The organism is Paraburkholderia sediminicola (genome assembly GCF_046026855.1).
Lineage (GTDB): Bacteria > Pseudomonadota > Gammaproteobacteria > Burkholderiales > Burkholderiaceae > Paraburkholderia > Paraburkholderia sediminicola_A.
In genome coordinates this window covers 1-57,671 of sequence record NZ_JAQQET010000025.1, presented here as the reverse complement: position 1 = coordinate 57,671, position 57,671 = coordinate 1, and the positions used below count along the sequence as shown (strand labels likewise).

The 57,671-nt window shown below is 63.0% G+C and carries 47 protein-coding genes and 2 riboswitches (1 of these 49 running past the window's edge); of the genes, 30 read left to right on the top strand and 17 right to left on the bottom strand.

Features of this window, described 5'->3' with window-relative positions:
• A protein-coding gene (locus tag PQR40_RS25515) for an aliphatic sulfonate ABC transporter substrate-binding protein (protein ID WP_408510084.1) crosses the window boundary here: on the top strand, nucleotides 1-762 show its 3' portion. 213 nt of this gene lie to the left of the window's left edge; only the last 762 of its 975 coding nucleotides appear in the window; its start codon lies beyond the left edge, outside the window; it ends in the stop codon at nucleotides 760-762.
• A 112-nt stretch (nucleotides 763-874) separates the two neighbouring features.
• Here the strand turns inward: PQR40_RS25515 and PQR40_RS25510 are convergent, their stop codons facing one another.
• The 5 genes from PQR40_RS25510 to PQR40_RS25490 all read right to left on the bottom strand — a co-directional run bounded on the left by PQR40_RS25510 (nucleotide 875) and on the right by PQR40_RS25490 (nucleotide 7,551).
• Nucleotides 875-2,218 carry an acyl-CoA dehydrogenase family protein gene (locus tag PQR40_RS25510; RefSeq protein ID WP_408510083.1) on the bottom strand — a complete coding sequence of 448 codons (1,344 nt, stop codon included), beginning with the start codon at nucleotides 2,216-2,218 and terminating at the stop codon, nucleotides 875-877.
• Nucleotides 2,219-3,188: 970 nt separating this feature from the next.
• Nucleotides 3,189-4,094, bottom strand: coding sequence for an ABC transporter permease (locus PQR40_RS25505; RefSeq protein WP_408224819.1), 906 nt, complete (start codon nucleotides 4,092-4,094; stop codon nucleotides 3,189-3,191).
• Between the two features lie 2 nt (nucleotides 4,095-4,096).
• The gene (locus PQR40_RS25500; protein ID WP_408224822.1) at nucleotides 4,097-5,011 is read right to left on the bottom strand and encodes an ABC transporter permease; all 915 of its coding nucleotides are present in this window, start codon (nucleotides 5,009-5,011) and stop codon (nucleotides 4,097-4,099) included.
• Nucleotides 5,012-5,116: 105 nt separating this feature from the next.
• A complete protein-coding gene (locus PQR40_RS25495) occupies nucleotides 5,117-6,412 on the bottom strand; it encodes an ABC transporter substrate-binding protein (protein ID WP_408510082.1) in 1,296 nt (431 codons plus the stop codon).
• A gap of 80 nt (nucleotides 6,413-6,492) precedes the next feature.
• Nucleotides 6,493-7,551, bottom strand: a complete 1,059-nt coding sequence (locus PQR40_RS25490; RefSeq protein WP_408224828.1) for an ABC transporter ATP-binding protein — start codon at nucleotides 7,549-7,551, stop codon at nucleotides 6,493-6,495.
• Between the two features lie 318 nt (nucleotides 7,552-7,869).
• On the opposite strand from PQR40_RS25490, the gene PQR40_RS25485 reads away from it, so the two are divergent.
• From PQR40_RS25485 to PQR40_RS25475, 3 genes are read left to right on the top strand one after another with little or no spacing between them, the layout of a single operon-like run.
• On the top strand, nucleotides 7,870-8,835 hold the full coding sequence (locus tag PQR40_RS25485) for a polysaccharide deacetylase family protein (protein WP_408224831.1): 966 nt from the start codon (nucleotides 7,870-7,872) through the stop codon (nucleotides 8,833-8,835).
• Nucleotides 8,836-8,837: 2 nt separating this feature from the next.
• Nucleotides 8,838-9,572, top strand: a complete 735-nt coding sequence (locus tag PQR40_RS25480; protein WP_408510108.1) for a GntR family transcriptional regulator — start codon at nucleotides 8,838-8,840, stop codon at nucleotides 9,570-9,572.
• Nucleotides 9,573-9,582: 10 nt separating this feature from the next.
• The gene (locus PQR40_RS25475; RefSeq protein ID WP_408510081.1) at nucleotides 9,583-10,173 is read left to right on the top strand and encodes a flavin reductase family protein; all 591 of its coding nucleotides are present in this window, start codon (nucleotides 9,583-9,585) and stop codon (nucleotides 10,171-10,173) included.
• Between the two features lie 33 nt (nucleotides 10,174-10,206).
• Here PQR40_RS25475 and ggt read toward each other — a convergent pair whose 3' ends face one another.
• From ggt to PQR40_RS25460, 3 genes are read right to left on the bottom strand one after another with little or no spacing between them, the layout of a single operon-like run.
• The gene (gene ggt, locus PQR40_RS25470; RefSeq protein ID WP_408510080.1) at nucleotides 10,207-11,793 is read right to left on the bottom strand and encodes a gamma-glutamyltransferase; all 1,587 of its coding nucleotides are present in this window, start codon (nucleotides 11,791-11,793) and stop codon (nucleotides 10,207-10,209) included.
• A gap of 10 nt (nucleotides 11,794-11,803) precedes the next feature.
• A complete protein-coding gene (locus PQR40_RS25465) occupies nucleotides 11,804-12,994 on the bottom strand; it encodes an amidase (RefSeq protein WP_408510079.1) in 1,191 nt (396 codons plus the stop codon).
• Nucleotides 12,991-13,791 carry a cysteine hydrolase family protein gene (locus PQR40_RS25460; RefSeq protein ID WP_408510078.1) on the bottom strand — a complete coding sequence of 267 codons (801 nt, stop codon included), beginning with the start codon at nucleotides 13,789-13,791 and terminating at the stop codon, nucleotides 12,991-12,993. The genes PQR40_RS25465 and PQR40_RS25460 overlap by 4 nt, the downstream gene beginning before the upstream one ends.
• A 208-nt stretch (nucleotides 13,792-13,999) precedes the next feature.
• On the opposite strand from PQR40_RS25460, the gene PQR40_RS25455 reads away from it, so the two are divergent.
• From PQR40_RS25455 to PQR40_RS25390, 14 genes are all read left to right on the top strand, one after another.
• Nucleotides 14,000-14,977, top strand: coding sequence for a BMP family protein (locus tag PQR40_RS25455; protein WP_408224846.1), 978 nt, complete (start codon nucleotides 14,000-14,002; stop codon nucleotides 14,975-14,977).
• Nucleotide 14,978: 1 nt separating this feature from the next.
• Nucleotides 14,979-16,625: an ABC transporter ATP-binding protein gene (locus PQR40_RS25450; protein WP_408510077.1), complete on the top strand. Its 1,647-nt coding sequence runs from the start codon at nucleotides 14,979-14,981 to the stop codon at nucleotides 16,623-16,625.
• The gene (locus PQR40_RS25445) at nucleotides 16,622-17,719 is read left to right on the top strand and encodes an ABC transporter permease (RefSeq protein ID WP_408510076.1); all 1,098 of its coding nucleotides are present in this window, start codon (nucleotides 16,622-16,624) and stop codon (nucleotides 17,717-17,719) included. The genes PQR40_RS25450 and PQR40_RS25445 overlap by 4 nt, the downstream gene beginning before the upstream one ends.
• Nucleotides 17,719-18,636 carry an ABC transporter permease gene (locus tag PQR40_RS25440; RefSeq protein ID WP_408339984.1) on the top strand — a complete coding sequence of 306 codons (918 nt, stop codon included), beginning with the start codon at nucleotides 17,719-17,721 and terminating at the stop codon, nucleotides 18,634-18,636. The genes PQR40_RS25445 and PQR40_RS25440 overlap by 1 nt, the downstream gene beginning before the upstream one ends.
• Before the next feature lie 83 nt (nucleotides 18,637-18,719).
• Entirely contained in the window at nucleotides 18,720-19,463 is a 744-nt protein-coding gene (locus PQR40_RS25435; RefSeq protein WP_408510075.1) for a TetR/AcrR family transcriptional regulator, read from the top strand.
• A gap of 332 nt (nucleotides 19,464-19,795) precedes the next feature.
• On the top strand, nucleotides 19,796-21,661 hold the full coding sequence (atzF, locus tag PQR40_RS25430) for an allophanate hydrolase (RefSeq protein ID WP_408510074.1): 1,866 nt from the start codon (nucleotides 19,796-19,798) through the stop codon (nucleotides 21,659-21,661).
• A 39-nt stretch (nucleotides 21,662-21,700) separates the two neighbouring features.
• The gene (locus PQR40_RS25425) at nucleotides 21,701-22,798 is read left to right on the top strand and encodes a BMP family ABC transporter substrate-binding protein (protein WP_408339987.1); all 1,098 of its coding nucleotides are present in this window, start codon (nucleotides 21,701-21,703) and stop codon (nucleotides 22,796-22,798) included.
• Nucleotides 22,799-22,845: 47 nt separating this feature from the next.
• On the top strand, nucleotides 22,846-23,961 hold the full coding sequence (locus PQR40_RS25420) for an ABC transporter permease (RefSeq protein ID WP_408393769.1): 1,116 nt from the start codon (nucleotides 22,846-22,848) through the stop codon (nucleotides 23,959-23,961).
• Nucleotides 23,954-24,880, top strand: coding sequence for an ABC transporter permease (locus tag PQR40_RS25415; RefSeq protein WP_200567575.1), 927 nt, complete (start codon nucleotides 23,954-23,956; stop codon nucleotides 24,878-24,880). Before PQR40_RS25420 ends, PQR40_RS25415 begins: the two co-directional genes overlap by 8 nt.
• Before the next feature lie 149 nt (nucleotides 24,881-25,029).
• Entirely contained in the window at nucleotides 25,030-25,764 is a 735-nt protein-coding gene (biuH, locus tag PQR40_RS25410) for a biuret amidohydrolase (protein ID WP_408224870.1), read from the top strand.
• Between the two features lie 3 nt (nucleotides 25,765-25,767).
• Nucleotides 25,768-27,405 carry an ABC transporter ATP-binding protein gene (locus PQR40_RS25405; protein WP_408510073.1) on the top strand — a complete coding sequence of 546 codons (1,638 nt, stop codon included), beginning with the start codon at nucleotides 25,768-25,770 and terminating at the stop codon, nucleotides 27,403-27,405.
• Entirely contained in the window at nucleotides 27,402-28,094 is a 693-nt protein-coding gene (locus PQR40_RS25400; RefSeq protein WP_408393760.1) for a cysteine hydrolase family protein, read from the top strand. The genes PQR40_RS25405 and PQR40_RS25400 overlap by 4 nt, the downstream gene beginning before the upstream one ends.
• Nucleotides 28,085-28,471, top strand: coding sequence for an oxalurate catabolism protein HpxZ (gene hpxZ, locus PQR40_RS25395; RefSeq protein ID WP_408339991.1), 387 nt, complete (start codon nucleotides 28,085-28,087; stop codon nucleotides 28,469-28,471). Before PQR40_RS25400 ends, hpxZ begins: the two co-directional genes overlap by 10 nt.
• Nucleotides 28,472-28,507: 36 nt before the next feature.
• Nucleotides 28,508-29,275 (top strand): GntR family transcriptional regulator, encoded by a 768-nt coding sequence (locus tag PQR40_RS25390; RefSeq protein WP_408510072.1) that lies wholly within the window; start codon nucleotides 28,508-28,510, stop codon nucleotides 29,273-29,275.
• A gap of 109 nt (nucleotides 29,276-29,384) precedes the next feature.
• Here PQR40_RS25390 and PQR40_RS25385 read toward each other — a convergent pair whose 3' ends face one another.
• From PQR40_RS25385 to PQR40_RS25370, 4 genes are all read right to left on the bottom strand, one after another.
• Entirely contained in the window at nucleotides 29,385-30,428 is a 1,044-nt protein-coding gene (locus tag PQR40_RS25385) for a rod shape-determining protein (RefSeq protein WP_028194510.1), read from the bottom strand.
• A 122-nt stretch (nucleotides 30,429-30,550) separates the two neighbouring features.
• A complete protein-coding gene (locus PQR40_RS25380; RefSeq protein WP_408224885.1) occupies nucleotides 30,551-30,949 on the bottom strand; it encodes a hypothetical protein in 399 nt (132 codons plus the stop codon).
• Nucleotides 30,950-31,098: 149 nt separating this feature from the next.
• Nucleotides 31,099-32,142, bottom strand: coding sequence for an ABC transporter substrate-binding protein (locus PQR40_RS25375; RefSeq protein ID WP_408484435.1), 1,044 nt, complete (start codon nucleotides 32,140-32,142; stop codon nucleotides 31,099-31,101).
• A 173-nt stretch (nucleotides 32,143-32,315) separates the two neighbouring features.
• Nucleotides 32,316-32,463: riboswitch (guanidine-I (ykkC/yxkD leader) on the bottom strand.
• Nucleotides 32,464-32,579: 116 nt separating this feature from the next.
• Nucleotides 32,580-32,948 (bottom strand): MarR family transcriptional regulator, encoded by a 369-nt coding sequence (locus tag PQR40_RS25370; RefSeq protein ID WP_325043113.1) that lies wholly within the window; start codon nucleotides 32,946-32,948, stop codon nucleotides 32,580-32,582.
• A gap of 157 nt (nucleotides 32,949-33,105) precedes the next feature.
• Here PQR40_RS25370 and PQR40_RS25365 point away from each other — a divergent pair, with 157 nt between their 5' ends.
• From PQR40_RS25365 to PQR40_RS25330, 8 genes are all read left to right on the top strand, one after another.
• Nucleotides 33,106-34,032, top strand: coding sequence for a sugar phosphate isomerase/epimerase family protein (locus PQR40_RS25365; protein ID WP_408510071.1), 927 nt, complete (start codon nucleotides 33,106-33,108; stop codon nucleotides 34,030-34,032).
• 9 nt (nucleotides 34,033-34,041) lie between these two features.
• A complete protein-coding gene (locus tag PQR40_RS25360; protein WP_408484431.1) occupies nucleotides 34,042-35,100 on the top strand; it encodes an isopenicillin N synthase family dioxygenase in 1,059 nt (352 codons plus the stop codon).
• A 501-nt stretch (nucleotides 35,101-35,601) separates the two neighbouring features.
• A riboswitch (guanidine-I (ykkC/yxkD leader) is annotated at nucleotides 35,602-35,757 on the top strand.
• Nucleotides 35,758-35,814: 57 nt separating this feature from the next.
• Entirely contained in the window at nucleotides 35,815-36,570 is a 756-nt protein-coding gene (locus PQR40_RS25355) for an urea amidolyase associated protein UAAP1 (protein WP_408339996.1), read from the top strand.
• An 11-nt stretch (nucleotides 36,571-36,581) separates the two neighbouring features.
• Entirely contained in the window at nucleotides 36,582-37,238 is a 657-nt protein-coding gene (locus tag PQR40_RS25350; RefSeq protein ID WP_408339998.1) for an urea amidolyase associated protein UAAP2, read from the top strand.
• A complete protein-coding gene (uca, locus tag PQR40_RS25345) occupies nucleotides 37,235-40,849 on the top strand; it encodes an urea carboxylase (protein WP_408510070.1) in 3,615 nt (1,204 codons plus the stop codon). Before PQR40_RS25350 ends, uca begins: the two co-directional genes overlap by 4 nt.
• Entirely contained in the window at nucleotides 40,846-42,405 is a 1,560-nt protein-coding gene (gene atzF / locus PQR40_RS25340) for an allophanate hydrolase (RefSeq protein ID WP_408510069.1), read from the top strand. Before uca ends, atzF (PQR40_RS25340) begins: the two co-directional genes overlap by 4 nt.
• Complete coding sequence (locus tag PQR40_RS25335; protein WP_408510068.1) at nucleotides 42,392-43,363, top strand: ABC transporter permease; 972 nt, start codon at nucleotides 42,392-42,394, stop codon at nucleotides 43,361-43,363. Before atzF (PQR40_RS25340) ends, PQR40_RS25335 begins: the two co-directional genes overlap by 14 nt.
• 60 nt (nucleotides 43,364-43,423) lie before the next feature.
• Nucleotides 43,424-44,338 carry an ABC transporter ATP-binding protein gene (locus PQR40_RS25330; RefSeq protein WP_408224915.1) on the top strand — a complete coding sequence of 305 codons (915 nt, stop codon included), beginning with the start codon at nucleotides 43,424-43,426 and terminating at the stop codon, nucleotides 44,336-44,338.
• Nucleotides 44,339-44,366: 28 nt separating this feature from the next.
• Here PQR40_RS25330 and PQR40_RS25325 read toward each other — a convergent pair whose 3' ends face one another.
• Nucleotides 44,367-45,863 carry a M81 family metallopeptidase gene (locus PQR40_RS25325; protein WP_408224918.1) on the bottom strand — a complete coding sequence of 499 codons (1,497 nt, stop codon included), beginning with the start codon at nucleotides 45,861-45,863 and terminating at the stop codon, nucleotides 44,367-44,369.
• 136 nt (nucleotides 45,864-45,999) lie between these two features.
• A complete protein-coding gene (locus PQR40_RS25320; protein WP_408484423.1) occupies nucleotides 46,000-47,337 on the bottom strand; it encodes an MFS transporter in 1,338 nt (445 codons plus the stop codon).
• Between the two features lie 257 nt (nucleotides 47,338-47,594).
• Here PQR40_RS25320 and PQR40_RS25315 point away from each other — a divergent pair, with 257 nt between their 5' ends.
• The 3 genes from PQR40_RS25315 (at nucleotide 47,595) to PQR40_RS25305 (ending at nucleotide 50,889) form a co-directional block, all read left to right on the top strand.
• Nucleotides 47,595-48,518: a LysR family transcriptional regulator gene (locus PQR40_RS25315; protein WP_408510067.1), complete on the top strand. Its 924-nt coding sequence runs from the start codon at nucleotides 47,595-47,597 to the stop codon at nucleotides 48,516-48,518.
• 128 nt (nucleotides 48,519-48,646) lie between these two features.
• Entirely contained in the window at nucleotides 48,647-49,324 is a 678-nt protein-coding gene (locus PQR40_RS25310; protein WP_408510066.1) for a heavy metal response regulator transcription factor, read from the top strand.
• Nucleotides 49,324-50,889 (top strand): heavy metal sensor histidine kinase, encoded by a 1,566-nt coding sequence (locus tag PQR40_RS25305; RefSeq protein WP_408510065.1) that lies wholly within the window; start codon nucleotides 49,324-49,326, stop codon nucleotides 50,887-50,889. Before PQR40_RS25310 ends, PQR40_RS25305 begins: the two co-directional genes overlap by 1 nt.
• On the opposite strand, the gene PQR40_RS25300 is transcribed toward PQR40_RS25305, so the two are convergent.
• From PQR40_RS25300 to PQR40_RS25290, 3 genes are read right to left on the bottom strand one after another with little or no spacing between them, the layout of a single operon-like run.
• Nucleotides 50,870-52,474 carry an efflux transporter outer membrane subunit gene (locus tag PQR40_RS25300; protein WP_408510107.1) on the bottom strand — a complete coding sequence of 535 codons (1,605 nt, stop codon included), beginning with the start codon at nucleotides 52,472-52,474 and terminating at the stop codon, nucleotides 50,870-50,872. The genes PQR40_RS25305 and PQR40_RS25300 overlap by 20 nt on opposite strands.
• Before the next feature lie 36 nt (nucleotides 52,475-52,510).
• Nucleotides 52,511-53,779, bottom strand: coding sequence for an efflux RND transporter periplasmic adaptor subunit (locus PQR40_RS25295; protein ID WP_408510064.1), 1,269 nt, complete (start codon nucleotides 53,777-53,779; stop codon nucleotides 52,511-52,513).
• A 19-nt stretch (nucleotides 53,780-53,798) separates the two neighbouring features.
• Nucleotides 53,799-57,044 (bottom strand): efflux RND transporter permease subunit, encoded by a 3,246-nt coding sequence (locus tag PQR40_RS25290; RefSeq protein WP_408340021.1) that lies wholly within the window; start codon nucleotides 57,042-57,044, stop codon nucleotides 53,799-53,801.
• Between the two features lie 276 nt (nucleotides 57,045-57,320).
• Between PQR40_RS25290 and PQR40_RS25285 the strand changes: the two genes are divergently transcribed.
• Nucleotides 57,321-57,608 carry a DUF4148 domain-containing protein gene (locus PQR40_RS25285; protein WP_408484412.1) on the top strand — a complete coding sequence of 96 codons (288 nt, stop codon included), beginning with the start codon at nucleotides 57,321-57,323 and terminating at the stop codon, nucleotides 57,606-57,608.
• Nucleotides 57,609-57,671: the final 63 nt, after the last annotated feature.

Sequence of the window (57,671 nt, the reverse complement as noted above, 5' to 3'; positions counted from 1 at the left end):
TTTTCGACAGGCCTGTTGCAGTCGCTGAATGTGGGCAGCGTCGATTTGCATGCGGATGTGGCGGATGCCTTTGCGCTCTTTACGCAGGCCGCCAATGCACCGCTGACGTACTACGCCGAAGAAACCGCTGCGCCCACCGCTCAGGCGATCATCGTGCCGCCGGATTCGCCGGTTCACTCGGTGGCGGACCTGAAGGGCAAGCGCGTGGCGGTGTCCAAAGGCTCAGGTTGCAACTTCCTGTTGCTGAGCGCTTTGGCTAAAGCGGGACTGACGATCAACGATATCCAGGTGCGTTATCTGGAGGCGCCCGACGCGCTCGCTGCCTTTCGCGGCGGCAACATCGACGCATGGGCCATCTGGGACCCGTTCCTCGCTGCCCAGCAACGTGAGGCGCATGTTCGCGTGATTGCGGACGGCAGCGGCGGTGTCGCTCAATACAACCGTTTTTACACGGCGACAACAGCCTTTGCCGACAAGCATCCGGACGTGTTGCGCGTCGTATTCGACGAATTGAACACGACGGGCAAGTGGGTCAAGGCACATCCGCAGGAAGCGGCGCAGATTCTCGGCCCGATGTGGGGCAATATTCCCGGACCGACGGTGGAGTTGGCCAATAGCCGCCGCAGCTACGACATCGTGCCCGTGAAACGCGATCAGTTAGCCGAACAGCAGCGCATCGCTGACACGTATCGTGCGGCCAGGCTCATTCCCGCCACCTTGAAAGCGACGGACATCAGGATCTGGACGCCATCCGCGAAGTAATTCGGGGAAGCCGTTGATCCTGTCATCGGTCCGGTTCCGGGCCCGGTGACAAATAAACAATTAAGGCCGCGCACGCGGCCTTAATTGTTTGAGCGCGTGCTTGACGCGTTTTTTAAAGCTGGGCAGGTACCGTGGATGCTTCCAGATTCCGCGCCACACCGAACCTTTCGTTATGCGCGTTCCCATTCAGATAGAAGTCGCCGATAGCGGCTTCGCGGATGATTGCCGGATTGTGCGACGCCAGCACCCGCGCATTGCGCCAGTAGCGGTCGAAACGGCGCGTCTCGCTAGTTGCCGATGCGCCACCCACTTCGAACAGCAGCGTGGCCGCTTGCAGCGTTTGCTCGATGACGATCTGTTGCGCCTGGAAAGTCTGGATATCCAGATGGATGTAGGTCTGTTCGCCGGTCCGGCCTTCCTGTCGGGCCACTGACACGTCATCGATCGCGCGGGCAAGCGAAGCGCTGATGCTCTGCGTCGAGTAAGCGAGGCTCGCGAGACGGCCGACTACGCGATGCACCAGCGGATTGTCGCGCGGACTCGATTCTCCTGGGATACCGAAGGTTCGGGTTTTAGCTTGCGTGAACGCCACCGCATCGCGCAGCGCCGCACGGCTGATACCTGCCAGGTTCGCGACGTGCAGCGCCTGATAGTAGGCAGTGAGCAGACTGTTACGGCGTGGTTCGGTGGCGTTATAGCGGCGGTACAGATTGTCGGGCGAGACCGGCACATGCTCGAAGCGCGCCGTGCCGCTGCCGGTAAGACGCTGCCCGAAGCCATCCCAATCGTCGATCCGGGCGAGACCTGGTGTATCGCTCCTGACGAGCACGCGCACGTCGCTTTGCCCGTCGTGTGCGGTGACGTCGACCCAGTCGGCGTAGAGCGTGCCCGTGGTGTAGTACTTCTCGCCATCGAGATGCCACGCGCCATTGGTTTGCGTGAGGCGCACGCTGTTTTGAGTGATGCCGGTACGCTCGGACACGGCGCCGCCGATGATCTGGCCTTGGGCGATACGCGTGAGCCATCGGTCGCGCAGCGGTTCATCGTCATTTTCCAGCAGCGATTCGATAAAGCCACCGTGCACACGCAGGATTTGCGGAAGGTTCGAGTCTGCTTCACCAAGACGCGTGACCAGGGCGAAGAACTCCGTGAGCGAAATGCCGTCACCGCCATAGCGCTTCGGTACGCGCAGTCGGGTGTAGCCGGCTTCGCGTAACCATTCCACGGGCGCGTAGGCCAACTCCCGATTTTGTTCCCGTTCTACCGCACCTTCGGCGATACGTGCGAATACGGGCGCGAAACGGCGGGTGAGGGCGTCTTCGCCGAAAGGCTGGGCGGCGTCTGCGGTTGTGTGATTCGGGTTTGATTCGAATGCTGACATGAGTTCTCCAAAGCAGGGAGGCGCGCCGGGCGCAGTCTGAGAACGGTACGGGAGGGATGGGGGGCTAGCAACCAAGTATTTGGTTGATTCTTAGAAGGTGTAGTGAAATGGTTCTTTTTTGCCTGCGCGGCGCTTGTTGTTTGTGTGTCTGAGGGGGTGGTTTTTTGTTGATCTGGGTTTTTTGGGCGCTGCCTTGTCTTGAATTGGTAGTGGTTTTTTAGCGTTTGCCTCTGTGGTTGATATGGCTGCTTTGGCCTTTCCTTGAATTCTTATTGGATTATTAGCGTCGCCCCTGTGCGGGGCAGGCACCTACTTTTCTTTGCCTGCTGCAAAGAAAAGTAGGCAAAAGAAAGCGGCTCAAACCGCTAATTTTTAAGCGGATCCCTCGCACAGTCGCGGTAGTGGTGCATCTGGAATCCGTGCTCTCGCACATTCTGCCTCTGTGACAAGGGCGTCATACTTCCGGCGGCGCTGCGCGCGCCGACGCGTACTTCATAAAACCGCCCGCTGCGTTTTGACGCTCACGTTTTGCACGGAACTGCAGTTTGTCATTGCCTAACCGACAGCGACAGCCATTGCGACACCCCGGTATTTAGTTCGAAGTGGGGAGTATGCTTGCAGAGACGGTTCGCCGAGGGCGAAGCCGGCGGTCCTCATTGCACGTGAGCGAAGCCATTGGTTTGCATGATGAATTCATCCGGCGAGCACGCAGGGCGAGACGGGAAGTATGACGGCCTTGTCACTCACGCGGATTGTGCGGGGGCACGGATTCCAGATGCACCACTATCCCCTCCGAGCCAGGGGACCCGCTTATAAGCTAGCGGTTTGAGCCGCTTTCTTTTGCCTACTTTTCTTTGCGGCAGGCAAAGAAAAGTAGGTGCCTGCCCCGCACAGGGGCGACGCTAATAAACCAATAACAATTCAAGGAAAGGCCAAAGCAGCCAGATCAACGAAAGGGGCGAACGCCAACAATCCAACAAGAAAACAAGGAAAGACCAAAGAACCCAGACCAACGAAAACCCACCGCCAAAGGCAAAAAAACCCCTCACCCCTTTCCACCCGAAACCCGCCTCCGCCCCAACCCCCGCACCGCGAACAAACAAAAAACCACAACAGCAAGCGACAAAACCGTAGTCATCGTCCCAAGCGCATAAATCACCGGCGTAGTCACTGACGTAGTCAACCCCTGCAACTCAAGCGGCAAAGTATTCTGATCCCCGATCGCCTGCGAGGTACGAGCAATCTCGTCCCATGAAAGCGTGAACCCGAACATGGCGACGCCGACCACCGAAGGTCCGATAATAGGCAGAACGACATGCCGGAAACTCTGCCACGGCGTGGCGCCCAGATCCCGCGAAGCCTCCTCATAAGCAGGATTGAAGCGATTGAAAACCGCAAACATCACGAGCAAACCAAACGGTAACGTCCACGTCAAATGCGCGCCCAGTGCCGACGTGAACAAGCCCATCGTCGTCGTATAAGTATCGGCAAAAGACGGATCCCCCCACGCGGAAGCGAGATACTTCACCCCGTTATCGAGCAACCGGAACGTCAACCCGATCCCAAGCGAAACGATAATGGACGGCATGATCAGACTGGCAACCGACACATAAAACACCGCCGTATCCCCGCGAAACCGCCGACGAAACGCCAACCCCGCCGCCACGGAGAACAGAACGGTCAGAACAGTGACCGCCAGCGCGAGCCGCACGGAGCGGCCGAATGCGCCCCAGATATCGACATCGCCCACGCCGTCTCGCAGCACGGCAAACCAATGCAGCGACACACCGCGCATCGGAAACGTCAATCCGCCCTCGGGCCCCTGAAATGAAAGAATGAAGATCGTAATCACCGGTCCGTATAAAAACAGGACGAACAGGCCGAACAACAGCGCAAGCCAGTAAAAGCTGGCCGGCCGATGCTCCCGATGTTTGAGACGAATGGTCTGCATCGTCACAGCTCCTTGCGGATGTCGACCACCCGCGTCAAACCCCACACGATCATCAACACCACAGCCAGCAGAATGATCGCGTTGGCGGCTGCGGCGGGAAACTGCAGGTAGCCGGTCTGCACCTGAATGATCTTGCCGACCGATGCGATCTGCTGGCCGCCCATCACGCCTACGGTCAGGAAATCGCCCATCACGATCGTGATGACGAAGATCGAGCCGATTACGATGCCGGTCTTCGACAGCGGCAACACCACGTCGCGAATCACCTGCCAGCCACTCGCGCCGGCATCGCGCGCCGCTTCGAGCAATGAGCGGTCGATGCGCATCATCGCGTTGAAAATCGGCACGATCATGAAGAACGTGTAGAGATGCACAAACGCCAGTACGACCGAAAAGTTCGAGTACAGCAACCATTCGAGCGGCTGATCGATGAGATGCACGCCCAGCAGCGCCTGATTGACGAGGCCGTTACGGCCGAGCAGCGGCATCCACGAGATCATGCGGATAACGTTCGAGGTCCAGAAGGGAATTGTGCAGACGAGGAACAGTATGGTCTGCATGCTCGTTGTACGCACATGGAAAGACAGGAAGTAGGCGATCGAAAAACCCAGCAGCAAGGTTACGGCCCACACGATGGCGCAGAATTTGAGCGTCGACCAATACGTCTTGAAGGTCACGCAGACGTCCGTCATCGACGAACAGCCATTAAAAATCGCCGCGTAGTTTTTCAGCGTGAAGGCCGGGATGATCTGGTATTCGTTGAAGTCCCAGAAACTGACAATCAACGTGATGACCAGCGGCACGATGAAAAACAGCAGGAACGTCAGCGAAAGCGGCGTGGCCTGCAGCCATGCCGGCACGCGCCGGTGTTTGACGGGTTCGTCCTGCGCGTGAGAGGGAAGCTCGATCGTTGCCATGGGCGGATATCTGTGGAAACACAGCGCTGCGGAAGGAGCGCGTCATCGAAAAGCCGCCGGCGTGTCGTGCGCCGGCAGCCTCTCATGCAACTGCATCGATCAGGATCAGGCCGCGATGAACTCGTTCCACTTCTGAACCATGTAGATGTTCTCGTCCATCACCGCATTCCAGCAGGCAATCGCACCCATGCGCTGGGTGTAGGAGCCGCCATCGCGCACGGTGCCTGCTTTCTCGAGCAACTGGCCGTCGGGCGCCTTGATGTCCTGCGCGGCAGCCTTGCCTTCGATCCAGTAGTCCCATTCGTAAGGCTGCATGTGCGTTTTCGCGGTCTCAAGCACGCCCGGGTAATAGCCCTGACGCATCAGATAGGCGCCCGCCCAGCCGTCCTGGAACCAGTTGACGAACTCGTACGCAGCGTCGAGCTTCTTGCCCTGCAGCGAGCGCGGAAAGCCGAAACCCGACGCCCACGAGCGATAGCCTTCCTTGAGCGGCTGGAATTTGCACGCAATGCCCATGGTGCGCACTTTGGTTACGGCCGGTGACCACATCGACTGGATCACCACCTCGCCGGAAGCCATCAGGTTCACGCTTTCGTTGAAGTCCTTCCAGAACGCACGGAACTGGCCGGCGCGCTTGGCTTCGATCAGGATCTTGATGGTCTGGTCGATCTCGGCCTTGGTCATGTTGCCTTTGTCGCCGTACTTCATGTGACCCATCGCCTCGATCGCCATTGCCGAATCCATGATGCCGATCGCGGGAATGTTCAACAGTGCAGCCTTGCCCTTGAACTGTGGATTGAGCAGTTCGGCCCAACTGTCGATCGGGCGTTTGATGAGGTCCGGACGAATGCCGAGCGTGTCCGCGTTGTACGTGGTCGGAATCAGCGTCATCCATTCGGTCGGTGTCGCTGAGAATTCGGTGGAGCGCGGGCCGGTCAGGAACATGACTTTCTTTGGCGCCGTGCCCTGATCGCCGATCTTCTTGCCGTTCACTTCGCCACGCGTCAGCACCGGCGTGATCTTGTCGGCGAGCTTGATGCGTTTCGCGTCCATGCCCGCGAGCGTGCCGGCTGGAATCAGTTTCTTGAGCGCGAAGTATTCGGTGTCGACAATGTCGAACGAGTTGGGCTGCGTGATGATGCGCTTGGCCACATCGTCGGTCGTCACGGGCACGTATTGGATATCGATGCCCGTGTCTTCCTTGAATTTCTTCGCGATGTCGGCGCTCTGATTCACCGCCGTGCCGAGGTAGCGCAAGGTGATCTTCTCCTGCGCATGGACGTACGGAAAACCGGCAATACCGGCCGCCGCCACGGCGCCCTTGATGAACGTGCGGCGCGACAGGCCTTTTTCCGTCAGGTCGGATGCGGCCGCTGCCGGGCTTTCGTTCGCTTCACTCATTGCTTTCTCCTCAGTTGACGTTCGGTTTTCTCGTTCAGACGTTCTCTTCGCTGCCGTGTCACGTAATGCCGCGCACAGGCTCAGGCCGCCAGCGGATGCGCGTCCTGCTCGTTCCACCAGACCACCACGCGCGCGTCGGGGCCGAGCCGTGCCGGGTCATAGTCGCGGTCACTTACCAGCGAGATCAGTTCAGGCGAGCCGTCGAGCGGATCGAGCGTCATACGCAAATGGGTGCCCTGGTATTCCGTTTCGCGCACCGTGCAGGGGACGCCACCGATCCGGGTCAGGCCACTTTCGCCGGCTGCCGTCTGGACGGGCGTGACGCCGTGCGGCACCACCCGCAGATGATCGGCGCGCACGGTAAACGATCGGCCATTCGCGTTGAATACGTTGTGACCGCCGAGAAAACGCGCGACGAATTCGGTGCGCGGACGGTTGAATACTTCGTGCGGGGTGCCGCTTTGTTCGATCCGCCCGTGACTCATCACGACCACCAGATCGGCTAGCGCCATCGCTTCTTCCTGCGAATGCGTGACATGCACGAACGTAATGCCGAGTTCTTTCTGCCAGCGCTTGAGTTCCGCACGCATCTGCACGCGCAGGAAGGGGTCGAGCGCGGACAGCGGTTCGTCGAGCAATAGGCAGCCTGGTTGATTCAGCAACGCGCGAGCAAGCGCGACACGTTGCTGCTGGCCACCTGACAACTGTGCGGGTTTGCGTTCGGCATAGGCGGACATCGCGACCAGTTCCAGCAGTTCGTCGGCGCGCTTGCGGCGCACATCCTTCGCGATGCCGCGCATCTTCAGGCTGAACGCGACGTTATCGAGTGCGCTCAGATGCGGGAACAGCGCGTAGTTCTGAAACACCATCGCCGTGCCGCGAGCGGCGGGTTCCGCGCGCGTCACGTTGCGGCCCGCGATCAGAATGTCACCTTCGGTGACCGATTCATGCCCGGCAATCATGCGCAAAGTCGAGGTCTTGCCGCATCCCGACGGCCCGAGCAGGCAGCAGTACTGACCGCCGGCAATGCGCAGATCGATGGCGTCGACGGCAAGCGAGTCGCCGTATTGCTTGGACACGTGCACCAGTTCGATATCGGCGGCTTTGGTTTCGAGCACCGTTGAAGCAGACTGAATCATGAAGTGGATGTCCTCGTGAACGGCGAAGAGCGGGCGCACGCGAAAACACGCGCGTTGCCTTGTGCGAGACCATGCAAATGCAAGACATGTGCCATCCGCCGTATCGCGACGCTCACCGATCGCAAACGCACTGGTGTACTTAACGTCGACGAGTTGGCTCACATATTGCAAACGATCCGTAGCATCGATCGTCAGCGATCAAAGAGATTTTTTTGCGCAATCGCGGTGCGTCTTCGGTCCGTCCCGGGGCATGATCCGGCCCAACCAGGTTCATCCGGAACGCCACGCACCGCTTTTCGTCACTCACGGCGTCTTTACATGAACGACACACGGAACATGCCCGTAGCAGAGAACCGCGCCCGTCAATCGATCACCACGCATGGCCGCTTCGCGTATCGCCCGATCACGGACAGTGACGCCTTCCGCTGGCCCGGCGATAGTGGGCTCGCGGTCTACCTCGGCTTCAACATCGAGCACTTCGCCTTCGGCGAGGGACTCGGCGCCGCGCTCGGCCCGATTTCACCGCAACCCGACGTGTTGAACCATAGCTGGCGCGAATACGGTAACCGCGTGGGCGCGTGGCGCTGCATCGAACTGTTCGATCAGCTGGAAATGCCTGTGGGCACGCTTATCAATACCGCGCTCTACGACCATTGCCCGGAACTGATCGCGGCCTGCGTGGCGCGCGGCGACGAACTGATCGGCCACGGGCACACAAATGCGCATCGGCAAAGCGACCTGGGCGAAACCGGCGAACGCGAGCTGCTTCTCCATTGCCGCGACCGTATCGCCGAAACGTCCGGCACGGCGCCGGCGGGGTGGCTCTCGCCCTGGATTTCCGAATCGCACCTGACGCCCGATCTGCTGGCTGAGACCGGTTATCGCTACACGCTGAACTGGTGTCACGACGATCGCCCGGTACGCATGGCCACACGGGGCGGCCCGCTATGGTCGATTCCATACCCGCAGGAACTCAACGATCTGCCGATGATGGTGGGCCGCCATATGGACGGACGCGCGTTCGCCGACATGATCGTCGATCAGTTCGACGAGATGCTCGAACAGGCCAATCGCGGCACGCAGCCCCAGGCGCTCGTGATGGGCATTGCGCTCCATCCTTATCTGGTGGGGCAGCCCTACAGACTGCGGCATTTGCGCCGTGCGCTCGACCATATCGCCACGGCACGCGCGAAAGGCGATGTGTGGATGGCGACACCAGGCGCGATCGCACGTCATATGGACGAACTGGAGCGGGACGGCATGCTGCGTCCCGAGGTTGCATGAGCATGAGCCCGAAAGCCGGTGCGGCCAACACCAGAAAAACGCCGAAGGAAGAAGCGGACGTCGACGCGCGCCTCTATCAGTCGATCTTCGACGGCGTGTTGAATCATCGTTTGACGCCCGGCACGAAGCTGCCGGAACCCGAATTGTGTCAACTGTTCGGCGTGGGCCGCGCGGTCGTGCGGCGAGTGCTGGAAAAGCTCGCCTACGACGGCATTGTCGTGCTGCGGCCGAACAAGGGCGCGGTGATCGCGGAGCCAACGCCGGAAGAGACGCGCGAAATTTTCGAGGCGCGGCGCTCTGTCGAGCGCATGCTGGTCGAGCTCGCCGTGCAGCGAGCGAGCGCAAAAGACATCAAGGCCTTGCGCCAACAGCTGGCGAACGAGCACGAGGCGATGCATCGCTTCGACCAGCCTTCGTGGGCCACGCTCGCCAGCAGTTTTCATATGCGCATCGCCGCGCTCGCCGGCAACTCGATTCTGCAAAACTATCTGAAGGAACTGGTTTCGCGCTGCTCGCTTATTGTCGGTGTATACGAACCGCCAGGACATGCGCCGTGCGAGCACGCGGAGCATGCGACGATTGTCGATTGCATCGAGGCGCGCGATGCCGCAGGTGCAATGGCCCACATGGAAGCGCATCTTCGCGATATCGAAGAGCGGATCGAAACGTCGCGGATGCGCGGCGAGAAAAGCCTCGGCCAGTTGCTCGGCATCACCGGTTACGCTACTCAAACCTAGGCCCCCACACATGGAAATCGACTTCGAAGCGATCACCGAGTACCAGCGCTACAAACTGATGGCGAGCCTGATCGTGCCGCGTCCGATCGCGCTCGTGACCACACTCGGTGCGGACGGCACGATCAATGCCGCACCGTTTTCAATGTTCAACATGCTCGGAGAAGAACCGCCGATCGTGATGATCAGTATCAATCGCATCGGTGACGGCACGTTCAAGGACACGGCGGTGAACATCGCGCGAACGGGTGAGTTTGTCGTGCATCTCGCCGACGAGGCGATCGCGGAGAAGATGCATCGTTGCGGTGAGCGTTTGCCGCCGAATGTGAGCGAACTCGTGGAGGTCGGCTTGACGCCGGTGCCGAGTACGCACGTCGCGCCACCGCGTATCGCCGAAGCGCCGGTGGCGTTCGAATGCACAACGTGGGAGACGCTGGAGACGACCAGCCGGCAGATTTTCATCGGCCGTGTGCATCGGCTGCATGCTCGCGACGAGTTGATCGACACCGAGACCTGGCGCGTGCGGCTGCAGCATTACTTTCCGGTGGGCCGCTTCGGTGCGAGCGATTACGTGACGACGCGCGACCGCTTTACGCTCGGCTGACGTGGGTCGCATAGCTAATATGCTTTGGCTCCGTCAGACCCCAAGCGCACGGCCGTCGCTGCGCGGATCGTGAGCGCCTGAAGCCGAACCATCCGCCTCGATGCGGATCACCCCAGGATGCCCCGCTAGAGGACTCTGCGCCGGGATGGCGCTCACTTCATGCCCACGCTCAGCAAGTGCCGTGAACACGTCGGCGCCGACGTCTTGCTCGAGCTTCAAGGCATCGCGCGTATCGGAGAAGGTCTTGCCCAGCAGAAAGCGCGGACGGGCGAGCGCAGTGAGCGGGTCCATCCCGTAGTCGATCAGGCGCGTGAGTATCGCGGCCAGCGTTTGCGGCTGACCGTCGGCGCCTTGCGTGCCGAACAGCAGGCGTGGCCGGCCATCCTTCAGATACATGCCGGGGTTGAGCGTATGGAACGGCCGCTTGCCAGGTTGCACGACATTGTGATGCATGGGATTCGTGCTGAACGACGCGCCGCGGTTGTGCCACAGAATGCCCGTATCGCCCGCCACCACGCCGCTCCCCCAGTCGAAGTAAACCGTTTGCAGAACACTGACGCTGCGGCCTTCGCTATCCGTCGCGCCGATAAACACCGTGTCGCCCGGGCGGAACACGTGGGGCCATGCACGCGCTTCACGCAGATTGATCGAGCGTGCATGCGAATCGAGCGCAAGGGGCGACAGCATGTCGTCGACCGGCACGTTGTTGAACTCAGGATCGGACACGAAGCGGTCGCGATCCAGGAACGCGCATTTCACGGCCTCCACCAGCAAGTGGTAGTAATCGGCGCTGTCTTCTGCAATCTGCGCAACATCGAATCGATCGAGGATGCCCATGATCTGCAGGGTCGTCACCCCTTGCGTCGGCGGTCGCATACTGACCAGCTCGCCGCCACGATAAGCAACACGTAACGGCACTTCATCGCGCGCTTGCGTTCGCGCCAGATCGCTCGACGTCAGCGGCGAGCCGGCTTCGTGCAAACCGCGCGCAATTCGCTCTGCAAGCTCGCCTTCATAGAATTCGTACGCGCCGAAGCGGGCAATCCGCTCGATGCTCTTTGCCAGCGCGGGCTGCACGAAGCGTTCAGCGATAGCAGGAATACGGCCCTGCGGCGCGAAAGTCGCTGCAAAACCGGGCAACGAACGCAATTCATTCGCGCGAAGCGATTGCCAGAAATGCTGCGAAGGCGTGACCGGAAATCCATCCGATGCATATTCGAGCGCACGATCAAACAGGGATGCCCATGATTGCTGGCCACCCCACGATGTCTGGCTGATTTTATAAGCCTGATTCCACGTATCGACGGTCGCGGCCGTGGTGATCGCAGACGCTGCCCCGCGCAAAGGAATCGCGCCGCTGAACGCCGGCAGTTGCGCCGCGGCCTGGCCGATGCCTGATACCGTGCGCAACATTCCTTGCCGATCGCCAATCACCCAGAAAGCGTCACCGCCGAGTCCCGTGAAATGCGGATACGTCACGCACAGCGCCGCACCGATGGCGATCGCGGCTTCGATCGCGTTGCCGCCAGCGCGCAATACGTCGAGGCCCGCGGCGCTGGCCATCGCGTGCGGGCTGGTAACCATGCCGCCGGTGCTGCTGGCGAGTTTCAGATTGTGCATCGATGCTCCACTACCGAAGGTTCGCCGAAGTGTGCCGCGAGTATAGATCGCGCGCGAAGGCAAGCAACGCGCGATCGCTGCCGCGCGCGCCGATGATCGACAGTGCGAGCGGGCGATCGATTTCGTCGGTGAAGGGGAGCGTGATTTGCGGCAGGCCGCCGATCGCGGCAATCGCGTTCATGGTGAGCGCGTCGTCGTAGAAGCGGCCGATTGCGGCGCCCGATGCATCTTTCGGTAACAGCGCAACGGGTGTGGTCGGTATAAGCAGCACGGTATCGAGTCCGAGCATCGCATCGAGCGCGCTGCGTAATTCGCGCTGAGTGGCGCGCCATTGCGCGGCCTGCTTTCGATCGAGCGTTTCGAGCCGCGCAAAGCGCGCTGCAATGGACGGGCCGAAACGCGGTTGCGTGGCACGGATCCAGTCACCGAGCGAGGCGTCGATCTCAAGATCCTGCACGATCTGATAGCACGCAAGCCAGCGTGCCTCGTCTCCGGCGAACAGATCGAGCGACGTGTCCGCGCCTAACGATCTGGCTAAGGCATCGAGGCGTAAAGCATCGTCGGGCTCGTTGCGCTCACGCGCGGCGAACGCTTCGACGACACGCGTGAGGCATATCGGCTGCCCGGACGCAGTAGCCGGAGAGACCGCTTCCGGCAGCAATACATCGCCCACCGCGGTAAGCACATCGATCGACCGCGCGAACCAGCCGACCGTGTCGAAGCACGGTGCGAACGGCAACACACCCTCGAGCGAAATCGCGTCGTGACTCGGCCGCATGCCCCACAACCCGCAGAACGCGGCGGGCACGCGCACCGAGCCGCCGGTATCGGTGCCCAACGCAAAGTCCACCTCACTGCCCGCCACCGCCGAAGCCGAGCCGCTCGACGATCCGCCCGGCAATGCACGCGGCCAGCGCGGATTGAGCGGCGTACCGTCATGATGATTCGCGCCTTCGAGGCTATAGGCGAGTTCGTCGGTGATCGTCTTGCCGCCGAGAGCAGCGCCGGCGTCCAGTAGCGCGCCGACACAGGGCGCATGACGGCGTGCCGCCGCATGGCTCTCCCGCCAGTCAGGATTGCCGCCGCCGGTCGTCACGCCGGCGACGTCGATCAGATCCTTCACCGCAAAGCGCAGGCCGTCGAGCGGCCCGCTCGCCGTCGCGGCCACCCGTACGCGTGGGCCCGAGATGAATGCACTCATGCGCAGTCCGCTAACGCATCGGCGATACGCGCCGAATCGGTGACAAAGCCGAAGCACTTCTTCACGTTCCAGACGGCCGCCTCCGTGCAGAACGTCGGCGACGACGTCGCGCAGCAGTCTTCCACCAGCACGCAGCCGTAGCCGAGAAAGTTGGCGTCGGTCAGCGAATGCAGCACGCACTGATCGGTGTTCACGCCCGCGAACATCACCGTGCGAATGCCGAGATTGCGCAGGATGCTGTCGAGCGGCGTGTCCCAGAAGCCGCTGATGCGGTACTTGTCCACGCAGATGTCCTCGGGCAGGGGCTTGAGTTCATCGACCACCGCAGCGGCCCACGAATCCTTTTCAAGCACATGCGCGCCGTTGCTCGCGAGCGGTTCGCCAAGGCCCGTGCCTGTGCCGGTCGGCTTATATAGATGCAACTGATTCGGCGGCATGTTGGCGAGGTCGGGCCGATTTCCCCAGTTGACCCAGATGACCGGCACGCCGCATTGACGCAGAACCGGCAGCAGGCGCTGCAATGGTGCAATCGGCGTGCGGTCGGCCTCGAAATCGCCCCCAATCTGGGCAACCCATCCTCCGTTGGTGCAGAAATCATTCTGCATATCGATCACGACGATCGCCGTGCTGCGCAGGTCGATGCGCACGTTTTGCGGTTCGCACGACAGCGTCGCTGCGACCGGTTCGGGCGCGGGCAGCGACAGGTCGACCAGCTTCTCGCTGGCGTGCCAGCGATGGCGGCCGTCGCGACCCAGCTGGCCGGAAACGCTTGTGCCGTAAGCGTCGTGTTGTTTCATCGGAAGTTCTCCATCGTGTCTGAATCGCTATAAAGAATGGGCTGCGTGGATACCGCCGCGCATTGCGGGCGCGGCGTTCTGGCCGTTGTTTGGAGCAGATTGGAACGAACGCCGGTGCCCATAAAAACCATGACTTGGCATTGAAGTTGCATTTGTTTCATTCATGAATAACCTACTTACCCAAACCAAACGCAAGAGGAATGCCAGAATGTCGATCGCCAAGTTCAAAACCTTCGCCACCTGTGTCGTCGCGCTCGCCGCATCCACCAGCGCGATGCATGCCGTCGCGGCCGATCCGTTGCGGGTCGGCGTGCTGATTCCCGGCTCGAAGTCGGACAAAGGCTGGATGGAATCCGGCTACGACGGTCTCGTCGCCGCGCAGACAGAACTGGGTCCGAAGCTCAAGACGCAGATGATCGAGAACATCAACTACGCGGACATGGAACAGGCGCTGACCAACCTCGCGTCGAAGAACCAGTTGGTGATCGGCGTGGGCGGACAGACGCAGGCATCCGTGCTGAAGATCGCCAAACGCTTTCCCAATGTGAAGTTCGCGATCGTTGGCGGCAACAAGGGGCAGGACATGCCGCCGAACGTGGCGGGCTATGACGTCAAGCAGGCGGAGATCGCCTACGTTGCCGGCGCGGCCGCGGCCATGCTGTCGAAGAACGGCGCGGTCAGCTACGTGGGCGGCATGGAGATTCCGTCTATCGTCAACGCCGGCAAGGAGTTCGGTAACGGCGCGCGCTCGATCAATCCGAAGATCAAATACTTCGAGAGCTACACGGGCGATTTCGACAACGTGTCGAAGGCGAAGGAAGCCACGCTGGCGGCCATCTCTCAAGGCGCGGACGTTCACTATCACATTCTGAATCTCGGTCTGCGCGGCATGGAGCAGGCGGCCAACGAAAAGCACACGCATGTGATCGGCAGCTATACGGATCGCTGCGGCACGGACCCGCTGTATATCGCGTATTCGATTACCGGCGTCGGCTATCAGGTGCAATACGCGATCGACCAGATGGCGGCCGGCACGTGGCAACCGGGTTATAAGGCGTTCGGCCTGGCGATGGGGCCGAAAGCGTCCGGTATGGTCGTCTGTAAGCCGACGGCGGAGATGTCGACGAAAATCAGGCAGATCGAGCAGGACATCGAGAGCGGCAAGATCAAGGTCTCCGAAGGCTGATATGGACGCGACTCCAGCTTCTGCCGCTTTCGCAACGGCGTCTGCCGATGCAGGCGCCACCACGCCCGCAAATAACCACGCACCGCGCGCCGCAGTACTGCGCATGGACGGTATCGGCAAACGCTTCGGCCAGTTTCAGGCGTTGAGCGACGTGTCGCTCGAACTCTTCGCCGGTGAAGTGCATTGTCTTCTTGGCGAGAACGGCGCCGGCAAATCGACGCTATGCAACGTGATGTTCGGCGTATATCAGCCCGACGCGGGCGCGATGTGGCTGGATGGCGCACCGTATCAGCCGCACAGTCCGCGCGACGCCCTTGCTCACGGTATTGCAATGGTTCATCAGCACTTCAGCCTGGTCGAAGATGTGAGCGTGCTCGACAATCTGCTGCTCGGGCAGGTCCGCGGCTGGCTCAATCGCAAGCGGGAGGCGCAGCGCGTGCGCGCGCTGGTGGCCGAACTGGGTCTTGCGCTCGATCCGGATGCGCGGGTCGCGGATCTGTCGATCGGCGAAAAGCAGCGCGTCGAGATCGTCAAGTGTCTGATCCGTGAACCTCGGCTCCTCGTGCTGGACGAACCGACCGCCGTGCTGTTGCCGGCCGAAATCGATGCGCTGCTCGACACGTGTGCGCGGGTTGTCGCGCGCGGTTGCGCGGTCGTACTGGTGACGCACAAGCTGGCCGAGATCCGCCGGATCGCACGCCGCGCGACGGTGCTGCAAAGCGGCCGTGTGGTTGCACGTTCGAACACGCCGTCAGCCGATGTCGATGCGCTCGTGCGCGCGATGATTCAACGTCCGGGCACGGCGAATAGCGAAACCACCGGCTCGAATGCAACCGCCGCATCGCCTCCAAAACCCCGCAGCGCGTCACCCTACGGCCGGCCGCTCGCCGACGAAGCCTTGCAGATCGACGGCCTCACGGTGCGTGATGCCGACGGCGTCACGCGTCTCGAAGACTGCACGCTGGTGGTCAACCGCAGCGAGATCGTGGGCATTGCGGGCGTGGAGGGCAACGGTCAGAGCGAACTCGGCGCGGTGCTGGCCGGCATGCAGCGAGCGAGTGCCGGGCGCTTTTTTGTACAGGGCAAGGACTGCACGCAGGCCGCGCCGCAGACCTTGACGAAGGCGGGTGTCGGCGTAGTGCCGGAAGACCGGCACGCGGTTGGCTGTGTGCCCGACATGAGCGTGACAGAAAACCTCTTTCTCAATCGCCTTGACGACTACGCGCGGCATGGCTTCATGCGCCGTCGCGCAATGCGCCGCGACGCCCGCACGCTGATGCAGCGTTTCGATGTACGTGCCGCGAGCCCCGATGTCGCGTTTCGCGGCCTGTCGGGCGGCAATCAGCAAAAAGCGGTGCTCGCGCGCGAACTTACGCTCCAGGGCCTCGCCGTGCTGGTTGCGGCACAGCCCACGCGAGGCCTCGACGTCGGCGCGGTCGCGGCGGTATATGACCACATACGCGCCGCGCGCGACGAGGGCGTCGGTGTATTGCTGATCTCGTCCGAACTCGACGAGTTGATGGCGGTGGCCGACCGCGTCCTCGTCATGTATCGCGGTCGCATTATGGGCACCTGTGTGCCGGATGCGTCGCAACTCACTCTTCAACGCGAGCGCATTGGCGCATGGATGGCAGGCCAGACAGCATGACTCCCACGACTTCATTGGCTTCTTTTCCCCGCGCGCCATGGCGCGGTTCGCGGCGCGTGCGAACCGTTGCCGTGCTAGGGGGCGCCGCGCTCATCGCGGTTGCAGCGGCGCTGGCGCTGATTGCAAGCATTCATGTGTCACTCGGCGACGCGCTCGCCGCCTTCGCCGACGGCGCGTGGGGCTCGCCTTACGCGATCGGCGCATCGATCAATCGCAGCCTGGTGTTCGCGCTGGTCGGCAGCGGCTTCGTGCTGGCGAACCGCGCGCAGCTGACCAACGTCGGCGGTGAAGGGCAGATCGCGATGGGCGGCATCGCCGCCACCGCCGTCAGCCTTTATGGCCACGTCGCGCACTTGCCACTCGGCCTGTCGTTCATCGTGCCGATGCTGGCGGCCGCACTGGCCGGCGCCGCATGGGGCGCGCTTCCCGGCTGGCTGAAAGCACGCGCCGGCACCAACGAGGTGATCAGCACCTTGCTGCTGACGTTCATCGCCGTGTGGTTTCTCTACTGGTGCGTGCAATCGGAAGCGCTACTGCGCCAGCCGATGACCAATGCAGTCACGTTGCCCGAGTCGCTCGACATTCCTGACTCGACCAAGCTGCCGCTTCTATCGAGCACGAGTTCGACGGGGCTGCATATCGGTTTACCGATCACGCTCGTGTTGTGCATCGCGGTGGCCCTGGTGCTGCTGTATAGCCGCTTCGGCATGCATCTGCGCGCGGTCGGCCTGAACGCGCTGGCTGCACGCCGCGCCGGCATGCCGATCACGTCGACCGTCGTCGGTGCACTGGCGCTGGCCGGCGCGCTCGGCGGTCTCGCCGGTGCGTTGATGCTGCAAGGCGATCAATACTCGCTGAAAGCCGGCTTCTCGTCGGGCTATGGCTTCGACGGCCTCGTGGTCGGCTTGCTCGCGCGCGGCTCGATAACCGGCGTGTGCGCGGCGGCGTTGCTGTTCGGCTTTATGCGCTCGGGCGGCATCAATATGGAAATGGTCGCGTCCGTGCCGTCGGCGCTGGTGCTGGTGGTGCAGGGCATCGTGATCGTCGCGCTGGCCGGCGGTTCGCGGTGGCTCGAGCCGAAAGGAGCACGTTGATGAACGCGGAATTCATGGCGGTTTTCGTCGGCTCGTCGATCCGTTTTGCCGCCCCGCTGATGCTGGCCTCGACCGGCGAATTGATCAGCGAACGGGCCGGCGTGCTCAACATGAGCGTGGAAGGCATGATGCTGTCGGGCGCGTTTCTCGGCGCGGCGGGCGCATGGGCAACCGGCAACGCGGCGCTGGGTCTCGCGATCGGCATGCTCGGCGTGCTGCCGATCGCCTTGCTACAGGCGTTCCTGAGTGTCACGCTGCGCGCCAATCAGATCGTCACGGGCATCGGTATCAACATCCTGGCGCTCGGTGCGACGACGCTCGCGTATCGCGAGCTGTTCGGCGAACGCTCGAGCGCGGTGATTCCCGGCCTCGCGCGCTGGTCGCCACCGGGTCTCGGGGCGATTCCGGTCATCGGCGAGCCGGTGTTTCATCAGGTATGGCTCATTTACCTAGGCCTTGCGATTCTGCTGGCAACCTCGCTCGTGATGCGGCGTACCGCGCTCGGTGTGGCGCTGCACGCGGTGGGCGCGGCGCCGAAGTCTGTCGATCAGTCGGGGCTATCGGTGACACGGCTGCGTTATGGCGCGGTGCTGTTTTCGGGCGTCATGTCCGGCGCGGCGGGCTGCTTCATTTCGATCGGCGACATTCACACCTTCACTGAAGGGATGACCAGCGGCGCCGGCTACCTCGCGATTGCGGCGATCATCTTTGGCAACTGGAAGATCGGCCGCACAGTTGGCGCGTGTTTGCTGTTCGGCGCCGCGAGTGCGTTGCAGTTCCAGTTGCCGCTGATCGGCGTGCATGTGCCGACCGCGCTGCTGGTGATGCTGCCTTATCTGCTCGCCTTGATTGCGGTGGCGGGACTGATCGGCCGACAAACCGCGCCGCTCGCGCTGACCCAGCCGTTCCGGCGTTGAGGCCACGCTTACAATGCCCTGAACTGACGCCCCCTGACGTATCCTTTTGACGCAATCACGCCGCCGCCTGGCTTTCTATCGCTATGACACGTGCTTCTGCCCGATCGACTCCCGCTGCATCCGCCACGCCCACGACCCAGCGTCAGAAGCTCGCTGCGGCGACCCGCCAGCGCATCTTCAAAATTGCGATCGCCGAATTTTCCGACAAGGGCCTGAGCGGCGCGCGGGTGGAGACGATCGCGAGCCGCTCGAAGGTCAACATCCGGATGATTTACCACTACTTCGGCGGCAAGGAAGCGCTTTATCTGGAGGTGCTCGAGTTCGTGCTGGCGCGCCTGCGGGAAGCCGAACTCAGGCTCAAACTCGATGTCGACCAGATCGATCCGGTCACGGCTATCGTGCAGCTTTACGATTTCATCGAAGGGCACTTCGCGGCGCATCCCGAACTGTCGAAGCTGCTGTCGTTCGAGAATCTGAACCGCGCCCGGGTGATGAAGCGTTCCAGCGCGATTCCGGAAATGTCGTCGCCGGTGTTGAGTCTGCTGCGTACCGTAATCGCGCGTGGTGAAAGCGACGGCTCGCTGCGCAAGGGCATGGACCCGCTTCATCTGTATGTCGCGCTCGTGAGTCTGTGTTCCTTTCACAAGTCGAACGCTTTTACGTTATCGCGGATCTTCAACACCGACATGCTCGCCACACAGTGGCAGGAAGATCACAAGGCCCAGGCACATGAAATGGTGCGCGCGTTCGTCGTAGCCGGTGCGCTGCAGCCGGCATTGCCGATCCGCGTGTCGGGTCGTCATAGCGACGCCAACGTTAAGGCTTAGGGTCGACGCGCGTTGCGAGCGCCGAATATTAAATGCTTTGGGCACGCGCTTTAGCACGTTTTTTCGCTTTGGGTTTGATGTGCGGACAGACGGAGGACGGAAGGAGGGCGGGCGCGAATGCGGGGCGCCTGAGCCCCGAGTTGGGGAGCGCTGCACCATCAGGCGTTGAGCAACTTGCGGCGCAAGGCGCTGGCCAGGCTCCCGTCGAATCATCGCAAACCCAGTCCTGACAAGGCGGGTCGCCCGTTCCGGCCAGCCCGGAATGCACTTGGCATAGCTCCTGCTAAGTTGAGTTCAAACTTGTATTCAAGATTGAACTCAAGGAAAAACAGGTGCCTATTTCTTCACCACTGACGGTCAGCGGTCTTCTTCAGGCTTATGCCGGCAAACTTCTGACGCCAACCCAAACGGTGGCGTCGACGTTTGCGCGCATCGACCAAATCGACCGGCCGGAAGTCTGGATCTTACGTGTGCCCGCTGCGGACGTGCAGGCACGCGTCAACGTACTCGAAGCGCTTTACGAAGAGCAGGGCGCCGCCGTGTTCGAGCGGATGCCGTTGTTCGGCGTGCCATTCGCCGTCAAGGACAATATCGACGTCGCCGGCTTGCCCACCACCGCCGCCTGCGAACCCTTCAGCTATACGCCGGACACGTCTGCGTTCGCCGTGCAGCGCCTCATCGACGCCGGCGCGATCCTGATCGGCAAGACCAATCTCGATCAGTTCGCGACCGGCCTCGTCGGCACGCGCTCGCCTTATGGCGCGGTGCGTCACCCCGAGTTTGCGCAGCGCGTGTCGGGCGGGTCGAGTTCCGGCTCTGCGGTTGCGGTCGCCGCAGGTTGCGTGGCCTTTTCCCTTGGCACCGACACGGCGGGATCGGGTCGCGTGCCGGCTGGATTCAACGGGCTCGTCGGCTTGAAGCCGTCGCTGGGACTGGTTAGCAAACGCGGTGTCGTGCCGGCGTGCCGCAGCCTCGACACGATCTCGGTGTTCGCGCACGACGTTGACGATGCGTGGCGCGTGTTCAGCGAAATCGCCTGCTTCGATTCCCTCGACGGCTATTCACGCAAGGTACCGAGCCTCGGTCTGCTGCGCGGCGCGCCACGGATCGGCGTGCCGGACCATCTCGAGTTCCACGGCGACGCAGCGGCAAACCAAGCGTTCTCCGCGTCGCTCGACGCGCTCTCGACGCATCTGCACGTCAACCCCTTACCGATCGACTTCAAGCCGCTCAATGCGACCTCAGCGTTGCTCTACAACGGCCCCTGGGTGGCCGAACGGCGCGCCGCGCTCGGCGGATTCTTCGAGACGCATCGCGAGGCGATCGATCCGGTCGTCGCAACGGTGATCGGCAAAGCGGATAGCTTCAGTGCCGTCGACGCGTTCAACGGCCAGTACGCACTCGCCGACCTGAAGCGTCACGCCGAACATCTCTTCGAGGCGATCGACATCCTGATCGTTCCGACCACGCCGACGCATCCGTTGATCGCGGATGTGCAGGCCAATCCCGTCGAGTTGAACAGCCAGCTCGGCTATTACACGAACTTCGTCAATCTGCTCGATCTTTGCGCGCTGGCTGTGCCGTGCCAGCGTCGCCATGACGGCTTGCCGGCCGGCGTCACGCTGATCGCACCGAGCGGCGCGGACCGGCGTCTCGCCGAATTGGGCCAGCGGATTCAGGCGCTGTTCACGAGCGCGACCGAGACCCGGAGCGAGACCTCTACCGTGGTCGAAACAAAAACCAGAATCGGAACCATGGCGAACACGATCGAGCCACTCCCGTTTCAGGAGCCAACAGTCGCGCTAGCCGTGGTCGGTGCGCATCTGCGCGGACAGCCACTGAACTGGCAAATGCAGGAAGCCGGTGCGCGGTTTATCGAAGCAACCCACACCGCGCCCGGTTACAGGCTGTACGCACTCGCCAACACGCAGCCACCGAAACCGGGCCTCGTGCGCACGGCCGAACAGCCAGGCCAACCCATCGCCGTCGAAGTCTGGGAAGTCCCACTGCGCACCTTCGGCAAATTCGTCGCCGACGTGCCCGCGCCGCTTGGCATCGGCACGCTGCAACTCGCCAACGGCCTCACCGTGAAAGGCTTTATCTGCGAGCCCTCGGCGGTCGGCGCCGACAGTGGTGCGACAGAAATCACCTCGTTTGGCGGCTGGATCGCCTATCTCGACAGCCTGAATGTCAACTGAAGGCCAACGCTCATTAACTCTAACCAGGAATTGGACACCATGACCAGTCGCCGCAATTTCATCAAGAGCGCCAGCCTGTTGACGCTCGGCAACATCCTGCCGATTCAATCGGTGTTCGCCGCGCCCAGGACGACCGTCGGTGTGATCTACGTCGGCGCGCGCGGCGATTACGGCTACAACCAGGCTCAGGCAACGGCCGCGGCTGTCATCAAGAAGATGCCTGACGTGAAGGTGGTGGAAGAGGAAAACGTGCCTGAAACCATCGCCGTGCAGAAGACCATGGAAGCGATGATCGAACAGGACGGCGCCACCCTGATCTTCGCGACTTCGTTCGGTTACTTCGATCCGCACGTGCTGAAAATGGCGGCCAGATATCCGAAGGTGCGCTTCGCGCATTGCGGCGGTTTGTGGAAGCAGGGCAACCCTTCGAACATCACCAGCTACTTCGGCTATATCGACGAGTGCCAGTATCTGAACGGCGTGGTCGCGGGCCATATGACGAAGAGCAGGAAGCTCGGCTTCGTCGCCGCCAAACCGATTCCGCAAGTGCTGCGCAACATCAATTCGTTCACGCTCGGCGCGCAGTCCGTCGATCCGTCGATCACGACGCAGGTGATTTTCACCGGCGACTGGTCGATGCCCGTCAAGGAAGCGGAAGCCACCAACAGTCTGATCGACCAGGGCTGCGACGTGCTGACCTGTCATGTCGACGGTCCGAAGGTCGTTGTCGAAACCGCGGAGAAGCGCGGCGCGATGAGTTGCGGTTATCACGCGAGCCAGGCGGCGCTCGCGCCGAAGGGCTATCTGACCGGCGCGGAATGGGATTGGGCGACGCCATACAGACAACTGGTCACGGGCGCTCAGGCTGGCACGCCGCAACCCAATGTGCTGCGCGGCGGTTTGAAAGAGGGCTTCGTGAAGATGTCGCCGTACGGCGCGAAAGTCACCGCGCAAGCGAAGCAGAACACCGACTCGATCAGAAGCAGCATGGTGGCCGGCAATTTCGTGATCTTCAAAGGCCCGATGAAGGACAACAAGGGCGGCATGGCGATCGCCTCGGGCGCGAGCCATGTGCAGTCCGACTACACGCTCGAAAGCATGAACTATCTGGTGGCGGGCGTCGTCGGCCAGATCTGACGACGGCGTGCGTGTCTGCTTGAGTTTGCCTGAGCGAAGGAGCCGTGATGCGTCCCAATGCCCCTACCGCGAGAGTGATGTTGTCGCTCTTGCCCGTGCTGCCGACCGCGTTGGCGGTGCTCGGCACGTTGCTGCTGTTCTCGCTGTTCCTGCTGGCGCAGGGACAGCCGGCGCCCGATGCAATCGGACTGATCTTCGAAGGCGCATTCGGTTCTTCGTTCGCATGGCAAAGCACCTTGCTGCGCGCATCGCCGCTGATGTTGACCGCCTTGTGTGTCGCGCTGCCCGCGCAGGTCGGCCTGATTGTGATCGGCGGCGAAGGCGCGCTCGCGCTGGGCGGTATGTGCGCGGCGATCGTCCCGCAGATGCTGCCGCACGGCACGCCCTGGCTCATTGCCACGCCGTTAATGGCGGTGGCCGGCATGCTGGCCGGCGGCGTCTGGATCGGTGCGGTCGGCGCCTTGCGGCAATGGCGCGGCGTCAACGAGACGATCAGCAGCCTGTTGATGTCGTATATCGCGATCGCGCTCTTCAAGCATCTGGTGGAAGGGCCGTTGCGCGATCCTGCGAGCCTGAACAAGCCGTCTACCTATCCGGTACCCGACGCGATGATGATCGGTTCGATCCCCGGACTCGATACGCATTGGGGGCTGTTCTGGGGCGTCGTGGCCTGCCTCGCGGCGTGGGTGTTCGTGAAGTTCAGCACCAGGGGTTTCGCGATGCGCGTGGTGGGCGGCAGCAATCGCGCGGCGCGTCTGGTCGGCTTGCCCGTCAATCAGCTTGCGCTTGCCGCGTGCGTATTAGGCGGTGCCGCAGCGGGACTTGGCGGCATGTTCGAAGTGGCCGCCGTGCAGGGCAGCGCAAATGCATCCCTGCTCGCGGGCTACGGCTATGCGGGCATCCTGGTCGCGTTCGCCGCGCGTCAGAATCCGCTCGCGATCATCGCGTGTGCGCTGATGATCGGCGGCATCGAAGCGAGCGGCTCGCTGCTGCAACGGCGGCTCGATCTGCCCGATGCCACCACGCTCGTTTTGCAAGGCCTGCTGTTCGCCAATCTGCTGGCGTGGGAAGCGCTCGGTGGGCGCATCGCCGCCTGGCAAGTCAAATTGCAGGCCGCGACGCAGACCGATCTTCCCGTGCAACTGGAGCAGACCCATGCCTGATATGCACTCGCCCATCGTGATCCTGTTGCTGTCGCTGTTCGCCGGTGCGATCCGCGTCAGCACGCCTTATCTGTTCGTCAGTCTCGGCGAATGTCTGACCGAGAAGGGCGGCCGCGTGAATCTCGGCCTCGAAGGCATCCTCGTGTCCGGCGCGATGAGCGGCTATGCCGGCGCTTTCCTGACCGGCTCGCCATGGGCCGGCGTGCTCGCGGCCGGCTTCGTGGGCTTGCTGCTCGGCTGCCTGCATGGCCTCGTGTGTTCGCTGCCGCGCGTGTCGGACATCGCATTCGGCATCGCGCTGATGCTGCTCGGCACTGGACTCGCGTTCTATCTCGGCAAACCGTTTATCGAACCGCAAGCGCCGATGCTGCCGTTCATCGACCTCGGCACGTGGACCTCGTCGCCGCAATTGCATAACGCGCTGCATATCAACCTGTTGTTCGTGATCGGCGTGGTGCTGGCCTTCGTTCTGCAATGGGGCTTGCGCAATACGCGCTGGGGGATGGTGCTGCGGCTCGTCGGCGATCACGCTGAAACGGCGCGCGCGATGGGCTATCCGCTGACGCGGGTGCGCATCGCCGCGACTGCGGTGGGCGGTGTGTTCGCGGGCATCGGCGGCGCGTATCTGTCGCTGGTCTATCCCGGGAGCTGGAACGAAGGGCTCTCCAGCGGACAAGGACTGATGGCGGTCGCGCTGGTGATCTTCGCGCGCTGGCAGCCGTTGCGCTGTCTGTGGGCCGCTTTGCTGTTCGGTGCGGCCGGCGCGCTCGGCCCCGCGCTGCAGGCGATCGGCGTGACGAGCGGCTATTACCTCTACAACGCCGCGCCGTATGTGCTGACGCTCGCGATCATGATCGTCAATTGCCGTCCTGATCGTACGTTGGCTGGCGCGCCGGGTGAACTGAGTCTGACTCGCTGAACGCGAGCTCGCTGAATCTGACTCGTAGAGTTGATTCGTTGAGTTGATTCGTTGGGCCCGAGCCGCTGAACCTGACTCGCAGAGTCTGCGCTTGCCACATTAAATTCGCCCGTGCGTGCCTTCACGGACCCAACAAGGATCTCACCACCATGAACCGATTTATCGAAGCGAAGCCCTATCCGTGGCCCTACGACGGCAACCTGCGCCCGGACAACACGGCGCTCGTGATCATCGATATGCAGACGGACTTTTGCGGCTACGGCGGCTACGTCGACAAAATGGGCTACGACCTGTCGCTGACGCGCGCGCCGATCGAACCGATCAACAGCGTGCTGAAGCCGATGCGCGAATTGGGCTTCACGATCATCCACACGCGTGAGGGCCATCGTCCTGATCTCTCCGATCTGCCCGCCAACAAACGCTGGCGCAGCCGCCGCGCGGGCACCGGCGGCGTGGGCATCGGCGACGACGGCCCGTGCGGCAAGATCCTCGTGCGCGGCGAACCGGGCTGGGAAATCATCGACGAACTAAAGCCGCTGCCCGGCGAAATCATCATCGACAAACCCGGTAAAGGCTCGTTCTGCGCGACGGATCTCGAACTGATCCTGCGCACGCGCGGCATCGTCAATCTGGTGCTGACGGGCATCACCACCGACGTCTGCGTCCACACGACGATGCGCGAAGCCAACGACCGCGGCTTCGAATGCACGGTGCTGGCCGATTGCTGCGGCGCGACCGACAAGGGGAACCACGCCGCCGCGTTGCACATGATCACCATGCAAGGCGGCGTGTTCGGCACGGTGTCGGACTCGCACGCGCTGCTGGCTACGCTACTGGCTGCGACGGTGGCGCCGGCAGCGGCGCTGGCCACGTCAGGCAGATAAACCATGTCGACCGCTCTGAAAGCATTGGGCGTGGAAGTGCTGAACGCGAGCAAATCGTTCGGCGCGTTTCGCGCGTTGGATGGCGTCTCGATCAAGGTCAAGGCCGGCACGATTCACGCGCTGCTCGGCGAGAACGGCGCGGGCAAGAGTACACTCGTGAAGGGGCTGGTCGGCTATGGCGTGCTCGACGAAGGGCAGATCACGGCCGACAACCGCGAAGTCCACATCGCGTCGCCGCGCGATGCGCAGGCGCTCGGAATCGGCATGGTGTATCAGCATTTCACGCTGGCCTCAGGCCTTTCGGTGGAAGAGAACCTGTTGCTTGCGCGCGGAAAATTGCCATGGAAAATCGACTGGAAGGCTGAGCGTGCAGCACTAGCCGCATTCATGCAGCGCATGCCGTTTCGCTTGCCGCTCGATGCGCCGGTGGCCGCGCTCGCCGCCGGTGAGAAGCAGAAACTCGAGATCCTCAAGCAGCTTTATTTGCAGCAGCGCCTTCTGATTCTCGACGAGCCGACCTCGGTACTCACGCCGCAGGAAGCCGATGAAGTGCTCGGCCTGATGCGCGAGCTGACCTCGCGCGGTGAGTTGACCGTGCTGATGATCACGCATAAGTTCCGCGAAGTGATGGCCTATGCCGACGACGTCACGGTGTTGCGCAAGGGCAGGCAGGTCGGCACGAGTGCGGTTGCCAACACCAGCCGCAACGAACTCGCCGCCTGGATGATGGGCACCGTCGCCACGCACGCCCCGAAGGAAGTCGCCTTGACGGACGAAGCGCCGGCCATTGCCGCGGTGACAGTAGAGCGCGTGCCGCGCAAACCGGTCGACGAAACGGCGCAAGTGCGTCTCGCGCTGCGCGACATATCGGTGGAGGACGATCGCGGCCACACGGCGGTCAAACACGTGACGCTGTCCGTGCGCGCGGGCGAAATCCTCGGACTGGCGGGCGTTTCAGGCAATGGGCAGAAGGAACTGGTGGAGGCGCTGGTCGGTCAACGTCGCGTGAAAACCGGCGACATGCAGGTGGCCGGCAACGCCTACCATGCGACCCGCGAGGAGATGACCCAGAGGCGCGTGTTCGCGATTCCCGAAGAGCCGCTGAAGAACGCCTGCGTCGCGGCGATGAGCGTGGCGCAGAACCTTGCGCTGCGCGATTTCGATCGCGAGCCGTTGCGGCGCGGCGGCTGGTGGCTCGACCGGCGCGCGGTACGCGAGCGCGCCGCGCAGCTGATCGGTGAGTTCAACGTGCGCCCGCCGCTGCCCGACCGGGCGATCGGCACGCTGTCGGGCGGCAATGTGCAGCGTGCGGTGCTGGCGCGCGAACTCGGGCAGCCGGTGGATGTGCTGATTGTCGCGAACCCCGTGTTCGGCCTCGATTTCGCGTCGGTGGCCGATATCCATGCACGTCTGATGGCCGCCCGCGACGCAGGCGCCGCGGTGCTGCTGGTCAGCGAGGACCTCGACGAGTTGCTGGAACTGGCGGACCGCATCATGGTGATCGCGGAGGGCGCGCTGGTGTTCGAAACGCCGGCGGCACGCGCCGATCGGACCGTGCTGGGCCAGCATATGGCAGGGCACAGCGAGGCCCCGGTGCATCACGCCGTGGTCGTTGAAAAAATGAAGGAAGCTATCGGATGACCCAGCCAACCTCGCTGACTATCGACGCCCAACCCGGTCCGTTCACTTTCGAGCCCACTAAAACCGCGCTGATCGTGATCGACATGCAGCGCGATTTCATCGAGCCGGGCGGCTTCGGCGAATCGCTCGGCAACGACGTATCGCTGCTGGCTGAGATCGTGCCGACCGTGGCTGCGCTGCTGGCCTTCGCGCGCAGGCACCGATGGCTGGTCGTGCACACACGCGAATCGCATGCGGCGGATCTGTCTGACTGCCCGCCTGCGAAACGCCTGAGAGGCGCACCCAATGCCCGCATCGGCGATGCAGGACCGATGGGCCGCATCCTGATTCGCGGCGAACCGGGCAATGCAATCATCGAGCCGCTGACACCGCTTGCCGGTGAGCTCGTGATCGACAAACCCGGCAAGGGCGCGTTCTACGCCACCCGGCTCGGCGAAGAGCTTGCGATGCGCGGCATCACCCATCTCGTGTTTGCAGGCGTGACAACCGAAGTCTGCGTGCAGACCTCGATGCGCGAAGCCAACGATCGCGGTTACGACAGCCTGCTGGTCGAAGACGCCACCGCCAGTTATTTCCCCGCGTTCAAACAGGCCACCCTTGACATGGTGCACTCGCAAGGCGGCATTGTCGGCTGGACCGCGCCGCTTTCCTCATTGACGAAACTCGACGAGACGCTCCCATGGAAGTAAATCAGCCCGACGTAGTAGCCCAGGTGGAAGCAGCGTTTGTCGAATACGAGCGGGCGCTGGTCGACAACGACGTCGCGGCGATGAATGCGCTTTTCTGGCACACGCCGGAGACGGTTCGTTACGGCATCGCCGAAATCCAGCACGGCGGCGAAGCGATCCGCGCATGGCGCGAGACCTGCGAGCCGGTGCCAAAGTCGCGTACGCTGCATCGAACCGTGGTCACAACATTCGGCACCGACTTCGCCACCGTCAGCACCGAATTCAGCAGCGACGCGACGCCTTTACTCGGCCGTCAGATGCAGACGTGGGCCAGGCTCAGTCCCGCCGACGGCTGGAAGATTGTCGCCGCTCACGTCAGTCTTATCGCCATGCCATGAAACGCCGATAATAAGTAAAAAGGGAATTTGGCATCAATGAACCACGACCCGACGAATCTGCTCGAGACGCCCGCTGAGCCTGGAACACCAGGAGCGCCGGGCGTGCCTGCCGTGCCGGCCGCGGCCAATCCGCTCGCCGAGCAGGTGTACCAGCAACTCAAGAGCGATATCTTCAGCTTCCGCCTGTTTCCCGGCGACCGTTTTTCGGAGAACGGCATCGCGCAGCACTACGGCGTGTCGCGCACGCCGATGCGTGACGGCCTGTTTCGTTTGCAGCGCGAGGGGTATCTGGAAGTCGGCTTCCGGCGCGGCTGGAAAGTTTCGCCGATCGACTTCGACCAGCTCGATCAGCTCTACGATCTGCGCATCGTGCTGGAAGTGGCCGCCGTGGAGCGGCTAGGGGCGGGCGGCGACGCCGCGCACGCGGCCGTCGAGACATTGAAGGCGATCTGGTGCGTCGAGCCGGAATTGCGCGAGAGCGACCCCGCGAAGATGTTCGGGATGGACGAGAACTTCCACCGTCAATTGATCGCCGCGACGGGCAATGCGGAGATGCTGCGCGTGCACAACGAAGTGACCGAACGCATCCGCATCGTGCGACGGCTGGACTTTCTGAAACCCCATCGCACGAGCGCCACCTACGACGAGCATTCGACCATGCTGAATCTGATCGAACGCAACCGGCTGACTGAAGCGATCATCCTGCTGCGCGCGCACATCACGCAGAGCAAGCTCGAGGTTCGCAAGATCACGCTGTCGATGCTAGCCGCAGCGCGCGATAGCAAGTTGCCGTTCGTGTCCTGAAGGGCAAGGGCCTGAGAGACCCAAGGCTGCTGAACGGACTGACTGTGCCGTGAGAGGGGTGACGCAATGCGTGGCGAAACAGCCGCCACACCGCCGTCACCCGTAAGCGTTATTCGTAAGAGAAAGCCCCGCCGAACTTATCCATCCGCTCCAGCGCCATGCCCGAGCCGCGCACCACACAGGTCAGCGGCGCCTCGGCGACGAACACCGGCAAGCCGGTTTCTTCGGCCAGCAGCCGGTCCAGATCGCGCAGCAATGCGCCGCCACCCGCCAGCATGATGCCGCGCTCGGCGATGTCCGCGCCGAGTTCCGGCGGCGTCTGTTCGAGCGCGATCTTTACCGCCGAGACGATCTGATTCAGCGGATCGGTGAGTGCCTCGAGAATCTCGTTGCTGGACACCGTGAAGCTACGCGGAATCCCTTCCGACATGTTGCGGCCTTTGACTTCCATCTCCTTGACTTCGGAGCCCGGAAACGCGGAGCCGATTTCCTTCTTGATCGCCTCGGCGGTCTGTTCGCCGATCAGCATGCCGTAGTTGCGGCGAATATAGTTGACGATCGCATCGTCGAACTTGTCGCCGCCCACGCGCACCGAGCCTTTATAAACGACGCCGCCGAGCGAGATCACGCCCACTTCGGTGGTGCCGCCGCCGATGTCGACCACCATCGAGCCGGTCGCCTCGGATACCGGCAACCCCGCACCGGTGGCCGCAGCCATCGGCTCTTCGATCAGATAGACCTGCGAGGCGCCCGCGCTGTGCGCGGCTTCCTTGATCGCGCGCCGTTCGACCTGAGTCGACCCGCACGGCACGCAGATGATGATGCGCGGCGACGGCGCGAACATTCGCGACTCGTGCGCCATCTGGATGAAGCGCTTGATCATCTGCTGGGTGATGTTGAAGTCGGCGATCACGCCGTCCTTCATCGGGCGGATCGCCTCGATATTGCCCGGCACCTTGCCGAGCATCTGTTTTGCTTCCTTGCCGACGGCCAGAATGATCTTCTTGCCGTTAGGGCCGCCTTCCTGACGAATCGAAACCACTGAAGGTTCGTCCAGCACGATACCCTTGCCACGCATGTAGATGAGGGTGTTCGACGTGCCGAGGTCGATTGCCAGGTCGTTGGAAAAATAGCCACGCAGAAAACCGAACATGCAAATTCCTGTCTCGCTGATGCCGGGCGCGTGAGCGCGCCGCTTGGGAATGCCGCCCGGAGGCGGCAGGCGACCAGTTGACGGTCGGGAGAGAGGGAAGAATAACAGCTTCGGGCGGACGGCTACTTAGGTGGGCGGACCCGAAGCAGGTTGTCGGCCTGCCATTTGATGCGTTCGCAGTTGCCTTTGACCCGCACGGCGAATTCCGCCGGGGAACTGAGTTGCAGCGAACGCATCTGGATCGCATCGCTATCCCCGCGCTGCCAGCCCGCCTGCCAGCGTGTATCGAACTGGCTGGCTTCGGTGAGAACCTTTCGGAGCTTTTCCTTGTACGCTGCCACGTCCTGGGCGGTTCCGCCACAGAACTCCTGGTCAAAGCGGGCACGCTGGCCTGCGGCTTCCGCGCTGGCGTTGGCGCCGTCCTCGCTGGCGGACGCGAGCCGTGGCTGGGCCAGCAGCACCAATACCAGCAAAGGCACCAGCGCGCGCAGGGCGCGATAGCAAGACCGGTTGTTATACACGATTGCCTCCTTGTGGCCGTGCGTCTGCGCCGCAACGAATCGTGTGAGTTGAGCGGCAGCGCGTGCTGGCGCCCATATTACCGTGTCCGGGCTGGCGCGCCCCGGTTGCCACTTCAGCCGGCCGGCGCGGTCAGGCCACCGCGCTGTCCTTACGGCGCATTGGTCAACGCCGGGTCGAGATAGGCGTTCACGTTCTGCGCCTGTTTGTAGACCGCGTTGCGCACGTTGAATTTGTCCGCGTTCAGGCTCGAACCGTACACCGAGTCCAGCCCGTCACCCTTTACGAAAGCCTTTCGGGCCGCCGCCGCGTCGAGCAGGTGCGTGCCTTTCAGCAACGGCAGATACTGGGCCGGCGTCAGGCCAACGCGCGCGGACATGATCTTCACGGCATCCGGTTGCGTCTTCGGATCGTTGATGTAGGCCACGCAGCGATACCAGACCTTGATTACCTTGGCCCAATCGGCCTTGCGCGACTGCAGACTGACCGGATTGACCGTGATCGCGTCGTAGATCAGGCCCGGTGCGTCGGCCGAGGTGAAGATCGGACGTGAGCCCGGCACGCGCTTGAGCGCTTCGCCGGCGTTCGGTTGCCAGGCGCCGACCGCGGCGACGTCGTTGGACGACGCCAGCACCTGCGGCAACTCATTCGTCTTCGCGTTGACGAGCGTGATGTCCGATTCCTTGAGCGCATGCTTTTCGAGCGCCGTGTCCAGCAGCAGGTGATCGACCAGACCCATTTCGACACCGACCTTTTTGCCCTTCAGTCCATCCACCGTGCGAATGGGCGGCTTGGCCACGATCATGTCGTTGCCGCTCGAGTAGTCGGTCAGGAGAATCATGACGTTTTTGGCGCCGCTTGCGCCGGTGACCAGTGCGTCGCCGTTGGTTGCGCCGACCGCGTCAAGCTTGCCGGCGGAGAATGCATCGAGTGAGGCCGAGTAGTCGAACCACTGGAAATTGACATCCACGCCGGCCTCCTTGAACCAGCCTTTGTCGATGGCAATCTGAAAAGCGACGAAGCCGGGCCAGTCGCTGTAGCCAATGGCGAGGGGCGCAGCCGCTTGTGCGGGTGCAGCCGCGAAGCCGACCGCAAGCGCTGCGGCAACACCGGCAATCGCGCCACGCACGCGGCGCGACGAGGCAATGCAGTTCAATGGGGTGAGGGACGTATGGGCGGATTCGAAGCGTTTCATCGTTTTCTCCAGGAGACCGGTCAATTGCGATTGTTGAGTTGGATCGCGCGGCGACTGCGCGATAAAACAACATGACCGGTTCCCGCGAGAATCCGAACGGCGCGGACACTGCGCGAAAACTGCGGGAGACAAACGCCGGCCACGGAGAGGCACGATAGGCATTGCTATCGCCAATCTCCCGGGCTTTTGTCCCGCCGTGTAGTGCAACCGCCGCTCGCTTTCGAGTTGAGATCCAAGTTGAGCTCGTATCGAACGAACCGGTGCACCGGGCTGCTCTCGGACCAGACATTCTTGCGAACCGGAACCCTAGCATCCCTAAGATGCGACGCTGCCGCACCTCTCAGTGATTAATCTAGCGAGAAATATGCCAGCCGGATTGGGTGATGCCGCGAGACGCTGTTATGCCCATGCGTCAACGCAAACATGGCGCCAAAGCTTCAATCCAGCGCGGCAAAACGTTGATGCACGTAGGCGAGAAACTGCTCGAGGCGCTCTTCGATCGATGCCGCGAGGCTGATCTGTTTGATGCGGCGGTCCGCTTCGGAACTCGTCTCCAGCAGCCAGCCGGCGTCGATCAACTCCTGCACGTAGCGAACCGCCGTGCGGCGGCTCACGCCAGGCATGAAATCGTAGAGCGCCGTCTTGGCGAAGTTGTTTTCCGGGTCTACCCACATCCGGCAAAACAGATCGCTGTAGTTGAGGTCGTTCAGCCCCAGATCGCCGAAATGCGAGGACCACTGCCAGTCCATGTCGAGAATGGCGCGCGCGACGGATTGCCCCTTGTGACGCGCAAGTTTTTTCTTCATCGATTCACCACGAGGAGGACAGGTGCACAGTTTAAGTGCTAATTGAGCCGGAAATCGGGCGTGCCGGAATTATGCACGGCAACGCAAAGATATCTTATTGGCGAGCGAATTTCATGTGTACCATTGCATGCAATTTTGCATGTAATTCGGAGAGGCAATGAAATTCGAACTGTTCAAGACGTTCTGGGGATTCAACGGTGGCCCGCGTGATGCCGCACCGCTGGTGCGCACCGCCGGCTTTGACGGAATCGAAGCGCCGGTTCCGGCGGGTGAGGCCGAGCGTGAAGCTTTTGCGCAAGCAATTGCCGACGAACATCTCGCATTCATCGCCGAGATCACGACGGCGGGCAGCTATGTTCCGGAGCGGTCTGCTACGCCTGCGGACCATCTGCGAGACTTCGAGGAAAAGATTGTGTGGGGCAAGCCGCTCAAGCCGCGTTTCTTCAACGTGATGGCCGGCTGCGATGCGTGGCCGGCCGCCACACAAGTGGATTTCTTTGCCCGCGCGGTGGAGATCGCCGCCAGGCACGAGGTGACCTGCAGCTTCGAGACGCACCGCGGCCGCTCGTTTTACAACCCATGGATTACCCGCGATGTTGCGCGTGCGGTGCCATCGCTCAAGCTGACATGCGACTTCAGCCATTGGGTATCGGTATGCGAGCGGCTGCTCGACGGCGAATGGGACACGATCCTCGAACTGGCGCCGCATGCGCATCATCTGCATGGGCGCGTAGGCTATCCGCAAGGTCCGCAGGTTCCGCATCCGGCTGCACCCGAGTACGCGGATTGCCTCGCGTCCCACCAACGGATCTGGGAGGCGCTGTGGCGCGCGCAAATCGGGAAGGGCTACACGACCACGACGATGACGCCCGAGTTTGGCCCCGATGGCTATCTGCATACCTTGCCTTTCACGAATGCGCCGGTAGCCGATCTGTGGGAAATCAACACGTGGATGGGGCGTGAAGAGCGGCGTCATTTTGCGGCGTTTCTTGCAGAACGTGAAGCGCGTGACGGCCAGCAAAGCGAACCGCAAAAGCAAACGCCTTCGCAGACCCAATCGCCCGTCGAACCGCAGCACGTATAGGCAAATCTCATGAGCCAAACCCACACAGGTTTCGACTGCCTGCCCGTCGTCGACGTCAGCGGTCTCTTTAGCGATGACCCGGACCAGCGTCTTGTGACCGCCCGCGAACTCGACCGCGCAGCGCGTGACGCGGGTTTTTTCTACGTCACCGGCCATCAGATCTCGCGCGCACAGCAAGCTGCGCTAATAGAACAGGCCAAGCAGTTCTTCGCCGCCCCCGATGACTGGAAGATGCGTTACTACATCGGCAAATCGACCGCGCATCGTGGCTATGTTCCCGAAGGCGAAGAGGTCTTCGCGGGCGGCAAGCGCGACAGAAAAGAAGCCTTCGATACGGGCCGGGAACTGCCGCCCGACGACCCCGATGTCAAAGCCGGCACGCCGATGCTCGGGCCGAATATGTGGCCCGGGCAGCCGGGTTTTCGTGAAGCGATCGGCGGCTATTACGACGCGGCGTTTGCGCTCGGCCGCGCGTTGTTTCGTGGCTTCTCGCTCGCACTGGGCCTGCCGGAAACGCATTTCGAGCGGTATTTGCAGAAGCCGCCGAGCCAGTTGCGCCTGATTCACTATCCGCTCGACCCATCCGCGGAAGACCGGCCGGGCATCGGCGCGCATACCGACTATGAGTGCTTCACGATCCTGCTGCCCACCGCTCCGGGCCTCGAAGTGATGAACGGCGAGGGTGAGTGGATCGACGCGCCGCCGGTTGATAACGCGTTCGTCGTGAACATCGGCGACATGTTGGAAGTGTGGACAGGCGGCACCTATGTGGCCACGTCACATCGCGTGCGCAAGGTGAGGGAAGAGCGCTATTCGTTTCCGCTTTTCTTCGCCTGCGACTACCACACGGTGGTCGCGCCACTGCCGCAATTCGCAACCCCCGCGGCGGCGGCGAAATACCCGCCGGTATCGGCGGGCGATCATCTGTTCGCACAGACGGCACAGAGCTTTACGTATCTGAAGCAGCGTCTCGAGCGCGGTGAGCTGACGTTGCCGGATGGGTCGAAGGGTTTGGCGAGTTTTGGGCAACAGGCGCGCTATGCGGGCGCTGAGGAGGATGTTGCCTAGCGGATGGCGTTTGTTGATGCGCCTGGTGAGCCCGTTCGGCCCCGGTTAGCTGACCGGAACGCACCGGCAAGAAACAGGTTCTCGACCACGGGGCCGCCTCGCTTACGAGCGGCGCCGTTGCTTTTGCAGTTCGATGAAACGTGCCGACATCAGCGTGTAAAGCGTGCGGCGAAGCGTGGCAAGCGTGAGCATGGTCGGATGATGGCGATGAGAAGTGTGACGCCATAACTTGCACACATCGTGCCATCGCGCAGAGCCCCTGCGGCACATGAACCACGTGAGCACCCAGCCCAATCATGGTGCTCCGCGCATTCAACTGGTGCTTATTCGCCCTCAGCCGTGGTGCGTGCATCATCAACCCGCCCCCCACCGCCGGCCGTCGCATTGCGACGTCGACGGCATTCAATCCCTTGCCACGATGCACTTCCGGCATCAGCTACCTGACGCTGGCACACAACTCGCTTAGCTACACCGCGAGAGGTGCGAAGTAATTTGCATCATCTTCAGGATCGCTAGGGTTCCGGTCGTACCGCTTTAAAGGCTTTAAAAGCGCCTTAAAGCACGCACGATGTCTGGTCCGAGAGCAATCCGGTCTTGCCGCTCACCTTCTTTCAAGGCGCCGGCGAGGCTCCACGGAGGGATAAAAGCCCGGGAGGTCGCGATGTCGGTCAATCGCCCTCTCATGCTTTTTCCCAACCGATACCTGGAGCCTCCATGTCGACGCAATCCCCAGTCGATCTCGCACCGATCCCGCACGTGTTGTGGGAAACCGTGATTCCCGCCGGCACTCACTGGTCCGGCGTGCTGCGCCGTGGCATTGCGCTGCGCGTCGCCGATCCCGAAGGCGGCGCCAATCTGGCCGCTGTGTTCTACCGGCACGACGAGCCGCTCGAGCGCTACAACATGGCCGATACGCTGAAGGCGCAGCACACCGCGCATCTGACGCGTGGCCACGTGCTCTATTCGGATATGGGCCGCGTGATGGCATCGATCACCGCCGACACACTCGGCTGGCACGATCCGCTCGGCGGTCTCGGCGACGCGGATCGGTTTGCGAGCAAATACGGCGAGGCCCGCTATCAACAACATCGCAATGCGATGATCCGCAACGGCCGCGACAGCCTGCTGCTTGAACTGGCCAAACACGGTCTGGGCGCGCGCGATCTCGTTGCCAGCATCAACTTCTTCAGCAAACTCGATATCGATGAGGACGGCTCGCTTGACTTCGTGGCGGGCCATTCGAAAGCCGGCGCAGCGTTCGATCTGCGCTTCGAAATGGACACGCTCGCCGCGTTTTCGAGCGCACCGCATCCGCTAAACCCATCATCCGAATACGAACCGAGGCCAGTCAGGCTGATCGCGTATCGCGCGTATGCCGCCGATGCCTCCGTACCGGCCGACGATCCTTGCCGCTCAGCCTGTCCTGAGAATGAACGCGGCTTCGTCAACACCGATCGTCTGTTCGTCTAAGGAGACCCGCGATGCCTATCATCGAAAGCAAACTCGATATCCGCCATGCGGTCTACGACCTCACGCTGCCGTCCGGCGAGCCATGGCTGCACGAAGTGAAGCGCGGACAGATGTTCCGCATTCTCGATCTGGAAGGCAATCAGGCCGTCGATACGCTGTTCTATAACAGCGCCGATCCGCTCGAACGCTACAGCGCGCAGGACACGATCCGCGCGCAACGCAATCTTTATCTGTCTGCCGGCAGCACACTGATGTCGAACCTCGGCAAACCGATGCTGACCATCGTGGCGGATACGTGCGGGCGCCACGATACGCTCGGCGGCGCCTGCGCGGCCGAGAGCAATACGGTCCGCTATGCGCTCGATAAGCGCCATATGCATAGCTGCCGTGACAGCTTCCTGCACGCCATCACGCATTGCACGTGCGGCGTGGGCACGCAACTGACCAAACGCGACATCGTCAGCAATATCAACTTCTTCATGAATGTGCCGGTAACGCCGCTCGGCAAACTGACCTTCGAAGACGGCATCTCGGCGCCGGGCAAATACGTCGAAATGCGCGCCGAAATGGACGTCACGGTACTGATCTCGAACTGTCCGCAGTTGAACAATCCCTGCAACGGCTACAACCCGACGCCCGTGCGGCTGACCATCTGGGATGCCCAATGAGATTCGATAAAGTCCTGATTGCCAATCGCGGGGAAATTGCCTGCCGTGTGATTCGCACACTCAAGCGTCTTGGCATTGCCTCGGTCGCGGTCTATTCGGAAGCCGATCGTCACGCCATGCATGTCATGCTCGCCGACGAAGCGATCTGCATCGGCCCGGCGGTGGCGGCCAGCAGCTACCTGAATAGCGCGGCGATTCTCGACGCGGCGCACGCGACCGGCGCGAACGCCGTGCATCCCGGTTACGGTTTTCTCTCGGAAAATGCCGCTTTCGCGCAGGCATGCGAAGACGCGGGCATCCGCTTCATCGGGCCGCGCCCCGAGCAGATGCGCGAGTTCGGCCTGAAGCACACGGCACGCGATCTCGCGAAAGCCAATGAGGTCACGTTGCTGCCGGGTACGGGCTTGCTACCGGATGTTTCAACCGCCTTAAGCGAGGCCGAATCGATCGGCTATCCGGTGATGCTGAAAAGCACCGCGGGCGGTGGCGGCATCGGCATGTCGCTGTGCCGCGATGCAGCGCAACTGGAGAGCGTGTTCGCATCGGTCGCGCGGCTAGGCGAGGCCAACTTCGCGAACGCGGGCGTCTATATCGAGAAGTTCGTCGAGAACGCGCGCCATATCGAAGTGCAGATTTTCGGCGACGGCCGCGGCGGCGTGATTGCGCTCGGCGAACGCGACTGCTCGGTGCAGCGGCGCAATCAGAAAGTGATCGAGGAGACACCCGCGCCGGGTCTGACACAAGCGGAACGCACAGCACTGCACGCGAGCGCCGTGCGCCTCGCTCAGGCAGTGAACTACGCATCCGCCGGCACTGTCGAGTTCGTATTCGACGCCGACACGCGCCGCTTCTATTTCCTCGAAGTGAACACACGGTTGCAGGTCGAGCATTGCGTCACGGAGGAGGTGACGGGCGTCGATCTGGTCGAGTGGATGATTCGTCAGGCCGAGGGCGAGCTTGCACCGCTTGACACGCTCGTTCCGACGCCCAGCGGGGCGAGCATCCAGGTCCGCCTGTACGCGGAAGATCCGCACAAGCAGTTTCAGCCGAGCGCAGGCGTGCTGACGCACGTTGCATTCGCCGCCGACGCACGCGTGGACACATGGGTCGATGCAGGCACCGAAGTCAGTGCATTCTACGATCCGCTACTCGCGAAAATCATCGTCAAAGGCGCAAGCCGCGATGCCGCGCTCGCCGCGTTACGTGCTGCGCTGGAGCAGACACAGCTATACGGCATCGAGACGAACCTCGACTATCTGCGCGCCATCGCCGGTTCGGCTACCTTCGCGCGCGGCGAGCAAACCACCGCCTTCCTCACGCGCTTCGTGTTCGCACCGCACACCATCGACGTGCTCGACGGCGGCGTGCAGACCACCGTGCAGCAGACACCTGGACGCGTCGGTTACTGGGACATCGGCGTACCGCCGTCCGGCCCGATGGACGATCTGTCGTTCCGGCTCGCCAACGAACTGCTTGGCAATCCAGCCGACGCGGCCGGGCTCGAATGCGCGATGGTCGGCGCGACGCTGCGCTTTAACACCGCAACGCTGTTCGTGCTGGGCGGCGCACCGCTCGCCGCCAAGCTCGACGGCCAGCCGGTCGTGCTCTGGCAGGTCACGCGGGCAACGGCAGGTTCGGTGCTTAAGCTCGGCGGCGTGACCGGCGCCGGCATGCGTGCGTGTCTCGCGCTCAAGGGCGGCTTGCAGGTGCCGGACTACCTGGGCAGCAAGGCGACTTTCACGCTGGGTCAGTTCGGTGGCCACGCGGGTCGCGCCTTGCGCAAGGGCGACGTGCTGCATCTCGCCGCCGACGCTGGCCGTGGCGAGGCGGGCGCGCAACTCGATCCTGCGCGCGTGCCGGTGCTGACGCACGACTGGAGCCTTGGCGTGCTCGACGGCCCGCACGGTGCGCCGGATTTTTTTACGCCCGACGACATCGCCATGCTGTACGGCACGCGCTGGACGGTCCACTACAACTCCAGCCGCACAGGGGTCCGGCTGATCGGCCCGAAGCCCCAATGGGCGCGCACGGACGGCGGCGAGGCGGGGCTGCATCCGTCGAACATTCACGACAATGCGTATGCGGTCGGCGCGGTCGATTTCACCGGCGACATGCCGGTCATTCTCGGTCCGGACGGTCCGAGCCTCGGCGGTTTCGTCTGTCCGGTGACCGTGGTGGGCGACGAGTTATGGAAGCTTGGGCAACTGCGGCCAGGAGATACGGTGAGCTTCGAGCCCGTGCGCGAGCAACCGCCGGGGACGGCATCCTCGACCACCGCGGCCGGCGCGAGCCTCAATGCCCACGATTGCGTTCTCTACAGCGATCCATCTGCAGGCGAGGGCACAGGCGTGGTGTACCGTCGCTCCGGCGATCAGAACGTGCTGGTCGAATATGGTCCGCTCATGCTGGACCTGAGCCTGCGCTTTCGCGTGCATGCGTTGATGAACTGGCTCGATGCCCACCGGCTGCCCGGCATTGTCGATCTCACGCCGGGCATCCGTTCACTGCAGGTGCATTTCGACCCGCGCGCGCTGTCGCACGAGACCTTGCTGGCGCATCTTCAACGCGCCGAGCGCGAATTGCCCGCCGTCGACGCGATGCGCGTGCCGAACCGCGTCGTGCATCTCCCGCTGTCATGGGACGACCCGTCGACGCGGATCGCAATCGAACGCTATATGCAATCGGTGCGACCCGATGCGCCGTGGTGTCCGAGCAATATCGAGTTCATTCGCCGCATCAACGGGCTCGATAGCATCGACGACGTGAAGCGCATCGTGTTCGATGCCCGCTACCTGGTGATGGGTCTCGGCGACGTCTATCTCGGCGCGCCGGTGGCGACGCCACTCGATCCGCGTCACCGGCTCGTCACGACCAAATACAACCCGGCGCGCACGTGGACGCCGGAGAACGCGGTGGGGATCGGTGGCGCCTATCTCTGCGTGTATGGCATGGAAGGGCCGGGCGGCTATCAGTTTGTCGGCCGCACCGTGCAGATGTGGAATCGCTATCGCACCACGCGCGAGTTCGAAGCCGGCAAGCCCTGGCTGCTGCGCTTTTTCGACGAGATCCGCTTCTACGAAGTGAGCGAAACCGAGCTTGCCGGCTTACGCGCCGACTTCATCGCCGGCCGCGCAAGTCTGAAGATCGAAGAGTCGGTGTTCGACCTCGGTGCATACAACCGCTTCCTGCAGGACGAAGCCGGATCGATCGCCACATTCAAGAACGCGCAGCAGGCGGCTTTCGACGAAGAACGCGAACGCTGGGCTGCAGCCGGCCACGCGGAGTATGTCGGCGAGCCGGGCAGCGACGCGGGTTCGGCGTCCGGCAACGGGGCGGCCGACGCACTCGCGGCGGGTCAGCAGAGCATCGTCGCCGATGTATCGGGCAGTGTCTGGAAACTGCTCGTCAGCGAGGGCGAGCGCGTCAGCGAAGGGCAGGTGGTGGCGATCGTCGAATCGATGAAGATGGAAGTGTCCGTTGCCGTTTCGGAAGACGGCGTGATCGAAACGATCGATTGTGCGGCCGGCGCGGCGGTTGTTGCGGGTCAGCGCTTGATGGTGCTGCGTGCCGGCGTTGCAGCCGACGCCACAGAGGAGGCTACGTGCAAATGAAACAACACGACGATCTGTTCGAATCGATGTCGATTGCAGCGCTGCAGGCGCGCTACCGCGATGGCAGTCTCACGCCGGCGCAGGTGGTCGAAGCGATCGCTGCGCGAACCTCGGGGGACGATCCTCATCGCGCGTGGATTCGTCCGTTGAGCCGCGACGAGATGATGCGCCACGTCGATGCACTCGCCGGCCGCGATATCGAAGCACTACCGCTCTACGGCATTCCGTTCGCGATCAAGGACAACATCGATCTGGCCGGTATTCCGACGACGGCCGCGTGTCCGGCGTATGCCTACACCCCCGACAAAAGCGCGGCGGTCGTGCAACGTCTGATCGCGGCCGGTGCGATTCCTATCGGCAAGACCAACCTCGATCAGTTCGCCACCGGCCTGTCCGGGCAGCGTTCGCCGCACGGCGCCTGCCGCAACGCGCTCGATCCGCGGTATGCGTCCGGGGGCTCCAGTTCCGGGTCGGCGGTGTCGGTTGCGCTAGGCCTCGCGGCATTTTCGCTGGGCACCGACACGGCCGGCTCGGGGCGCGTACCGGCTGCGTTTCACGGCCTGATCGGACTCAAGCCGACCAGGGGCGTGCTGAGCACGCTCGGGGTGGTGCCGGCCTGCAAGTCGCTCGATTGCGTGTCGATCTTCGCGCGCTCGGCGAACGATGCGCAGCGCGTGTTCGAGGTGGCACGCGGCGTCGCGGAAGCGGACCCGTATGCACGCGAGTTTGAGCCGCTGATGCAACCGCACCCGTTACTGCAGTCGCCGCAGCACGCACCTGATCCGGTGACGCGCGAATCAGTGCCGCCTGCTTCGCAATCGTCTTTGCGCGGCGTGCGCTTTGGCGTGCCGCGTGCGGACCAGCTCGAATTTTTCGGCGACACTTCGTACGCACAGGCCTTCGACACCGCGTTGACACGCTTGCGTGAAGCCGGCGCCGAGTTGATCGAGATCGATTTCGAACCGTTCCTTGCCACCGCACGACTGCTGTACGAGGGGCCGTGGGTCGCGGAGCGGCTCGCTGCGATCCGCGAGTTCGTCGAAACGCAACCGGACGCGCTGCATCCGGTGATCCGCGAGATCATCGGCGGCGCGGCACGTTGGAGCGCGGCGGATGTGTTCGCCGCCTTCGATCGCCTTGCCGTCCTGCGCATGGGGGCCAGTCAGGTGTGGCAGCAGATCGATGCGATCGTCACGCCGACCTCGGCCACGACCGCCACCGTCGAACAACTCGAGGCGGATCCGATTCGCGTCAACTCGCGCTTCGGCTACTACACGAACTTCGTCAATCTGCTCGACCTGTCGGCGCTTGCCGTGCCGGCGGGTGTCTGCACGAGCGGTGCGCATGCCGGATTGCCGTTCGGCATAACCTTCGTCGCTCGCGCGCATCAGGATGTGATGCTGCTCGATCTGGCGCGCGCCTGGCTCGGCGAAACGGCATGCGAGCAGCAGAGCCTGGTGCCGGCGGCGCCAACGTCCGCAAACGGTGCGGAGAACACGAGCCGCGACAGCGACGCAACCGAACTTTGCCTCGGAGAATCCCATGACAGTCATTAACAGGAGCGACTGGTTCGCGGTGCGCCGCGAACTCTCGGCGCGCGGCAAGTGGCTGTTGGGCGCCGGCTCGTTCCTGCTGCCGCTGCTCGTGTGGTGCATCGTCAGCTACGTGCCGTTCGTCTGGCATCCGCAGGTGCTGATCGACAGCCCAGGCAGCGTCGACTATTTCCAGCCCGGCATGCGCGTCGACAAAGCCGTGTTCGCCGACGAACTGAGCCATGCGCAGGCGAGCCATACCACCTTGCCGACGGGCGAGCTGGTCAACCCCGTGTACCTGCCCGCGCCGCACGAGGTGCTGCGTGCGTTCTACACCGCGTTCACCACGCCGCCCGCGTCGCGCGACGGCGTGTGGTTGCATCAAAGCCTGTGGCACAGCATCCAGGTGATCTTCTGGGGCTTTGTGCTGTCGTCGTTGATCGGCGTGCCGATCGGTATCGTGTGCGGCACGTACAGTGCGATCGCCCGGCTGCAGGAGCCTTTTTTCGAGTTCTTCCGCTACTTGCCGGCGCCCGCGTTCGGCGCGCTGATGGTGGCGATCCTCGGCATTTACGACGGCCCCAAGATCGCCATCATCGTGATCGGCACAATGTTCCAGCAGGTGCTGATCGTGGCGAACACCACGCGCAAGCTGGAGTACGGCCTGTTCGAAGCGGCGATGACGCTCGGCACGAAAAAACTCAAGCTGCTGACGCATGTGGTGATTCCCGGCATCCTGCCGGACCTGTACCGCGACCAGCGCATCCTGCTCGGCTGGGCATGGACCTACCTGATCGTGGCGGAACTGGTCGGCACCAGCTCCGGCATCACGTGGTACATCACGCAGCAGGCGCGCTATGAGCATTTCGACAACGTCTACGCGGCGATCATGATGATCGGGATCATCGGGCTCGGCACCGACCTCGTGCTGGCGTATCTCGGCCGCAAGCTGTTTCCGTGGGACCGTACGCTCAAAGCCTAGCGGCCTGGTTCATACCACTGCGCATTGCAGCCCGCTGCACCGCATTCAAAGGATTCCATTATGTTAAATCCGCAACCGATTCCGTCGTACCTGATCCAGTCCGAGGCGGTGCGCGAGCGTTTCGACCGTCTGAAGTCGCGCGAAGTGATTCTGGAAGTTCGCGACCTAGACAAGCGTTTCCAGTCCGCACAGGGCGAGTGCACGGCGTTGAACGGCATCAGCTTCAAGACGCACCGGCGCGAGTTCGTCTGCGTCATCGGACCGTCGGGCTGCGGCAAGTCGACCTTGATCCGCATTCTCGCGGGCCTCGAGCGGCAGACGAGCGGCAGCGTGCTGCTCGACGGCAAGCCGGTGGAAGGGCCCGGCGCCGATCGCGGCATGGTGTTTCAGGGCTACACGCTGTTTCCGTGGCTAACGGTCAAGAAAAACGTCATGTTCGGCTTGAAGATGAACGGCCACAGCAGCATGCATGCCGAGCGCGAGGCGCTGCAATGGCTCGATCTGGTCGGCCTGACGAAGTTCGCCAATGCGTATCCGCATCAGTTGTCCGGCGGGATGAAGCAGCGCGTGGCGATTGCGCGCGCGCTCGCGAACCGGCCGCGCATTTTGCTGATGGACGAGCCGTTCGGCGCGCTCGATGCGCAAACGCGCGCGAAGATGCAGACGCATTTGCTCGATATCTGGCGCAACATCGACGTCACCGTGCTGTTCATCACGCACGATCTCGATGAGGCGATTTTTCTTGCCGACCGCATCCTGGTGCTGAAGGCCAATCCCGGCGAGGTGCAGGAATTGATCGAAGTGCCGGTGCCACGTCCGCGCGACTATTCGCAGGTCACGTCAGCGGAGTTTCTTGCCACCAGGGCGCGGCTCGAAGCGCTGATTCATCCCCCCACAGCCGCCGCCGACGAGGAAGACGACGCCGTCAAACCCCATATGATCCGGATGGTGGACGTGGCCGACAACGTCGAGTGAAGGCGGCCATTGCGCTCAGTCTGCGCACCTAGCCGGCGAACGGCGCGCCCATCGGTCGCGTGCGGATGCCGGGCGTGAGCCGCGTCCACGGCAAGTCGCCCGGATCCGCGGTCATCGGACCTGGAGCCTTGGCGACCAGCACGGCGTGCGCAATCGGCTCGAAGTCGGCCCGAAAATGCACTGAGCTCTTGTTCACGAGTATTTTCATCTGCTCCGGCTCGATGCCCGCGACCCGGTACAGATTGCGGTCGAGCATCTGCGCCTTGGTCGAACTCACGGCAATCCGCACGCCGCCGATTTTCAGGCAGGCGACGGGGCCGAGATTCACCTGCATGCCGTGCATCATCGGGCCGTCGTAGCGGCAACGGCCATCGGACAGCGCCACGACCTCGAAGCGGCCCGCGAACGGCGTGTCGCCCGGCACGTTCGAACGGCCGCCCAGCGCCAGCTCGAGCGTGGCGCCCACGCCTGCCGCATGCGCTTGCGCGGCCGCTTCCGGATCCCAGATCAGGCCGAGTGCGGCGTCTTGTGCGCCTTCGGCCAGCAACGCGCGCAGCATGCCGGTCGTGTTCGAATCGGCGCCCGCGCCCGGATTGTCCTGCGTGTCCGCGATCACAATGGGTTTCTGCGCCGTGGCGGAGAGGCGCATCGCTTCAGCGACGGCAGCCTCGGGGGACAAAAATGGCACAGCCCATAACGATTCGTCGCGCAGCATGGTGTCGTAGAGCGCATCGACGGCCGTGCGCGCCGCCGCCGCGTTGTCGCCATAGCCCCAGATAACCGGGCCGCATTCGGGGAAATCGGCAGCCGGAAAGCCTGGCGCAAACGAGAGCGAGACGACCTGATCTTTTTCCAGCATGCCGAGTGCCGCGTACATCGAGCGAGCCGGCTCGAGCAGGGTGCACATGCCATTGATCGGAATCAGAAACGGCAAGCGGCGCGCGGCGCACACGAGCGGCTTGCGCTCGTCCAGCAGACGCGCAAGCAGACGCTCCGCCCGTGCCCCCGTAGCGGCCATGTCGACGTGCGGATAGGTGCGGTAAGCGACCAACGCATCTGCGCTCGCGAGCATGCGTTCGGTCACGTTTGCGTGAAGGTCGAGCGAGGCAACGATCGGCACCGACGCACCGACTTTCGCCCGCAGGCGCGCGAGCAGTTCACCTTCGCCGTCGTCCACATGCTGCGCCACCATCGCGCCGTGCAAGTCGAGATAGATGGCATCGAAACCGCCGGCGCCGGCGGCCGCGACGATCTCGCCGGCAATCCGCTCGTAGGCGTCTTCTGTGACTTGCGCGGATGGGCTGGCGGCGGTCCAGATCACCGGCATCAGTGTATGTCCGTGCTGCTCGCTTGCACGGATAAAGCCGCCGATCGGCAGGTTGACGTCGCGCAGCGCGAGCACAGCGTCGCCGCGCGTCATGGCCGGATGGCCCTCGCCGCGCACGAAGCTGTCGTAGGTCGCGGGCGACGGCGCAAAGGTATTGGTCTCGTGCTGGAAGCCAGCAATCAGGATCTTGAATGCCAAGTTAATGCTCTCCGTTGAAGAAGCCGGCACGCAGGGTCGCGCCGGCATGTCCGTTGAGTCTGGTCCGTCAGTTCGGTCACTCAGGTTGGTGACGAAGGTTGGTCGCTGAGTCAGTTCACTGAGTTAGTTCATTGAGTCAGTGAACTGAGTCACGCGAGTCGGCGGGCCAGGCCCGGCGAGCCTGCGCGGCGGCTGGCGAAGGCAGGCGATTCGCGACCAGCAGAATCGCGCCGAGCGCCAGCAGCCCGACCATCACGTACAGCCCCGCCTGCAGGCTGCCCGTCGCCGTCTTGGCCCAACCGATGATCGTGGGGCTCAGAAAGCCGCCCAACAGGCCGATGGTGTTGATCAATGCAATGCCGCCGGCGGCCGAATCGCCCTTCAGATAAGCGGACGGAATGGCCCAGAAGACGGTGTAGGAGACCCACATCATCGCCGTGGCGACGGTCATGAAAAGCAGCGACATCACAAGATGCCCGCTCGCCAGCGTCGCGACGGCCAGCGCCACCGCGCCGACGAGCGCCGGCACCGCGCTGTGCCACCGCCGTTCGCCGTGGCGATCCGAACTGCGTCCGCCGAGATACATGCCGATCACCGCGGCAATGTAGGGAATCGTCGAATACAGGCCGATCTGCATCGTGTCGGTCACGCCGTCGGCCTTGAGAATGGTCGGCAGCCAGAAGTTGACCGTATAGATGCCGCAGATCACGCAGAAATATGCGATCGCCATCAGGTACACGCGTGGATCGCGCGCGATCTGCCCGAACGAGTGATGCGCCGCGGGCGGTGCGCCCAGCCCGCTGGCGAGCACCCGTTTGTCGTCGGCCGAGAGCCACTTCGCATCGGCGGGGCGATCGACCAGGAAGAACCACGCGATCACACCGAGCACGATGCACGGCAGTCCTTCGACGAGAAACATCCATTGCCAGCCGGCGAGTCCAGAAGCGCCCGCAAAGGCCGTCATGACCCACGTCGACAGCGGGCCGCCGACCACGCCGCTGAGCGGCCCGGCGATCATCACGGTCGCGATCGCGCGCGCCATGCGGGCTTCGCCGTACCAGTAGGTCAGGTAAAAGATCATCCCCGGCGCGAAGCCGGCTTCAAATACGCCGAGCAGAAAGCGCAGGCCGTAAAACATCGGCACGTTGTGGACGAACAGCATCGACGCGGACGTGAGGCCCCACAGCACCAGAATGCGGCTGATCGTTTTGCGCGCGCCCACTTTCGGTAGCAGCAGATTGCTCGGCACTTCGAACAGCACATAGCCGAGAAAAAAGATGCCTGCGCCGACGCCATAGACCGCATCGGAAAACCCCAGATCGCTTTGCATCTGCAGTTTCGCGAAGCCGATGTTGAGCCGGTCGAGGCACGCAAACAGATAGCAGATGAGCAGAAACGGCAACAAACGCCAGTTGAGCCGGCTGTAAAGCGCCGTGGCCTCGTCGGCACTCGGATTCGATGGAATAGCGGACACGGACAGCCTCCAGGGGAACGGTTGCGAACGGCAGGTGGGGAACGACGATGTGACGAGTGGCTCGCGATTTCTCTTGATTGGGTACCGGGCCGATAGTCGGTAGCCAATAACTGGGTAGCAAGAGCAACTAAAGTGCAGTATTGTTGCTCGTTGGGCAACGCTCGATGACGCATGGAATTGAGCAACGCCACAAACGCAAACACAGGCACAGGCACAGGCACAGGCACAGGCACAGGCACAGGCACAGGAGCCAGACGATGCGGGAAATCAACCAGCGCCGCTTGCGCTATTTCCATGAAGTGCTCGCCCACGGCTCGATTCGCGGCGCGGCGGACCGGCTGAACACGGCGGCTTCGGTGATTACGCGGCAAATCAGGTTGCTTGAAGAGGAGATCGGCGCGCCGCTGTTCGAGCGCCACGCGCGCGGCGTCGCGCCTACCGAAGCGGCACAGCATCTGATCGAATTCTGGCACGGCTGCCAGGCGCAGCAGGAACAGTTCGAACAGCGCTTGCAGGCGCTCCATGGGCTGCAGCAGGGGCAGATCAGGCTGGTGATCAGCGAAGGCTATATCGACGGCCTGATGGACGAGGTGCTGACCGACTTCTGCGCCCGCTATCCGAAGCTCGACGTCACGGTGGAAATGCTGCCGGTCAACGAGATCGTGAGCGAAGTCGTCGAAAGCCGTGCCCATATCGGGCTGGCGTACAACCCGCCGAGCGATCCGCACATCGAGTACCGGGCCACCTCACTGCAGCCGGTGGTGCTGCTCGTGCACGCCGGACATCCGCTGGCGGTGCGTGGTGGGCCGGTCAGCGTCGACGAGATGCTCCAGTGTCCGCTCGCGCTGATGCCGCCGGCGTTCGGTCTCGGGCAAGCCGTGCAGATGCTCGCCTTCGCCGATAACGTGCAGATCCGACCGACGCTCACCACCAACTCGCTGACGGTGTTGAAACGCTTCGTCAAAAAGGGCGAGGGGGCGACGCTGATCGGCAGCTTCGCCGCGATGCACGAAATCGCGGCGGGCGAACTCGTTGCGTTGCCGATCGAGCATCCGCTATTTGCCTCGGCGAAAGCCCGGATACTGGTTCGGGCGGGCCGCCCGTTAGCCACCGCCGCGGATGAACTGCTGCGCTGGATGCTGGAAAGGATGTCGATGTTCAGCGGCACGGCGGCCGGTTAAACGTGGCCTTTCTGCGAGCGGGCAGGGCCTGGCACTGTGCGCAGCCAACATTACCGGATCGTAATCATCACGCGCGCCGCTTGCCGGTATGATTTGACGGTCAAGTCAAGCACAGCGGAGCACTCCCCATGCGAATCCTGGTGATCGAGGACGAGCTCAAGACAGCGGCCTATCTGAAGAAAGGCCTGGAAGAATCCGGCTGCGCGGTCGATGTCGCGAACGACGGTCCACAAGGGCTGATCCTCGCGCAGGAAGAAGAGTACGACGTGATCGTGCTCGACGTGATGCTGCCCGGCATGGATGGCTGGACCATCGTCAAGACCTTGCGCAGCACGCGTACCACGCCGGTGCTGTTCCTCACGGCCCGCGACGACGTCGACGACCGCGTGCGCGGCCTTGAACTCGGTGCGGACGATTACCTCGTCAAACCCTTCGCCTTCGTCGAATTGCTGGCCCGGGTACGTACGCTGGCGCGCCGTGGGCCGCCGCGCGAAAGCGAGCTGATCAAGGTGGGCGATCTGGAAATGGACGTCAATCGGCGGCGCGTGAAACGCGGCGGCACGCGTATCGATCTCACGCCGCGCGAGTTTTCGCTGCTGCAGTTGCTGGCGCGCCGTCAGGGCGAAGTGCTGAGCCGCACGCAGATTGCGTCCTATGTGTGGGACATGAATTTCGACAGCGACACCAATGTCGTCGAAGTCGCGATCCGGCGGCTGCGCACCAAGATCGACGATAACTTTCCCATCAAGCTGATTCATACGGTGCGCGGCGTCGGCTATGTGCTCGAATTGAAGGACGCCGCCTGATGCGTGGCCGCTCGCTCGCCGCGACGCTCGCGCTTGCCTTCGGCGTCACCACGCTCGCGGTTTTCGTGCTGGTCGGGAGTTTTCTGTATCTTGCGCTGGAAAAGCAGATCAAGGCGCAGGACGATCTCGACATCGTGCTCGCCGCACGCCACGCACGGCGGCTCGCGCAGGAACTCGATGCATCGAAAGGCATTCGCGAGCACGGCGAGCGCTTGGCCAGCACCGTGCTGGGGAATGAAGCGATGTCGATGGAAGTGTTCGGTCCCGATGGGCGTATGGCGATCGAACACAACGCCGGAGAGACCTTCCCGGCGCCCGGCGGCACGGCAGGCAGCGCTGCTTCCACAGCCTCAAATGCGCCCGATGCTTCGGTCGCACTCAATGGGGCAGGCGACACGAGCGATCCCAGTGATGCCGGCGAAACCGCTGAAGCAGGCGGCGTCGAAACGATCGCCGCGTTGCCGCCGCTTACGCGTATTCCCGCTTCGGCGCGCATTACCGAAGTGGATATCGGCGCCTGGACCGGCCGCAACGGCGCACCGATCCGCGGCATTCTCGCGGACGCGCGGCTGCACGACGGCGATACGGCGACCGTGCTGATCGCCCGCAACATGAGCGACCGCTGGCGGCTGCTCGACCGCTATCGCGACAAGCTGAACATCGCCGGCGCGGCCGGCGTGCTTCTGGCGATGCTGCTGAGCTATCTGCTGATTCGCGCGGCCATGCGGCCGTTGCGCGATATCGCGGCGAGCGCGGGGCTCGTCACGGTCAATCGTCTGAATACGCGGATTACGGTGGCGCGTGTGCCGAGCGAACTTGGAACACTGGTGGCGTCGCTGAATGCCATGCTCGAGCGCGTCGATCTCGGCTTTCAGCGCCTGTCGCGTTTCACCGCCGACCTCGCGCACGATATGCGCACGCCGCTCGCCAACATGCGCGGCGCCGCCGAAGTCGCGCTCGCCCGGCCGCGTTCCGCCGACGAATATGAATCCGTGCTCGCATCGAATCTGGAAGAGTGCGATCGTCTGTCGCGAATGATCGAAAACGTGCTGTTTCTCGCGCGTGCTGAACATCCGCAGTTCGTCAAACATATGCGCGAGTTCGACGCCGTGCAGGAACTGACGCGGATTGCCGAATATTTCGAAGGTATTGCCGACGATGCGAATGTCAGGGTGCAGGTCACCGGTACGGCGATGCTGACGGCGGATCTTGAGCTATTTCGCCGTGCCGCCAGCAATCTGCTGGCCAACGCGATCCGCTATACGCCGCGCGGCGGCGAGATTACGCTCGATGCTCGCACATCGGCTGGCGAGGTGCGCGTCACCGTGTCGAACCAGGGGCAGCCAATCGCCGCCGAGCATCTCGAACGGATCTTCGACCGTTTCTATCGCATCGATCCGTCGCGCAGCGCCTTGCCTTCGTCCGGCTCGTCGCAAGGGTCCGCCGGTTCGACGGGGCTCGGCCTTGCCATCGTCCGCACGATCATGGAACTGCACGGCGGCTCCGTTCGTGCTGAAAGCGACGCGCGGGGCACCTGCTTCATCCTCACGTTCCGGCGGGCTTAGGGGCGTGCTGTCTGGTGGGCGCAGTAGCAAGCGTGGTGCTGGATTGGGCCGCTGATGGGGCCACAGGCCCAGTGGCGCTCGCCGCGTCAGCCCCATCCTGCGCCGCCACACCATCGTCCTGCCTGCGCCACGTCCCACCCAGCGCCTTCAACAACAACACGCTCGACTCCAACTGCCGCGCGGCGATCTGATCTGCCGTGCGCTGGTTCGTCAGCGCGATCGTCTGTGCGGTCACCACGTCGAGATAGCTGACCGCGCCCGCGTTGAAGCGGTTCGTCGTGAGCCGCAACGACAGATCCGCAGCGGTGGTCGCGCGCTGCTGGCTGGCGGCTTCGTCGGTGAGCGAATGCAAGGCGGACAGATTGTCCTCGACCTGCTGGAAGGCCACCAGCACCGATTGCCGGTAATCCGCCACCGCGCCGTCGTACTGCGCCGTCGCGCCATGCAGACTGGCCGTGCGCTTGCCACCGTCGAACAGCGTGCCGACCAGTTGCGGGCCGAGCGACCAGAACAGACTCGGCGCGCTGAGCCAGGGCGCGAAGAAGGTGCTTTCCAGCCCCGCGCTTGCCGACAACACCAGATCGGGGAAGAACGCCGCGTGCGCCACGCCGATCTGTGCATTCGCCGACGCCACGCGCCGTTCGGCCGCGGCGATATCGGGGCGTCGCTCGAGCAGTTGCGACGGCAAGCCAACAGGAATCGCCGGCGGCGTTGCAGCCGAGCCGTTCGGCGGCAGCGTGAAGGTCGAGGCCGGCTCGCCGATCAGCGTGGCAATCGCATGCTGCATCTGCGCGCGCGTCACGTCGATGTCGGTATCTTGCGTGCGCGTTGCTTCGAGTTGGGTAGTGGCCTGAGCCACAGCGGAGGCATCGATCGCGCCGTCTTTCAATTGCTGCTGCAGCAGCTTCAAGGCGGCGGCGTAGGCGGTCACGCTGTCGTCTAGCAGTTTCTTTTGCGTGTCGAGCGAGCGCAGGGAGAAATAGTCGACGGCGAGATCGGCACTCATCGACAGACGCACGGCTTCGAGATCCGCCGCGCTCGCATCGGCATCGGCTCGCGCGCCAGTCACCGTGTCGCGCACCCGGCCGAACAGATCCGGCTCCCAGCTCGCGGACACGCCGGCCGAATAGTCGGGGATGGTCTTGCCTGCGAGCGAACGGTCTACGAGGTTCTGTGAAGTCCGCGAGCGGTCCTGGGCGACACCGGCGGTGATCGTCGGGAAAAAGCCGGCGCGCTGATAATCCACCATCGAACGCGCTTGCTGGACCTGTGCAACCGCCTTGCGCACGGTCTGATTCGAGACCTCGACGCGCGCTTCGAGTTGATTCAGCACCGGATCGTTGAAGATCGCCCACCAGGGGCCGCGCGGTGCTGTGTCGGCAGGGGCGGCCTGGGCCCAGCCAGCCGCCGCGCCTGCGTACTGCGCGGGGATTTCGGCGGTGGGGCGCTGGTACGGCGGCAAAGTCGAGCAGGCGCTCAGCAGTGCGCCAATCAGCGTGACCGCAACGGACCGGCGCAGGAACGGACGATGCAAAGACGGGCGGCTCAAAGGCGAATCACACAAAAGCCGCCGTGAAACAGACATTGAAGACATTCGACTCATCCTTTCGATGACTGGCGCTCAGCTATGCGCAGCCGGCGCGATCTGCACGAGCTGGCCGGTACTCAGCGAATCGCCGGGGTTATCGATCACACGGTCGGTGGCCGCGAGGCCCGTGGTGATCTCCACATGCGTGCCGAAATCGCGGCCGATGTGCACCGTCTTGAGCGCCGCACGGCCGTCGCCGTCGACCACGGCGACCGTCACGCCATCCGGACGGAAGAGCAGGGCGCTGACGGGCAGATCGAGCGCCGGCGTGGTCGACTGCAACTGCAGATGCACCTGCGCGTAGGCGCCCGGCATCAGCGCGCCGTCCTTGTTATCGACGTCGACCTCGACGCGCAGCGTGCGGCTCGACGGATCGATCGAGCCGGTGGTGCGCGCCACCTTTGCGGCGATGTGCCGCCCGGGATACTGCTGAGCGCTCAGATACACCCCGGTGTCGGGCGTGACGTACGGCGCGTCGTTCTGCGGTACGTCGACGAACACGCGCAACACGCCGGTCTGCTGGATATGAAACAGCTCACCCGACATACCTGCGGTGCCGGGCGTACCGCCCGCCGTTACGAGTGCGCCGACATCGACATTGCGCGCGGTGATCGTGCCGTCGAACGGTGCGGTGATCTTTTCGTAGGACACCAGTTCGGCCAGATGCGAGACATTGGCTTGCGCCGACGCCAGCATCGCGCGGCGCGCTTCCATGTCGCTGACTTTCGTATCCGCATCCTGTTGCGCGACCGATTGGGTTTTCAGCATTTCCTGCCAGCGCTGCGCGGTGGTCTTCGCGAAGTCGAAATTGGCTTGCGCGGTGGCTTCGTCGGCACGGGCCTGGCGCAGTTGTGCATCCAGATCGGGCGCGCTGATCGTGGCGAGCGTCTGGCCGGTTTTTACCTGGGCACCGATGTCGGTGTTCCAGTGCGCCAGATAGCCGCTCGTACGCGCATAGATCGACGCTTCGGCGAACGGTGTCACCGCGCCGGGCAACAGCAACTCGTGGACGGCCGGCGCGGCGCGTGGTGTGACCACGGAAACGCTGAGGATGCTTTGCGCTTGTGTCTGTTGCGTCAACACTGCGCTTGCGTGCAGACGAGGCACGATGCCGACGATCAGCAGCGCCGCGGCGAGGCCGGTCAATGCGAGCGGCCAGAGACGGCGGCGCGGCTTCGGGCTTGCGGTCACGTTGGCGGAGCGGGCCGCTTCGTCGGCTTTCACGGCCTCAGCGGCTCGATCAGCCTCGACGTCCGGTTGAGACCTGTCGCCGAGGTCGGGCGGAAGTGATGGATTGTTCATGAGCGAGCTCTCGTCGGAGTCAAAGTGTGCGGGCGGAAACGCCGGATTCTTGTGTGTCGGTGCGGGCCGCGCGGCGTTTGTCGAGCCATGCATGCACCATCCCGTAGACGACGGGGACGAACAGCAATGTGGACACCGTGCCAAGCGCGAGGCCGCCGATCACCGCGCGGCCGAGCGGCGCGTTCTGTTCGCCGCCGTCGCCAAGGCCGAGCGCCATCGGCAGCATGCCGATCAGCATGGCGAGTGCGGTCATCAGCACCGGACGGAAGCGGCTGAAGCCGGCTTCGAGCGCAGCCTGCAACGGTGGCTTGCCAGCGTGATGGAATTCACGCGCGGTGTTGATTACGAGAATGCTGTTGGCCGTGGCAATGCCGATGCACAGAATCGTGCCCGTCAGTGCCGGCACGCTCAGACGTGTGCCGGTGCTGAACAGCATCCACGCAATGCCCGCGAGCGAACCCGGCAGGCCGCTGATGATGATGAACGGATCGAGCCACGACTGGAAATTGACGACCATCAGCAGATAGACAAGGGCGATCGCGAACACGAGCCCGCTTGCGAGGCCGCTGAACGAGTCGTGCATCGCCTGCACCTGGCCGCGCACCACGATCGACGCGCCCGGCGGCAATTGCGGCCGGATCTGATCGACGAGCCGGGTCACATCGGCCGCCACACCACCAAGATCACGCCCTTGGGTCGATGCAAAAATATCGAGCACCGGCTGCACGTTGTAGTGCGAGACGACAGCCTGCTGGGTGCCGCGTGTCAGCGTGCTCAGCGCGCCGAGCAAGTTTTGCGGCGCGGGGCCGTTACCGTTTGCCGCAACGGACGCGTTCATGACGGCGGCACCCGTGCCACCCATCTGCGCGACCGGAATATTGGCAAGCGATTGCAGCGAATTGATGTCGTACTGAGGCATCATCGCCATGAGCGGATAGCTGACGCCGTTGCGCGGATCGAGCCAGAAATTCGGCGAGGTCTGCGAACTGCCGGAGAGCGCGATCAGCAGGTTCTGCGACACGTCACGTTGCAGCAGGCCGGCCTGAATCGCCCGTGTGCGGTCGACATTCACGTTGATTGCGGGGGCATCGCCCGGCTGCTGGATCCGCGCGTCGACGAGACCACGCACGCTGCGCAGTTCCGCGAGCAAGCGGTTCGCGACCACGCGGTTGGCGTCGAGCTTGTTGCCGACGATCTGGATGTCGATGGGCGCCGGCAAGCCGAAATTGAGAATCTGGCTAACAATGTCGGCGGGCAGGAATGCAAACGTGACGCCGGGAAAATCACTGGACAAGGTTGTGCGCAGCGTCGCTACATAAGCCGCGGTGGGCTTGTGTTTGGCCGCGAGAGTGATCATCACATCGGCGTCTTCCGGGCCGATCGGGTCCGACGAATCGTAGGTCAGATTGATGCCGCTCACCGGCACGCCGATATTGTCGAGCACGGCGGCCAGTTCCTGCTTCGGAATCACACTGCGCACCCGGGCTTCAACTTCATCGGTGATGCGCGCGGTGTCTTCAATACGCGTGCCGGTCGGCGCACGCAGATGCAGGCGGATTTCGCCGGTATCGACCGCCGGGAAGAAGTCCCGGCCGGCAAACGGCACCAGTGCGAGCGAGCCCATACACAGCATGAGGAAGACGACAATGAAGCGGCGCGGGCGCGCAATTGCCCTCGCAAGCACGCCACGATAGCCTTCGCGCAGGCGTTCGAAGCGATGTTCGAAACCGGCCTGGAAGCGGATCAACCGCGCAATCGGCCCGTTACCCGTCACCGGCGTATTGCTGCGTGCGCGCATCAGATACATCGCGAGCGTCGGCACCAGCGTACGCGAGAAGAAATACGACGCGATCATCGCGAATACCACCGCTTCGGCGAGCGGCACGAACAGATAGCGCGCGACGCCGGAGAGCAGAAACATCGGCACGAACACGATGCAGATCGATAGTGTCGAGACGAAGGTCGGCACGGCGATTTCACCTGAACCGTTCAGAATTGCGTCGTGCAGCGGTTCGCCGTTTTCCAGATGATGCGTGATGTTTTCGATCGCGACCGTGGCATCGTCGACGAGAATACCCACTGCGAGCGCGAGTCCGCCGAGCGTCATGATGTTGATGGTCTGGCCCAGCGCGGAAAGCGCGATCAGTGAAGTCAGCACCGCGAGCGGAATCGACACCGCAATGATCAGCGTGGCGCGCCAGCTGCCGAGAAACAGCAGGATCATCACGGCCGTCAGGGCCGCGGCGATCACAGCCTCGCGCGCCACACCCACGACCGCCGACTTGACGAACACCGATTGGTCGGACAGCGCGGTGATGTGTAAAGCGCTCGGCAAGCCGGCCGCGATATGCGGCAGCATCGCCTTGACCTGCTGGATGATGGTCAACGTGGACGTGCTGCCGGATTTCTCGATGGTGAGCAAGGCGGCGCGTTTGCCGTCGCTGCGCACGATGTTGGTTTGCGGCGCGTAGCCGTCGCGCACATGGGCCACGTCCCGCACATACACCACGCCGCCGGCCACCGTCTTGATCGGCAGGTCGTTCAGCGCGGCAACTGTGTCAGTACTACCGTTCATCTGCACGTTGTATTCCTTCGTGCCGATTTTCGCGGTGCCGCCCGGCAGAATCAGGTTCTGCGCATTGACGGCATTGACTACGTCGAGCGGGGCAAGACCTTTGGCCTGGAGCGCGCGCGGGTCGATATCGACCATGATCTGGCGGACTTTGCCGCCGAACGGCAACGGTACCGACGCGCCTTGCACCGTCGCCAGTTGCGTGCGGATCTGACTGTTGCCGAGGTCGTAGAGCTGCTGTTCGGAAAGCGTGTCGCTGGAGAGCCCGAGTTGCAGGATCGGCACCGTCGACGCGTTGTACGTGATGATGTTGGGCGGCAACGTGCCAGGCGGCAGCACGCGCAGGATCGACGCGGAATTGGAGGCCGCCTCGGCAATCGCGCGATTGATATCCGCACCCGGATGAAAAAAGATCTTCACTACCGAGACGCCATTCAGCGATTGCGACTCAATGTGTTCGATATCGTCGACGTCCGAGGTCAGGGCGCGCTCGTAATTCGAGGTGATGCGGTTGGCCATGTCCTGGGCGGAAAAGCCGTTATACGTCCAGACGATACTGACCACCGGGATGTCGATGTTCGGAAAGATATCGGTCGGCGTGCGCAGTATCGCGAGGGGGCCGACGATAAAGATCAACACCGCGAGGACCACGAATGTATATGGGCGGCGCAGCGCGAGCTTGACGATCCACATGACGGTTTCCTGAAAAGAGGCAGAGGGAGGCGCGCGGGTTTTGACGCGCCTGGCGGCGCGGGACGCGGGCTTCTTTGTAAGTCAGGAGTGTGGAGGATGGGCGCTTACCGGGGGTGGTCCGGTAGATTACCGTTCTGTTATCTTGCGTTTGGGTTCAAGCGTGGTGCCTGGATAACAAAACGGTAATCTGAAGGTCAGTGCTCCGACAGCTGAAATGACAAGAATGGGAAGCGTGGTTCAGGCCACTCATTTCTTGCACTTCATCGGAGAGACATCATGAAACTGCTTACCGCTATTGCTATTGCTGCCCTTAGCCTGCCGTTCGGGGCGAATGCTTTTGCTCAATCTAATCCGTCAGGATTGACTCGCGCCGATGTTATGGCGCAGTTGCAGCAGGCTCAGGAAGAAGGGCTTGTGCCCACGCCTAATAATGACTATCCGCCTACGGCCAGGGAGATTGCTCGGAATCGGGAGATCTATGCTATTCAGCATGGGAAGGATGGCGCTGGCGCTGTGAAGACGGCAGGGGTGCCGGGTACCAATGCTGGGGCTTCGTCTAATTGATGCTAGTGGTGTTCTTCGCCTGCGGCGTTGGCCTTTCCTTGCTTTCTTCGTGGTCTATTAGTG

Excerpts from the sequence above, each read along its gene's own strand:
- atzF (WP_408510069.1), top strand. The coding sequence starts at position 40,846 with ATGAAACAACACGACGATCTGTTCGAATCGATGTCGATTGCAGCGCTG.
- PQR40_RS25385 (WP_028194510.1), bottom strand. The coding sequence starts at position 30,428 with ATGTTCGGTTTTCTGCGTGGCTATTTTTCCAACGACCTGGCAATCGAC.
- uca (WP_408510070.1), top strand. The coding sequence starts at position 37,235 with ATGAGATTCGATAAAGTCCTGATTGCCAATCGCGGGGAAATTGCCTGC.
- PQR40_RS25480 (WP_408510108.1), top strand. The coding sequence starts at position 8,838 with ATGAGCCCGAAAGCCGGTGCGGCCAACACCAGAAAAACGCCGAAGGAA.
- PQR40_RS25310 (WP_408510066.1), top strand. The coding sequence starts at position 48,647 with ATGCGAATCCTGGTGATCGAGGACGAGCTCAAGACAGCGGCCTATCTG.
- PQR40_RS25455 (WP_408224846.1), top strand. The coding sequence starts at position 14,000 with ATGTCGATCGCCAAGTTCAAAACCTTCGCCACCTGTGTCGTCGCGCTC.
- PQR40_RS25465 (WP_408510079.1), bottom strand. The coding sequence starts at position 12,994 with ATGAGTGCATTCATCTCGGGCCCACGCGTACGGGTGGCCGCGACGGCG.
- PQR40_RS25415 (WP_200567575.1), top strand. The coding sequence starts at position 23,954 with ATGCCTGATATGCACTCGCCCATCGTGATCCTGTTGCTGTCGCTGTTC.
- PQR40_RS25375 (WP_408484435.1), bottom strand. The coding sequence starts at position 32,142 with ATGAAACGCTTCGAATCCGCCCATACGTCCCTCACCCCATTGAACTGC.
- PQR40_RS25400 (WP_408393760.1), top strand. The coding sequence starts at position 27,402 with ATGACCCAGCCAACCTCGCTGACTATCGACGCCCAACCCGGTCCGTTC.
- PQR40_RS25305 (WP_408510065.1), top strand. The coding sequence starts at position 49,324 with ATGCGTGGCCGCTCGCTCGCCGCGACGCTCGCGCTTGCCTTCGGCGTC.
- PQR40_RS25365 (WP_408510071.1), top strand. The coding sequence starts at position 33,106 with ATGAAATTCGAACTGTTCAAGACGTTCTGGGGATTCAACGGTGGCCCG.
- PQR40_RS25315 (WP_408510067.1), top strand. The coding sequence starts at position 47,595 with ATGCGGGAAATCAACCAGCGCCGCTTGCGCTATTTCCATGAAGTGCTC.
- PQR40_RS25405 (WP_408510073.1), top strand. The coding sequence starts at position 25,768 with ATGTCGACCGCTCTGAAAGCATTGGGCGTGGAAGTGCTGAACGCGAGC.
- PQR40_RS25505 (WP_408224819.1), bottom strand. The coding sequence starts at position 4,094 with ATGCAGACCATTCGTCTCAAACATCGGGAGCATCGGCCGGCCAGCTTT.
- PQR40_RS25495 (WP_408510082.1), bottom strand. The coding sequence starts at position 6,412 with ATGAGTGAAGCGAACGAAAGCCCGGCAGCGGCCGCATCCGACCTGACG.
- PQR40_RS25360 (WP_408484431.1), top strand. The coding sequence starts at position 34,042 with ATGAGCCAAACCCACACAGGTTTCGACTGCCTGCCCGTCGTCGACGTC.
- PQR40_RS25475 (WP_408510081.1), top strand. The coding sequence starts at position 9,583 with ATGGAAATCGACTTCGAAGCGATCACCGAGTACCAGCGCTACAAACTG.
- PQR40_RS25450 (WP_408510077.1), top strand. The coding sequence starts at position 14,979 with ATGGACGCGACTCCAGCTTCTGCCGCTTTCGCAACGGCGTCTGCCGAT.
- biuH (WP_408224870.1), top strand. The coding sequence starts at position 25,030 with ATGAACCGATTTATCGAAGCGAAGCCCTATCCGTGGCCCTACGACGGC.
- PQR40_RS25350 (WP_408339998.1), top strand. The coding sequence starts at position 36,582 with ATGCCTATCATCGAAAGCAAACTCGATATCCGCCATGCGGTCTACGAC.
- PQR40_RS25435 (WP_408510075.1), top strand. The coding sequence starts at position 18,720 with ATGACACGTGCTTCTGCCCGATCGACTCCCGCTGCATCCGCCACGCCC.
- PQR40_RS25285 (WP_408484412.1), top strand. The coding sequence starts at position 57,321 with ATGAAACTGCTTACCGCTATTGCTATTGCTGCCCTTAGCCTGCCGTTC.
- ggt (WP_408510080.1), bottom strand. The coding sequence starts at position 11,793 with ATGCACAATCTGAAACTCGCCAGCAGCACCGGCGGCATGGTTACCAGC.
- PQR40_RS25300 (WP_408510107.1), bottom strand. The coding sequence starts at position 52,474 with ATGTCTGTTTCACGGCGGCTTTTGTGTGATTCGCCTTTGAGCCGCCCG.
- PQR40_RS25370 (WP_325043113.1), bottom strand. The coding sequence starts at position 32,948 with ATGAAGAAAAAACTTGCGCGTCACAAGGGGCAATCCGTCGCGCGCGCC.
- PQR40_RS25335 (WP_408510068.1), top strand. The coding sequence starts at position 42,392 with ATGACAGTCATTAACAGGAGCGACTGGTTCGCGGTGCGCCGCGAACTC.
- PQR40_RS25420 (WP_408393769.1), top strand. The coding sequence starts at position 22,846 with ATGCGTCCCAATGCCCCTACCGCGAGAGTGATGTTGTCGCTCTTGCCC.
- PQR40_RS25295 (WP_408510064.1), bottom strand. The coding sequence starts at position 53,779 with ATGAACAATCCATCACTTCCGCCCGACCTCGGCGACAGGTCTCAACCG.
- PQR40_RS25355 (WP_408339996.1), top strand. The coding sequence starts at position 35,815 with ATGTCGACGCAATCCCCAGTCGATCTCGCACCGATCCCGCACGTGTTG.
- PQR40_RS25425 (WP_408339987.1), top strand. The coding sequence starts at position 21,701 with ATGACCAGTCGCCGCAATTTCATCAAGAGCGCCAGCCTGTTGACGCTC.
- PQR40_RS25460 (WP_408510078.1), bottom strand. The coding sequence starts at position 13,791 with ATGAAACAACACGACGCTTACGGCACAAGCGTTTCCGGCCAGCTGGGT.
- PQR40_RS25390 (WP_408510072.1), top strand. The coding sequence starts at position 28,508 with ATGAACCACGACCCGACGAATCTGCTCGAGACGCCCGCTGAGCCTGGA.
- PQR40_RS25485 (WP_408224831.1), top strand. The coding sequence starts at position 7,870 with ATGAACGACACACGGAACATGCCCGTAGCAGAGAACCGCGCCCGTCAA.
- PQR40_RS25290 (WP_408340021.1), bottom strand. The coding sequence starts at position 57,044 with ATGTGGATCGTCAAGCTCGCGCTGCGCCGCCCATATACATTCGTGGTC.
- PQR40_RS25330 (WP_408224915.1), top strand. The coding sequence starts at position 43,424 with ATGTTAAATCCGCAACCGATTCCGTCGTACCTGATCCAGTCCGAGGCG.
- PQR40_RS25500 (WP_408224822.1), bottom strand. The coding sequence starts at position 5,011 with ATGGCAACGATCGAGCTTCCCTCTCACGCGCAGGACGAACCCGTCAAA.
- hpxZ (WP_408339991.1), top strand. The coding sequence starts at position 28,085 with ATGGAAGTAAATCAGCCCGACGTAGTAGCCCAGGTGGAAGCAGCGTTT.
- PQR40_RS25440 (WP_408339984.1), top strand. The coding sequence starts at position 17,719 with ATGAACGCGGAATTCATGGCGGTTTTCGTCGGCTCGTCGATCCGTTTT.
- PQR40_RS25445 (WP_408510076.1), top strand. The coding sequence starts at position 16,622 with ATGACTCCCACGACTTCATTGGCTTCTTTTCCCCGCGCGCCATGGCGC.
- PQR40_RS25490 (WP_408224828.1), bottom strand. The coding sequence starts at position 7,551 with ATGATTCAGTCTGCTTCAACGGTGCTCGAAACCAAAGCCGCCGATATC.